This window comes from Sphingomonas sp. ID1715 (assembly GCF_013044515.1).
Taxonomy (GTDB): Bacteria; Pseudomonadota; Alphaproteobacteria; order Sphingomonadales; family Sphingomonadaceae; genus Sphingomonas_B.
Window position 1 is genome coordinate 53,801 of record NZ_JABEPR010000003.1, and the last position, 53,516, is coordinate 107,316.

At 66.2% G+C, this 53,516-nt stretch carries 64 protein-coding genes and 1 tRNA gene (1 of these 65 cut by a window edge); 29 read left to right on the forward strand and 36 right to left on the reverse strand.

Translation table 11 applies throughout. From position 1 onward, the window contains the following. From HJG53_RS09255 to coxB, 8 genes are all read right to left on the reverse strand, one after another. Window positions 1-448 carry the 5' portion of a DUF3291 domain-containing protein gene (locus tag HJG53_RS09255; protein WP_171129857.1) on the reverse strand. It extends 62 nt beyond the left edge of the window, so only the first 448 of its 510 coding nucleotides appear in the window; its start codon is at window positions 446-448; the stop codon falls past the left edge of the window. Beyond that, window positions 449-1,291, reverse strand: a complete 843-nt coding sequence (locus HJG53_RS09260) for a cytochrome c oxidase subunit 3 (protein ID WP_171129858.1) — start codon at window positions 1,289-1,291, stop codon at window positions 449-451. Window positions 1,292-1,323: 32 nt separating this feature from the next. Beyond that, on the reverse strand, window positions 1,324-1,878 hold the full coding sequence (locus HJG53_RS09265) for a cytochrome c oxidase assembly protein (RefSeq protein WP_171129860.1): 555 nt from the start codon (window positions 1,876-1,878) through the stop codon (window positions 1,324-1,326). Continuing rightward, window positions 1,875-2,015, reverse strand: coding sequence for a hypothetical protein (locus HJG53_RS09270; RefSeq protein WP_171129862.1), 141 nt, complete (start codon window positions 2,013-2,015; stop codon window positions 1,875-1,877). Before HJG53_RS09270 ends, HJG53_RS09265 begins: the two co-directional genes overlap by 4 nt. After that, a complete protein-coding gene (locus HJG53_RS09275; protein ID WP_171129864.1) occupies window positions 2,012-2,917 on the reverse strand; it encodes a heme o synthase in 906 nt (301 codons plus the stop codon). The genes HJG53_RS09270 and HJG53_RS09275 overlap by 4 nt, the downstream gene beginning before the upstream one ends. A gap of 58 nt (window positions 2,918-2,975) precedes the next feature. Then, entirely contained in the window at window positions 2,976-3,161 is a 186-nt protein-coding gene (locus tag HJG53_RS09280; protein WP_171129865.1) for a hypothetical protein, read from the reverse strand. A gap of 192 nt (window positions 3,162-3,353) precedes the next feature. Beyond that, window positions 3,354-5,048, reverse strand: coding sequence for a cytochrome c oxidase subunit I (ctaD, locus tag HJG53_RS09285; RefSeq protein ID WP_171129867.1), 1,695 nt, complete (start codon window positions 5,046-5,048; stop codon window positions 3,354-3,356). Next, entirely contained in the window at window positions 5,048-6,139 is a 1,092-nt protein-coding gene (gene coxB / locus HJG53_RS09290; RefSeq protein WP_171129869.1) for a cytochrome c oxidase subunit II, read from the reverse strand. Before coxB ends, ctaD begins: the two co-directional genes overlap by 1 nt. A gap of 166 nt (window positions 6,140-6,305) precedes the next feature. On the opposite strand from coxB, the gene pyrE reads away from it, so the two are divergent. The 5 genes from pyrE (at window position 6,306) to HJG53_RS09315 (ending at window position 10,083) form a co-directional block, all read left to right on the forward strand. Continuing rightward, window positions 6,306-6,887, forward strand: coding sequence for an orotate phosphoribosyltransferase (gene pyrE / locus HJG53_RS09295; protein ID WP_171129871.1), 582 nt, complete (start codon window positions 6,306-6,308; stop codon window positions 6,885-6,887). Further along, window positions 6,884-7,606 carry a pyridoxine 5'-phosphate synthase gene (locus HJG53_RS09300; RefSeq protein WP_171129873.1) on the forward strand — a complete coding sequence of 241 codons (723 nt, stop codon included), beginning with the start codon at window positions 6,884-6,886 and terminating at the stop codon, window positions 7,604-7,606. The genes pyrE and HJG53_RS09300 overlap by 4 nt, the downstream gene beginning before the upstream one ends. Before the next feature lie 139 nt (window positions 7,607-7,745). Then, window positions 7,746-8,147, forward strand: a complete 402-nt coding sequence (gene acpS, locus HJG53_RS09305; protein WP_171129875.1) for a holo-ACP synthase — start codon at window positions 7,746-7,748, stop codon at window positions 8,145-8,147. 11 nt (window positions 8,148-8,158) lie between these two features. Further along, on the forward strand, window positions 8,159-9,025 hold the full coding sequence (gene lepB, locus HJG53_RS09310) for a signal peptidase I (protein ID WP_368039568.1): 867 nt from the start codon (window positions 8,159-8,161) through the stop codon (window positions 9,023-9,025). Between the two features lie 41 nt (window positions 9,026-9,066). After that, a complete protein-coding gene (locus tag HJG53_RS09315; RefSeq protein WP_254447696.1) occupies window positions 9,067-10,083 on the forward strand; it encodes an AI-2E family transporter in 1,017 nt (338 codons plus the stop codon). A gap of 84 nt (window positions 10,084-10,167) precedes the next feature. On the opposite strand, the gene HJG53_RS09320 is transcribed toward HJG53_RS09315, so the two are convergent. The 4 genes from HJG53_RS09320 to HJG53_RS09335 all read right to left on the reverse strand — a co-directional run bounded on the left by HJG53_RS09320 (window position 10,168) and on the right by HJG53_RS09335 (window position 11,923). Next, window positions 10,168-10,740 carry an FKBP-type peptidyl-prolyl cis-trans isomerase gene (locus HJG53_RS09320; RefSeq protein ID WP_171129879.1) on the reverse strand — a complete coding sequence of 191 codons (573 nt, stop codon included), beginning with the start codon at window positions 10,738-10,740 and terminating at the stop codon, window positions 10,168-10,170. Window positions 10,741-10,852: 112 nt separating this feature from the next. After that, entirely contained in the window at window positions 10,853-11,059 is a 207-nt protein-coding gene (rpsU, locus tag HJG53_RS09325) for a 30S ribosomal protein S21 (RefSeq protein WP_046348761.1), read from the reverse strand. A 195-nt stretch (window positions 11,060-11,254) separates the two neighbouring features. Next, window positions 11,255-11,554 carry a DUF1153 domain-containing protein gene (locus HJG53_RS09330; RefSeq protein ID WP_171129880.1) on the reverse strand — a complete coding sequence of 100 codons (300 nt, stop codon included), beginning with the start codon at window positions 11,552-11,554 and terminating at the stop codon, window positions 11,255-11,257. Window positions 11,555-11,662: 108 nt separating this feature from the next. Continuing rightward, entirely contained in the window at window positions 11,663-11,923 is a 261-nt protein-coding gene (locus tag HJG53_RS09335) for a hypothetical protein (RefSeq protein ID WP_171129882.1), read from the reverse strand. Between the two features lie 140 nt (window positions 11,924-12,063). Between HJG53_RS09335 and mnmA the strand changes: the two genes are divergently transcribed. Further along, on the forward strand, window positions 12,064-13,173 hold the full coding sequence (gene mnmA / locus HJG53_RS09340) for a tRNA 2-thiouridine(34) synthase MnmA (protein ID WP_171130668.1): 1,110 nt from the start codon (window positions 12,064-12,066) through the stop codon (window positions 13,171-13,173). Here the strand turns inward: mnmA and HJG53_RS09345 are convergent. The 3 genes from HJG53_RS09345 to HJG53_RS09355 all read right to left on the reverse strand — a co-directional run bounded on the left by HJG53_RS09345 (window position 13,170) and on the right by HJG53_RS09355 (window position 14,855). Continuing rightward, complete coding sequence (locus tag HJG53_RS09345; protein WP_171129884.1) at window positions 13,170-13,526, reverse strand: DUF1801 domain-containing protein; 357 nt, start codon at window positions 13,524-13,526, stop codon at window positions 13,170-13,172. The genes mnmA and HJG53_RS09345 overlap by 4 nt on opposite strands. 11 nt (window positions 13,527-13,537) lie before the next feature. Then, the gene (locus HJG53_RS09350; protein ID WP_254447666.1) at window positions 13,538-14,065 is read right to left on the reverse strand and encodes a nuclear transport factor 2 family protein; all 528 of its coding nucleotides are present in this window, start codon (window positions 14,063-14,065) and stop codon (window positions 13,538-13,540) included. Window positions 14,066-14,321: 256 nt separating this feature from the next. Next, window positions 14,322-14,855, reverse strand: coding sequence for a dihydrofolate reductase family protein (locus HJG53_RS09355; protein WP_171129886.1), 534 nt, complete (start codon window positions 14,853-14,855; stop codon window positions 14,322-14,324). 140 nt (window positions 14,856-14,995) lie between these two features. Here HJG53_RS09355 and HJG53_RS09360 point away from each other — a divergent pair, with 140 nt between their 5' ends. Further along, window positions 14,996-15,169 carry a hypothetical protein gene (locus HJG53_RS09360; RefSeq protein WP_171129887.1) on the forward strand — a complete coding sequence of 58 codons (174 nt, stop codon included), beginning with the start codon at window positions 14,996-14,998 and terminating at the stop codon, window positions 15,167-15,169. Between the two features lie 144 nt (window positions 15,170-15,313). Here HJG53_RS09360 and HJG53_RS09365 read toward each other — a convergent pair whose 3' ends face one another. Together HJG53_RS09365 and HJG53_RS19130 are read right to left on the reverse strand one after the other, a co-directional pair. Continuing rightward, window positions 15,314-15,880 (reverse strand): ImmA/IrrE family metallo-endopeptidase, encoded by a 567-nt coding sequence (locus tag HJG53_RS09365; protein ID WP_254447667.1) that lies wholly within the window; start codon window positions 15,878-15,880, stop codon window positions 15,314-15,316. Window positions 15,881-15,884: 4 nt separating this feature from the next. Beyond that, on the reverse strand, window positions 15,885-16,292 hold the full coding sequence (locus tag HJG53_RS19130) for a helix-turn-helix domain-containing protein (protein WP_368039552.1): 408 nt from the start codon (window positions 16,290-16,292) through the stop codon (window positions 15,885-15,887). 121 nt (window positions 16,293-16,413) lie between these two features. Here HJG53_RS19130 and HJG53_RS09370 point away from each other — a divergent pair, with 121 nt between their 5' ends. The 3 genes from HJG53_RS09370 to HJG53_RS09380 all read left to right on the forward strand — a co-directional run bounded on the left by HJG53_RS09370 (window position 16,414) and on the right by HJG53_RS09380 (window position 18,501). Further along, a complete protein-coding gene (locus HJG53_RS09370; RefSeq protein WP_171129889.1) occupies window positions 16,414-16,677 on the forward strand; it encodes a hypothetical protein in 264 nt (87 codons plus the stop codon). Between the two features lie 403 nt (window positions 16,678-17,080). Further along, a complete protein-coding gene (locus HJG53_RS09375; protein WP_171129891.1) occupies window positions 17,081-17,599 on the forward strand; it encodes a Mov34/MPN/PAD-1 family protein in 519 nt (172 codons plus the stop codon). Then, window positions 17,596-18,501 carry a ThiF family adenylyltransferase gene (locus tag HJG53_RS09380; RefSeq protein WP_171129893.1) on the forward strand — a complete coding sequence of 302 codons (906 nt, stop codon included), beginning with the start codon at window positions 17,596-17,598 and terminating at the stop codon, window positions 18,499-18,501. The genes HJG53_RS09375 and HJG53_RS09380 overlap by 4 nt, the downstream gene beginning before the upstream one ends. Before the next feature lie 103 nt (window positions 18,502-18,604). Here the strand turns inward: HJG53_RS09380 and lepA are convergent, their stop codons facing one another. Beyond that, complete coding sequence (gene lepA, locus HJG53_RS09385; RefSeq protein ID WP_171129895.1) at window positions 18,605-20,416, reverse strand: translation elongation factor 4; 1,812 nt, start codon at window positions 20,414-20,416, stop codon at window positions 18,605-18,607. A 41-nt stretch (window positions 20,417-20,457) separates the two neighbouring features. On the opposite strand from lepA, the gene HJG53_RS09390 reads away from it, so the two are divergent. From HJG53_RS09390 to HJG53_RS09400, 3 genes are all read left to right on the forward strand, one after another. Beyond that, a complete protein-coding gene (locus tag HJG53_RS09390; RefSeq protein WP_171129897.1) occupies window positions 20,458-21,174 on the forward strand; it encodes a DUF72 domain-containing protein in 717 nt (238 codons plus the stop codon). 238 nt (window positions 21,175-21,412) lie between these two features. Further along, a complete protein-coding gene (locus tag HJG53_RS09395; protein WP_254447698.1) occupies window positions 21,413-22,165 on the forward strand; it encodes a CsgG/HfaB family protein in 753 nt (250 codons plus the stop codon). Window positions 22,166-22,252: 87 nt separating this feature from the next. Next, entirely contained in the window at window positions 22,253-22,672 is a 420-nt protein-coding gene (locus HJG53_RS09400) for an endonuclease domain-containing protein (RefSeq protein WP_171129899.1), read from the forward strand. A gap of 10 nt (window positions 22,673-22,682) precedes the next feature. On the opposite strand, the gene HJG53_RS09405 is transcribed toward HJG53_RS09400, so the two are convergent. Both HJG53_RS09405 and pnuC read right to left on the reverse strand, forming a co-directional pair. Then, on the reverse strand, window positions 22,683-23,222 hold the full coding sequence (locus HJG53_RS09405) for an AAA family ATPase (protein ID WP_171129901.1): 540 nt from the start codon (window positions 23,220-23,222) through the stop codon (window positions 22,683-22,685). Further along, window positions 23,219-23,797 carry a nicotinamide riboside transporter PnuC gene (pnuC, locus tag HJG53_RS09410; RefSeq protein ID WP_171129903.1) on the reverse strand — a complete coding sequence of 193 codons (579 nt, stop codon included), beginning with the start codon at window positions 23,795-23,797 and terminating at the stop codon, window positions 23,219-23,221. The genes HJG53_RS09405 and pnuC overlap by 4 nt, the downstream gene beginning before the upstream one ends. Window positions 23,798-23,954: 157 nt before the next feature. On the opposite strand from pnuC, the gene HJG53_RS09415 reads away from it, so the two are divergent. Next, the gene (locus HJG53_RS09415) at window positions 23,955-25,256 is read left to right on the forward strand and encodes an FAD-dependent oxidoreductase (protein WP_171129906.1); all 1,302 of its coding nucleotides are present in this window, start codon (window positions 23,955-23,957) and stop codon (window positions 25,254-25,256) included. Window positions 25,257-25,325: 69 nt separating this feature from the next. Here HJG53_RS09415 and HJG53_RS09420 read toward each other — a convergent pair whose 3' ends face one another. Then, on the reverse strand, window positions 25,326-26,021 hold the full coding sequence (locus HJG53_RS09420) for a type 1 glutamine amidotransferase domain-containing protein (protein WP_171129908.1): 696 nt from the start codon (window positions 26,019-26,021) through the stop codon (window positions 25,326-25,328). A 250-nt stretch (window positions 26,022-26,271) separates the two neighbouring features. On the opposite strand from HJG53_RS09420, the gene HJG53_RS09425 reads away from it, so the two are divergent. Then, entirely contained in the window at window positions 26,272-27,177 is a 906-nt protein-coding gene (locus HJG53_RS09425) for a LysR substrate-binding domain-containing protein (RefSeq protein ID WP_171129910.1), read from the forward strand. Between the two features lie 31 nt (window positions 27,178-27,208). Here HJG53_RS09425 and HJG53_RS09430 read toward each other — a convergent pair. Next, window positions 27,209-27,295 (reverse strand) — tRNA-Leu (locus HJG53_RS09430). A 108-nt stretch (window positions 27,296-27,403) separates the two neighbouring features. Continuing rightward, window positions 27,404-28,090, reverse strand: a complete 687-nt coding sequence (locus HJG53_RS09435) for an MJ0042-type zinc finger domain-containing protein (RefSeq protein ID WP_171129912.1) — start codon at window positions 28,088-28,090, stop codon at window positions 27,404-27,406. Between the two features lie 132 nt (window positions 28,091-28,222). On the opposite strand from HJG53_RS09435, the gene ftsE reads away from it, so the two are divergent. Genes ftsE through HJG53_RS09460 form a run of 5 tightly spaced genes read left to right on the forward strand, consistent with a single transcriptional unit; the run spans window position 28,223 to window position 32,140 of the window. After that, on the forward strand, window positions 28,223-28,927 hold the full coding sequence (ftsE, locus tag HJG53_RS09440) for a cell division ATP-binding protein FtsE (RefSeq protein WP_171130676.1): 705 nt from the start codon (window positions 28,223-28,225) through the stop codon (window positions 28,925-28,927). Continuing rightward, window positions 28,924-29,805, forward strand: a complete 882-nt coding sequence (locus HJG53_RS09445; protein WP_171129914.1) for an ABC transporter permease — start codon at window positions 28,924-28,926, stop codon at window positions 29,803-29,805. Before ftsE ends, HJG53_RS09445 begins: the two co-directional genes overlap by 4 nt. Next, window positions 29,802-30,332 (forward strand): YdcF family protein, encoded by a 531-nt coding sequence (locus HJG53_RS09450; protein WP_171129916.1) that lies wholly within the window; start codon window positions 29,802-29,804, stop codon window positions 30,330-30,332. Before HJG53_RS09445 ends, HJG53_RS09450 begins: the two co-directional genes overlap by 4 nt. Continuing rightward, window positions 30,329-31,012, forward strand: coding sequence for a 1-acyl-sn-glycerol-3-phosphate acyltransferase (locus HJG53_RS09455; protein WP_171129918.1), 684 nt, complete (start codon window positions 30,329-30,331; stop codon window positions 31,010-31,012). The genes HJG53_RS09450 and HJG53_RS09455 overlap by 4 nt, the downstream gene beginning before the upstream one ends. 60 nt (window positions 31,013-31,072) lie before the next feature. After that, window positions 31,073-32,140, forward strand: coding sequence for a retroviral-like aspartic protease family protein (locus tag HJG53_RS09460; protein WP_171129920.1), 1,068 nt, complete (start codon window positions 31,073-31,075; stop codon window positions 32,138-32,140). A 5-nt stretch (window positions 32,141-32,145) separates the two neighbouring features. Here the strand turns inward: HJG53_RS09460 and HJG53_RS09465 are convergent, their stop codons facing one another. Next, window positions 32,146-33,048, reverse strand: a complete 903-nt coding sequence (locus tag HJG53_RS09465; protein ID WP_171129922.1) for a prephenate/arogenate dehydrogenase family protein — start codon at window positions 33,046-33,048, stop codon at window positions 32,146-32,148. Next, the gene (gene hisC, locus HJG53_RS09470) at window positions 33,048-34,148 is read right to left on the reverse strand and encodes a histidinol-phosphate transaminase (RefSeq protein WP_171129924.1); all 1,101 of its coding nucleotides are present in this window, start codon (window positions 34,146-34,148) and stop codon (window positions 33,048-33,050) included. Before hisC ends, HJG53_RS09465 begins: the two co-directional genes overlap by 1 nt. A 99-nt stretch (window positions 34,149-34,247) precedes the next feature. On the opposite strand from hisC, the gene HJG53_RS09475 reads away from it, so the two are divergent. Both HJG53_RS09475 and metW read left to right on the forward strand, forming a co-directional pair. Next, entirely contained in the window at window positions 34,248-35,357 is a 1,110-nt protein-coding gene (locus HJG53_RS09475) for a homoserine O-acetyltransferase (RefSeq protein WP_171129926.1), read from the forward strand. After that, window positions 35,354-35,941 (forward strand): methionine biosynthesis protein MetW, encoded by a 588-nt coding sequence (gene metW / locus HJG53_RS09480; RefSeq protein WP_171129928.1) that lies wholly within the window; start codon window positions 35,354-35,356, stop codon window positions 35,939-35,941. Before HJG53_RS09475 ends, metW begins: the two co-directional genes overlap by 4 nt. On the opposite strand, the gene HJG53_RS09485 is transcribed toward metW, so the two are convergent. Further along, on the reverse strand, window positions 35,938-36,552 hold the full coding sequence (locus tag HJG53_RS09485; protein WP_171129930.1) for a TetR/AcrR family transcriptional regulator: 615 nt from the start codon (window positions 36,550-36,552) through the stop codon (window positions 35,938-35,940). The genes metW and HJG53_RS09485 overlap by 4 nt on opposite strands. Window positions 36,553-36,663: 111 nt before the next feature. Between HJG53_RS09485 and HJG53_RS09490 the strand changes: the two genes are divergently transcribed. After that, window positions 36,664-39,099, forward strand: coding sequence for a TonB-dependent receptor (locus HJG53_RS09490; RefSeq protein WP_171129931.1), 2,436 nt, complete (start codon window positions 36,664-36,666; stop codon window positions 39,097-39,099). 95 nt (window positions 39,100-39,194) lie between these two features. Here the strand turns inward: HJG53_RS09490 and HJG53_RS09495 are convergent, their stop codons facing one another. Continuing rightward, window positions 39,195-40,688: a S10 family peptidase gene (locus tag HJG53_RS09495; RefSeq protein WP_171129933.1), complete on the reverse strand. Its 1,494-nt coding sequence runs from the start codon at window positions 40,686-40,688 to the stop codon at window positions 39,195-39,197. Between the two features lie 130 nt (window positions 40,689-40,818). Between HJG53_RS09495 and queF the strand changes: the two genes are divergently transcribed. Next, complete coding sequence (queF, locus tag HJG53_RS09500; RefSeq protein ID WP_171129935.1) at window positions 40,819-41,265, forward strand: preQ(1) synthase; 447 nt, start codon at window positions 40,819-40,821, stop codon at window positions 41,263-41,265. Next, on the forward strand, window positions 41,265-42,161 hold the full coding sequence (locus HJG53_RS09505; RefSeq protein WP_171129937.1) for a pirin family protein: 897 nt from the start codon (window positions 41,265-41,267) through the stop codon (window positions 42,159-42,161). Before queF ends, HJG53_RS09505 begins: the two co-directional genes overlap by 1 nt. A gap of 123 nt (window positions 42,162-42,284) precedes the next feature. On the opposite strand, the gene HJG53_RS09510 is transcribed toward HJG53_RS09505, so the two are convergent. The 3 genes from HJG53_RS09510 to HJG53_RS09520 are packed head-to-tail and all read right to left on the reverse strand — an operon-like array spanning window position 42,285 to window position 45,961. Then, window positions 42,285-43,022: a sigma-70 family RNA polymerase sigma factor gene (locus HJG53_RS09510; protein WP_254447668.1), complete on the reverse strand. Its 738-nt coding sequence runs from the start codon at window positions 43,020-43,022 to the stop codon at window positions 42,285-42,287. A gap of 8 nt (window positions 43,023-43,030) precedes the next feature. Then, window positions 43,031-45,088 carry a flagellar biosynthesis protein FlhA gene (flhA, locus tag HJG53_RS09515; protein ID WP_171130678.1) on the reverse strand — a complete coding sequence of 686 codons (2,058 nt, stop codon included), beginning with the start codon at window positions 45,086-45,088 and terminating at the stop codon, window positions 43,031-43,033. Between the two features lie 36 nt (window positions 45,089-45,124). After that, window positions 45,125-45,961, reverse strand: a complete 837-nt coding sequence (locus HJG53_RS09520) for a lytic transglycosylase domain-containing protein (protein ID WP_171129941.1) — start codon at window positions 45,959-45,961, stop codon at window positions 45,125-45,127. A gap of 176 nt (window positions 45,962-46,137) precedes the next feature. Here HJG53_RS09520 and HJG53_RS09525 point away from each other — a divergent pair, with 176 nt between their 5' ends. The 4 genes from HJG53_RS09525 to HJG53_RS09540 all read left to right on the forward strand — a co-directional run bounded on the left by HJG53_RS09525 (window position 46,138) and on the right by HJG53_RS09540 (window position 49,144). After that, window positions 46,138-46,731, forward strand: a complete 594-nt coding sequence (locus HJG53_RS09525) for a PEPxxWA-CTERM sorting domain-containing protein (protein ID WP_254447669.1) — start codon at window positions 46,138-46,140, stop codon at window positions 46,729-46,731. 76 nt (window positions 46,732-46,807) lie between these two features. Further along, entirely contained in the window at window positions 46,808-47,458 is a 651-nt protein-coding gene (locus HJG53_RS09530; protein WP_171129943.1) for an extensin family protein, read from the forward strand. Window positions 47,459-47,496: 38 nt separating this feature from the next. Beyond that, the gene (locus HJG53_RS09535; RefSeq protein ID WP_171129946.1) at window positions 47,497-48,369 is read left to right on the forward strand and encodes an LOG family protein; all 873 of its coding nucleotides are present in this window, start codon (window positions 47,497-47,499) and stop codon (window positions 48,367-48,369) included. 37 nt (window positions 48,370-48,406) lie between these two features. Next, window positions 48,407-49,144: a class I SAM-dependent methyltransferase gene (locus HJG53_RS09540; protein ID WP_171129948.1), complete on the forward strand. Its 738-nt coding sequence runs from the start codon at window positions 48,407-48,409 to the stop codon at window positions 49,142-49,144. 1 nt (window position 49,145) lies between these two features. Here HJG53_RS09540 and aroC read toward each other — a convergent pair whose 3' ends face one another. From aroC to HJG53_RS09570, 6 genes are read right to left on the reverse strand one after another with little or no spacing between them, the layout of a single operon-like run. Continuing rightward, on the reverse strand, window positions 49,146-50,207 hold the full coding sequence (aroC, locus tag HJG53_RS09545; RefSeq protein ID WP_171129950.1) for a chorismate synthase: 1,062 nt from the start codon (window positions 50,205-50,207) through the stop codon (window positions 49,146-49,148). Further along, window positions 50,204-50,410 (reverse strand): DUF2442 domain-containing protein, encoded by a 207-nt coding sequence (locus HJG53_RS09550; RefSeq protein ID WP_254447670.1) that lies wholly within the window; start codon window positions 50,408-50,410, stop codon window positions 50,204-50,206. Before HJG53_RS09550 ends, aroC begins: the two co-directional genes overlap by 4 nt. Before the next feature lie 22 nt (window positions 50,411-50,432). Further along, a complete protein-coding gene (locus HJG53_RS09555; RefSeq protein ID WP_171129954.1) occupies window positions 50,433-50,684 on the reverse strand; it encodes a DUF4160 domain-containing protein in 252 nt (83 codons plus the stop codon). After that, window positions 50,684-51,487 carry an enoyl-ACP reductase FabI gene (gene fabI / locus HJG53_RS09560; protein ID WP_368039553.1) on the reverse strand — a complete coding sequence of 268 codons (804 nt, stop codon included), beginning with the start codon at window positions 51,485-51,487 and terminating at the stop codon, window positions 50,684-50,686. Before fabI ends, HJG53_RS09555 begins: the two co-directional genes overlap by 1 nt. Further along, on the reverse strand, window positions 51,484-52,485 hold the full coding sequence (locus tag HJG53_RS09565) for a YihY/virulence factor BrkB family protein (protein ID WP_368039554.1): 1,002 nt from the start codon (window positions 52,483-52,485) through the stop codon (window positions 51,484-51,486). The genes fabI and HJG53_RS09565 overlap by 4 nt, the downstream gene beginning before the upstream one ends. Before the next feature lie 6 nt (window positions 52,486-52,491). After that, window positions 52,492-53,427 carry a DnaJ C-terminal domain-containing protein gene (locus HJG53_RS09570; protein WP_171129956.1) on the reverse strand — a complete coding sequence of 312 codons (936 nt, stop codon included), beginning with the start codon at window positions 53,425-53,427 and terminating at the stop codon, window positions 52,492-52,494. Window positions 53,428-53,516 lie beyond the last annotated feature (89 nt).

Genomic DNA, 53,516 nt, shown 5'->3' on the forward strand with positions numbered 1-53,516 from the left:
GACTCGGGAAGCGCGCCTTGAAGGTGAAGGCGTCGCGCGTCGGGCCGAAGCGATCCAGGCGCCAGAGCCGCGCCAGCCCGTCTTCGACCGAGGGGATGGTGCCGGCCGGCAACCACCACAGCGCCTGATAGGCGCCGTCGAAGCGGTCGAACCAGTCGCGGCGCTGCGCCATCACTGGGGTATGCGCGCTGCGATAGACGAAGGCGAACAGCGCATCCGCGTCGGTCCAGACCGACATGTTAAGGATGAAGCGCGGATCATCCGTGACCTGGATGTCGGTGGCGTTGCCGCTGTCGCTCTGCAGCCGCCACACGAACCCGGGGCTCGCATCGGCCAGCGCGTTGATCCGGTCGAGCTCGGCGAAGAAGCCGGAGACCTGCGGATCGCCGGACGGCCGTACCAGCCGCCCGACATTGATCTGCGCGAGGTGCCAGCCCCGGGCGTTCATCTAGTGGGCCGCACCCCAGCTGCCCCAGACATAGACGACGATGAAGAGGAACAGCCATACGACGTCGACGAAGTGCCAGTACCAGGCAGCCGCTTCGAAGCCGAAATGCTGGCGTGGGGTGAAGTCGCCGCGATAGGCGCGCACCAGGCACACGATCAGGAAGATCGTGCCGATCAGCACATGGAAGCCGTGAAAGCCGGTCGCCATGTAGAAGGCAGCGCCGTAGTTCAGTCCCTTGAATGGGATTTCGGCGTGGATGTACTCAAACGCCTGGATGCTGGTGAAGATCATGCCGAGGATGATCGTCAGCCACAGCCCCTTCTTCAGCCCGTCACGATCGCCATGGATCAGCGAATGGTGGGCCCAAGTGACCGTGGTGCCGGAGCAGAGCAGGATCAGTGTGTTCAGGAGCGGAAAGGCGAAGGGGTCGATGACTTCGAGTCCCTTTGGCGGCCACACCGCCGCGGCCGTCTCGCTGAGCGTCGCGCTGCCTTCCGAGAACGTCATCGGGACCGGGAAGAGCGAGAAATCGAACCAGGCCCAGAACCAGCCGACGAAGAACATCACTTCGGACGCGATGAACAGGATCATGCCGTAGCGCAGGTGCAGCGACACGACCGGCGTGTGATCGCCGGCATGCGCTTCCTTGATCACGTCGGACCACCAGCTGTACATGGTGAACAGCACGCCGGCGAGGCCGAGGAAGAACACCCAGCCGCCGAACGCCGCCTGATGCATCCACATGATGCCACCCGCCGCCATCGCCAGTGCGGCGAATGCGCCGATCAGCGGCCAGGGGCTGGGCGGAAGGATATGATAATCGTGGTTCTTGGCGCCGGCCATGAGCTTTCCCTGATACAGTCTTTGCCTTGCCTCTAGCGAGGCTTTGCGGGCGAATCCACTGGGTAGAAGGTGTAGCTGAGCGTGATCTGCTGCACGTCCTTGGCGTCCGCGTCCTTCAGCATCGCCGGATCGACGAAGTAGATGACCGGCATGCGGACGCGTTCGCCCGGCTGCAACGTCTGCTCGGTAAAGCAGAAGCACTGGATCTTCTTGAAATAGGCGCCCGCCTGATCGGGCGAGACATTATAGGTCGCACGGCCGGTGATCGGCCGCTTGCTCAAGTTTTCGGCGATGTAGAAGGCCATCAGCCGCTCGCCGACGCGCACCTGCTCGACCGACTTTTCGGGGCGGAAGTGCCACGGCATACCGGGGCTCATATTCGCGTCGAAGCGGACCATCACCGTGCCGGCCGCCGGCTTCCACGGCACATCGGCGTCGGTGGCCCGGCCGGTGGTGCCGGCGAAGCCGGTTACCTGGCAGAAGATGCGATAGAGCGGCACCGCGGCAAAGCCGAGCGCCACCATGAACAGCGCCATCAGCGCAGCGAAGGCCGCCGATCGCTTGTTGCGGGCCGCGAGGTCGGTCATGCGCCGCCCATGCTCCTGATCTTGGCGATGGTGATGAAGAAGAACAGGATGGCGAGCGCACCCAGGATGAGCGCCGTCACCACCGCGCGCGAGCGCTGACGCGCCCGGATCTCGTTCTGCCGGTCGCGGTCGCTCATGCGAGCAGCAACCGATCCGCGACCAGCGCCGCGAACAGAATGAAAAGGTAGAGGATCGAGAAGCCGAACAGCTTCTTCTCCGGCTGCATCTGGGCGGCGTCGGTGGCGGTGTTGCGCCAGACGCGCCACGCCAGCGCGAAGAAGATCGCGTTGAGCGCCACGGCAGCGGCGCCGTAGATGATGCCCGTCAGACCAAGCACCCAAGGCGCGACAGCAGAAGCGGCGAGCGCGACGCTGTAGAGCATGATCTGCGCCCGCGTGGCCCTGGCGCCGGCGGTGACCGGCAGCATCGGCACGCCGGCGGCCGCGTAATCGGTCTTCACGAACAGCGCGAGAGCCCAGAAATGCGGTGGCGTCCACAGGAAGATGATCATGAACAGCAGCGCCGGCAGCAGCGTCACGTCTCCGGTCGCGGCCGCCCAGCCGAGCAGCGGCGGAAAGGCGCCGGCCGCGCCACCGATGACGATGTTCTGCGGCGTGTTGGGCTTCAGCCAGACCGTGTAGACGACGGCGTAGAAGAAGATCGAGAAGGCGAGGATCGCCGCCGCCAGCCAGTTGGTCGCGAGGCCGAGCAGCACGACCGAAAAGCCGGCCAGACCGACGCCAAAATGCAGGGCGGTGGTACGATCCATGCGGCCGTCCGGCAACGGCCGCTTGGCCGTCCGCTTCATCTTGGCGTCGAGATCGGCCTCATACCATTGGTTGAGCGCGCCCGACGCGCCGGCGCCCAGCGCGATGCAGAGGATGGCGGTGAACCCGAGCACCGGGTCGATCGGAGCACGGGAGGCGAGCAGGCCGCACAGCGCCGTGAACACGACGAGCGACATCACGCGCGGCTTGGTCAGCGCGAAAATGTCCCGCCAGTCGGCCGGCAGCGGCGTCGAGGATTCGGCAGCGATCATGAGATGGCCGCCATATAGGCGCGGCTTCGCCCAAGGGAAAGCCGCTTTGCCCCTGCCGTCAGGCGGCGGCGTTCGCCTGCTCCAAACGGGATTTGAGCTGTCGCTGGATCAGCGAGCCGGACAGGTGCGCGTCGACGGAATCGAGCTGCTCCCTCTTCAGCTGAATGCGGATGTCGGCGACCGTTCGGCAGGAGCCGGACGCAGCCAGCGCAAACGCCCGCTCGAGGGTGCTTAGTCGCTGCATGTTGGGCTCCTTTGAAAACGTCGGGCGCGGCAATCCCACACCAGGAGCAAATGCTCCGCTTGTGTAACGATGCGGACCGACTTTGGTTGCGGGCGGACGGCCCGAACAGCGACGGATCAACCCAGGTTAGAAACAAAAAAGAGGCGGAGCCGAAGCCCCGCCTCTCTTCTGCTTGGCCTTGCGGCGAAGGGGTTAGTGGTGGCTGCCGCCGTCGATCACCGGCAGCGTCTCGAACTGGTGGAACGGCGGCGGCGAGGAGAGCGTCCACTCCAGCGTCGTCGCGCCTTCGCCCCAGGGATTGTCCTCCGCCTTGCGGCCCGCGAACAGCGACCAGAACAGGTTGACGAAGAAGATCGCCATGCCCGCCGCCATCACCGCATAGCCGATCGAGGCCATTTGATTGTAATAGGCATAGGCGTCCGGATAGTCCGGATAGCGCCGCGGCATGCCCTGCATGCCCAGGAAGTGCATCGGGAAGAACAGCAGGTTCACGCCGACGAAGAACACCCAGAAATGCAGCTGGCCCAGGAACTCGTTATAGTGCCGGCCGCTCATCTTGGCGAACCAGTAGTAGAAGCCCGCGAACAGCGCGAACACGGCGCCCAGCGACAGCACATAGTGGAAGTGGGCGACGACATAATAGGTGTCGTGCAGCACGTCGTCGACGCCGCCATTGGCGAGCACGACGCCGGTCACGCCGCCGACCGTGAACAGGAAGATGAAGCCCAGCGCCCAGAGCATCGGCGTCTTGAAGCTCAGCGAGCCGCCCCACATGGTGGCGATCCAGCTGAAGATCTTGATGCCGGTCGGCACCGCGATCACCATCGTGGCCGCCGTGAAGTACATCTTCACGTTCACGCTCATGCCGGTCGTGAACATGTGGTGCGCCCAGACGACGAAGCCGATCACGCCGATCGCGACCATCGCATAGGCCATGCCGAGATAGCCGAAGACCGGCTTGCGACTGAAGGTCGCGATGATCTGGCTGACGATGCCGAAGCCCGGCAGGATCATGATGTACACTTCGGGGTGGCCGAAGAACCAGAACAGGTGCTGGTAAAGCACCGGATCGCCGCCGCCGGACGGATCGTAGAAGGTCGTCCCGAAGTTGCGGTCGGTCAGCAGCATGGTGATCGCAGCGGCAAGCACCGGCAGCGCCAGCAGCAGCAGAAAGGCGGTGACGAGCACGGACCAGACGAACAGCGGCATCTTGTGCAGCGTCATGCCCGGCGCGCGCATGTTGAAGATGGTGGTGATGAAGTTGATCGCACCCAGGATCGAGCTAGCGCCCGCCAGGTGGAGCGACAGGATCGCCATGTCGACGGCGGGACCTTGGCTGCCGGTGGTCGACAGCGTCGGATAGACGGTCCAGCCGGTGCCTGCGCCATTGCCGGTGCCGCCGGGTACGAAGGTCGAGCCCAGGAGGAGGATGAAGGCGGGGACGAGCAGCCAGAACGAAATGTTGTTCATGCGCGGGAACGCCATGTCCGGCGCACCGATCATGATCGGCACGAACCAGTTGCCGAAGCCGCCGATCATCGCCGGCATGACCATGAAGAACACCATGATCAGGCCGTGCGCCGTGATCAGCACGTTCCACAGGTGATAGGCCTGATCCATCGTCGCATTGGTTTCGCCCATCATCTGGGCCCAGCCCTGCAGATACTGGACGCCCGGAGCCGCCAGCTCGGCGCGCATCAGGCCGGAGATACCGCCGCCGATGATGCCCGCGATGATCGCGAAGATCAGGTAGAGCGTACCGATGTCCTTGTGGTTCGTCGACATGAACCAGCGGGCGAAAAAGCCCGGCTTATGGTCGGCATCATGCGCGTGGTGATGCGCGTGATCGGCGTGAAACTCCGCCGGCGAGGCTGCGATATCGGTCATTACTGGTTACCCGTCGTGTTGGGCTGGCCGCCCTGGCTGGTTGCGGGAGGAGTGGCGGTGCCGGGCGTCGGCGTGTCGGTGGCGCTGATCGGCTCGGGGCCCGCGGTCACGGCATCGGCCGCCTTGGGCGCGACCAGCGGCGGCGACTTCGCCCCGCCCATCGTGCCGCCCTTCGACGCGACCCAGGCGGCGAATCGCGCCGGCGACACCACCTCGACCGAAATCGGCATGAAGGCATGGCGCGCACCGCACAGTTCGGAGCACTGGCCGAAATAGACCCCTTCCTTTTCGGCCTTGAACGTCATTTCGTTGATGCGGCCGGGCACGGCGTCGAGCTTGAACCAGAAGGCCGGGACCGCCCAGCTGTGGATCACGTCGTTCGACGTGGTCTGCAGCCGGATCTCGCGGCCGACCGGAATGACGAGGCGGTTGTCGACCGCCAGCAGGCGCGGGCCATCGGCATATTGCCGCGCCTTGCCGCCGGGAGCCGGCTTGTCCTGCAGCATGTTCGAGACGATCTCGAACCCGCCATTGTCCGGATATTGGTAGGTCCAATACCATTGGTTGCCGACCGCCTTGATGGTCAGCGCGTCCTTGCCGGCCGGCTTGAACTGGGCGGCGAGCAGGCTGATCGACGGAATGGCGATCGCGACCAGCACCAGCACCGGCACGAGCGTCCAGATCACCTCGACTAGCGTGTTGTGCGAGGTGCGCGACGGCACCGGATTGGCCGCGCGGCGGAAGCGCACGATCACATAGAGCAGCAGCAGCAGCACCAGCGCGGAGATGCCGATCATCATCGGCACCAGCACATAGTCGTGCATCCACAGCGCCTTGCGGCCATTGGGGCTGACCTGTTCCTGCAGCGTGATCCGCTGATCGACCGGCATGCCGATGCCCGCGATCGGTGCGACCGAGGGAATATTCACCGCGGCCGCGGTGTGCGCCACGTCCGGCTGTGCCGCGCTTTCCTTGGTCTCCGCCGGCGTGGCGACGAGCGTCCCCGCATCCTGCGTCGCGTTCTGCGCCATGGCACCCGCCGGCGCGAGCGCCAGTCCAAGGGCAAGCAGGAGGGTCTTGGCGAGCTTCATAGGCTTCCTGTTCTATACCGTGGTTGCGCGGGACGACGCTCGGCAACGGACGTGCGAAACGTGATTTGGCGCGGCTTATAGGCACGGTTTTCCGCTCTCTCAAGCGGTTCGGCGCGCCTTTCGGGCGGATTGCCTGCACGGGATCACGCGCCTATGCCGCAGCGCCATGACCGAAGACGAGGTTCTGGCGGAATTCCGCGCGGCCGAGGCGCTGCTGGAAGGGCATTTCATCCTCTCCTCCGGGCTGCGCAGCCCGCGCTATCTGCAATGCGCGCGGGTGCTGATGAACCCGGCACGTGGCGCTCGGCTGGCCGAGGCGCTGGCCGCCAAGCTGCCGGCGGAGGTGCGGACCGGCATCGAAGCAGTGGTGTCCCCGGCCATGGGCGGCGTGATCGCCGGCCAGGAAGTGGCGCGCGCTCTGGGCGTCGACGCTATGTTCCTGGAGCGCCCGACCGGCACTTTCGAGCTGCGCCGCGGCTTTCGCCTCTCGCCTGGGCAGAAGGTGCTGATGATGGAGGACGTGGTCACCACCGGCCTCTCGTCGCGCGAAGCGATCGCCGCGATTCGCGCCGCGGGCGGGGAGGTGATCGCCGCCGCCGCCCTGGTCGATCGATCGAACGGCACGGCCGATCTGGGCGTGCCCTTCTTTCCGCTGATCCGACTCGACGTGCCCAGCTATGAGGCGGACAAGCTTCCGGCCGAACTAGCGGCCATTCCTGCGGTGAAGCCGGGGAGCCGCGCGGCGTGACCCTGCGCCTCGGCGTCAACATCGATCACGTCGCCACCATTCGCAACGCGCGCGGCGGTGAGCATCCCGAGCCGATGCGGGCGGTGAGAGTGGTCGAGCAGGCCGGCGGCGACGGCATCACCGTGCATCTGCGGGAGGACCGGCGCCACATCCGCGACCTCGATCTCGACGCGCTGATGAGCGAAACGCGCCTGCCGGTGAACCTGGAAATGGCCGCCACCGACGAGATGCTGGCGATCGCGCTGCGCCACAGGCCGCACGCCGCCTGCATCGTGCCCGAGAAGCGGGAGGAGCGCACCACCGAGGGCGGGCTCGACGCCCGCGGCCAGCACAACCACCTCGCCCCGATCGTCTCCCGCTTGCTGGACGCCGGCATCCGCGTCAGCCTGTTCATCGAACCGGAACCCGCGCAGATCGAAGCGGCATTGCGCCTCCACGCGCCCGTCGTCGAGCTGCACACCGGCCGCTATGCCCATCTCGCCGAAACTGACCGTGCAGTGGAACTGAAGCGTCTTGCCGACGCCGCCGCGCTCGCCGCCAAGAACGGCATCGAGCCGCATGCGGGCCATGGCCTTACCTTCGACAATGTCGTGCCGGTCGCCGCCATCCCCCAGCTCGCCGAGCTAAACATCGGTCATTTCCTGGTCGGCGAGGCAATCTTCATCGGGCTGGAAGAGAGTGTCCGCCGGATGAAGGCCCTGATGGAGAGCGCGCGGTGAGTGAAATCCTCCCCGGGACGGGGAGGGGGACCATGCGCAGCATGGTGGAGGGGGCCCTCCGCCTGCGCAGGTCCCCGGGCCCCCTCCACCACGCCGCTGCGCGGCGCGGTCCCCCTCCCCGTTCCGGGGAGGATCTGGAGTGATAATTGGTCTGGGTTCCGACCTGTGCAACATCGAGCGGATCCAGGCCTCGCTCGACCGGTTCGGCGAGCGCTTCGAGAAGCGGGTGTTCACGGACAAGGAACGCGCCAAGGCGGCGCGCCGGCCGTTCACCCGCGCCGGCACCTATGCCAAGCGCTTTGCCGCCAAGGAGGCCTTCTCCAAGGCGGTCGGTACCGGCTTTCGTCGCGGCGTGTTCATGAAGGATATCGGCGTGGTCAACGCGCCGTCGGGGGCGCCGACGCTCGCGCTTGAAGGCGGGGCGCGAGCCGCGCTCGACGCGCTTGTTCCGCCCGGGCACAAGGCCCAGATACATTTGACATTGACCGACGATCATCCCTGGGCACAGGCGTTCGTCATCATCGAGGCGGTGCCGCTGTGAAGGGATTGGAAGTGAACGAAGGCGACAAGGTCGAGGCCGCCACGCCGGCGACGACGCCGAAGAAGGGCACCGACTGGGCGAGCGAAGCGAAGGGCATTTTCTGGCTGATCCTGGCCGTGCTCGGCTTTCACAGCTTCATCGCAAAGCCCTTCTATATTCCGTCCGAATCGATGATGCCGGGGCTGCTGGTCGGCGACCGGCTCGTGGTCACCAAATATCCCTATGGCTGGTCGTTCGTGTCGCCGACCTTTCACCTGCTGCCCTATATGCCGGGCCGGCTGTTCGGCAGCCTGCCCAAGCGCGGTGATGTGGTGATCGTGTCCCCGCCGGGCGCGCGCCAGGACTATATCAAGCGCGTGATCGGCCTGCCGGGCGATCGGCTCGAGATGCGCAATGGCGCCGTGCTGATCAACGGCGTGCCGATCAAGCGCAGCCTGCCCGTGCCGCGCCTGCTGCCGGTGGACGAGAACGCACCGTGCAGCGACATCCAGTTTCCCGGCCGGCTCGTCACCGGCCCGGACAGCAAGCCCTATTGCGAACTGCCGATCGTGCGCGAGACGCTGCCCAACGGCCGCAGCTATGACACGATCGAGCTCGGCGCGAGCCGCACCGACGATTTCGCGCCGATGACGATTCCCGCCAATCACGTTTTTCTGATGGGCGACAATCGCGACCGCTCGGCCGACAGCCGCGTGTCGCTGGCCGAGGGCGGGCTGGGCGGGCCGGTGCCGTGGGAGAATATCGGCGGCCGCGCCGAGTTCATCACCTTCTCGCTCGACGGCACCGCCGAATGGTACAATCCGATCAGCTGGCTCGAGGCGCTGCGGCCCGGCCGCGCCGGCTCCTCGCTCCACCCGCAGGAAGCCGACGCCCGGTGAGCGAGGAACTCGCCCCCGTCACCACCGCAGCTCCTGCCGAAATGCGCGATCCGCTCGTCCGGGCGGAGATGAAGCGCGCCGGCGTCTGGTTCGGCATCGCCGCCGCGCTCGCCCTTGCCGTGCTGCTGGTCCAGCCCCTGCTGCTGATCTTCGCCGGCCTGGTCTTCGCATCGATGCTCGATGGAGGGGCGCGTCTGCTCGGGCGCGTACTCCCGATCGGCCGCAGCTGGCGGATCACGATCGTGCTGCTCGCCGCGCTCGCCTTTATCGCGGGCGTTTTCTACTGGACTGGGGTCGAGATCGCGAACCAAGCAGAACAGCTCTGGGTGACACTGCAGGCGCAGGGCACCCGCTTCATCGCCTGGCTGTCGGGCATGGGCATCGTGCCGGCGCAGAAGGACCTGATGGACTTCGGCCGCCAGGCGCTCGGCTCGATCGGACGCATCACCGGCTATGTCGGCACGGTCTTCGGCGCGCTGACCAGCGCGTTCCTGGTCATCGTCATCGGCCTGTTCATCGCGCTTGAGCCACGGCTCTACGAACGCGGCCTCGCCTGGCTGATCCCGACCCGCCAACGCCCGCACACGCGGGTTACCATCGATCGCATGGCGCACACGATGCGCCGACTGATGGCCGGGCGCCTGCTCGGCATGGTCGTCGAAGGCATATTGACCTGGATCGCGCTCAGCATCGGCGGCGTGCCGATCGCGCTGCTGCTCGGCATCCTGACCGGTCTGCTCGCTTTCATTCCCAACGTCGGCGCCTTCATTTCGGGCGTGATCATGGTCGCGGTCGGCTTCTCGGCCGGCGTCGACACGGGTCTATGGGCGATCGGCACCTATTTCGTCGTGCAGACCTTCGACGGCTATGTGCTGCTGCCGATCGTCGCGCGAAAGACGGTCGACCTGCCGCCCGCCCTCACGCTCGGCACGCAGATCCTGCTCGGCACCTTGCTCGGCTTCATGGGCCTGCTCCTCGCCGATCCGATCACCGCGATGATCAAAGTTTGGCTGGAGCGTGGCTCGGAGCGGGAAGAAGAAAAGGCGGCAACCTCCTAGTTCCCCTGCGCAAGCAGGGGTCCAGGATCGCGCGTTCCTTTCCGCCCTTCTGGGCTCCTGCCTTCGCAGGAGAACCGATGATGCTTAGCGCTGCCCGGGCATGCCGCCCGGAGCGCCACCCATTTGCTGTTGCATCTGCATCTGCTGCAGCACCGCCATCGGCAGGAACTCGATCAGTTCGACATCGAACACGAGCAGCGAGTTGGCCGGGATCGGACCGGCTGCCCGCTCGCCATAGCCGAGCTCCGGCTTGATCCAGAGGCGATACTTGCCGCCCTTCTGCATCAGCTTCAGACCCTCGGAAAAGCCGGGAACGACCTGAGCCACGGGCAGCGGGGAGCGCTCATTCTGGTCGAAGACGGTGCCGTCGCGCAACGTTCCCTTGTAGCTGATCAGCGCCACATCGGCATCGGTCGGCTTGGCGCCTTCGCCCGCTTGCAGCACCTTGTACTGCAGGCCTGACGCGGTCGTCTGCACACCGGCCTGACGCGCGTTCCAGGCGAGGAACTGATCCGTCGTACCCGTCTGGGCTACCGCTTGCGACGTACCGGCCCAAGCCAGCCACAGAGCCGCCAGCAGTGCCAGGGCAAGCCCGCCCCACAGCATCGCCAGCACGCGGCGCGGAGTGGGGGCAATGGGAACGGCAGTCACGGACATGAGAGGGCTCCGGTTCGAATGTCGGCGATTCCTTGCCACCGCAAAAGAAGACCGTCCATCCCGGGTAGGACGGACGGCTTCCAATGTTCCGCCGGGAAAAGGTCGGAAGTGCTTATTTCACCCCGTCGCGCTCGGCGCGCTTGCGCTCGAGCTTGCGCGCGCGGCGGATCGCGGCGGCGCGCTCGCGGGCGCGCTTTTCCGACGGCTTTTCATAGTGACGGCGGAGCTTCATCTCGCGATAGACGCCCTCGCGCTGCAGCTTCTTCTTGAGGGCGCGCAGCGCCTGGTCGACATTGTTGTCGCGGACGAGGATTTGCATAAGGCCGTCAGTCTCCGTTTCTTCACAGCGGTCCGGTGGCCGCTCACTCGGCCCGCCAAACGCCAAACATAGCAAGTGGTTCGTCGCACCCCAAGGCGCGCCGCGAAAGGCGCCCTCTACACATCCGCACCTGAGTCGACAAGCAAAAAGCCCCACCGTCGCCGGCGGGGCTCTTCGCATCACCTCGGGAGGCGATTAATACTTCTGCTGGCGCTCGTAGAGCGACTTATAGTGCTGGATGCGGGTGACGCGCAGGCCGGGCATGCCGGAGCGGTCGACGGCGCGCTGCCAGGCGGCGAACTCTTCCACGGTCAGATCATAGCGTTCGCAAACCTCGTCCACTGTCAGCAGGCCGCCATTGACGGCAGCCACCACCTCAGCCTTGCGGCGCACCACCCAGCGGCTGGTGCCCGGTGCCGGCAGCGTCTCCAGCGTGAGCGGCTCGCCGAGCGGGCCGATGACCTGAGCGGGACGGATTTTCTGGTTTTCGAACATCATGACCTCAAAGCAACTGCGGCTCGTTTCAGGAGCCAAACGCGAACGCGGCATCGGTTTAGCCGACCGGGGTTCAGGAACGTTGAAATGCGAGGGTAAACATCGGCGTCACGTTCCTTTCGGCGGCGTTAGCAAAGAGGCGACGCCGGTGTTGAAGCTGGCTCCCGACACTGCGCCGCGGCGGCGACGAGCGGCGAATAATTCGATCAGCGATACCGGGCTCACCTGACCGGCCTCGGACGAAGCGATCACCTGGGCGGTCGGGCTCGCCGCCTGCCGCGCCACCGCCATCGCGACGATCGTCGCGAAGTCTGGTTTGGCCGGCTGCGCGGTCAGCTTCCATTCCGATATGCCCTTATGCTGCTTCATCCATCCCCCGTTCTCGCAGGTCGGTGTAGCGGAGAGGATTGAAGCCCAAGTAAAAGCGATTGCGGGAAATCCGCCACAGTGCGGCAGCTTTTTGCCGCTCGGGTGACGGCGCGCGGCGGCGCGCCTATATGCCCGGCGACATGTTCGCGGATTTCCAGCTCGGCGCCGATCTGACCGGCAAGCGCATCGTCGTGGCGATGTCGGGCGGCGTCGATTCGTCGGTCGTGGCGGCGCTCGCCGCCAGGTCGGGCGCGGAGACGATCGGTGTTACGCTGCAGCTCTACGATCATGGCGCCGCGGTCGGGCGGACCGGCAGCTGCTGCGCCGGCCAAGACATTCGCGATGCCCGCGCGGTGTGCGACCGGCTCGGCATCGCGCACTATGTGTTCGATCACGAGAGCGCGTTCCGCAGTTCGGTGATCAACCAGTTCGCCGACGAATATCTCGCCGGCCGCACGCCCATCCCCTGCGTCCGCTGCAACATGGGCGTGAAGTTCACCGACCTGTTCCGCCTGGCCCGCGACCTCGGCGCCGACTGCCTGGCGACCGGCCATTATGTCCGCCGGGTCGAGGGAGCGGACGGGCCGGAGCTGCACCGCGCCGCCGACCCGGCGCGCGACCAGAGCTATTTCCTGTTCGCGACGACCGCCGCCCAGCTCGACTTTCTGCGCTTCCCGCTCGGCGGGATGCCGAAGCCCGAGGTGCGCGCGATCGCCGCCGAACTCGGCCTCGGCGTCGCGGCCAAGCCGGACAGCCAGGACATCTGCTTCGTGCCCGATGGCGACTATGCCGGGCTGGTCAGGAAGCTGCGGCCCGAGGCGGAGACCGCGGGCGAGATCGTCGACCTCTCAGGTCGGGTGATCGGCCGGCACAAGGGGCTGATCCACTTCACCGTCGGCCAACGCAAGGGGCTCGAGATCGGCGGCCAGCCCGAGCCGCTTTATGTCGTGCGGCTGGAGGCGGAGCAGCGGCGCGTCGTCGTCGGCCCGAAGCGGGCGCTGGCGGTCGGCGCGGCACGGCTGAGCGACATCAACTGGCTCGGCGGCGGCTATCAGGGGCCGATGACCGCCAAGGTCCGCTCGCTTGCCAAGCCGGTGCCGGCGGTGCTGGACGGCGACACCATCCGCTTCCTGCAGCCCGAATATGGCGTGAGCCCCGGCCAGGCGGCAGTGCTTTATGCCGGCGACCGGGTGCTCGGCGGCGGCTGGATCGAGGCGACCGAGCCCGCCGCACTGGCCGAAGCCGCCTAGGCTGCGCCGCTCGCCAGGTTCTGCGCGACCGCAGCGCGGATCAACGTGGCGAAGGCCTGTTCGTCGAGCGCATCGCCCTCCCTCAGGTCGATCGCGCGGCGCGTGCCCGCGTCGAGACTGGCATTGAACAGCCCGGCCGGGTCGGGCAGTGCCGCGCCCTGCGCGAAGGTCAGCTTCACCTTGTCCTTATAGGTTTCGCCGGTGCACAGGATGCCGCCGCGTTCCCAGACCGGCACGCCGGCGGGGTTGGACGGCTTCTTCCACTTAACCGTCTCGACCACTGCCGGGTCGGCGGCGCGGATCAGCTGCCGCACCCGCTCGATCACTGCGTCCCGCCAATCGGCTTCGCTCATCCCGACCTCCGCTATTTCACTGCCGCGTGGCTGTAGCTGAACACGCGGGCGAGCCGCCAGCCGTCGGGCGTGAGCCGCCAGAGATTGGCGAAGCGCGCCCGGCCCGCCAGCTTCTCCGGCCCCTCCCCGCGCCGTTCGTAGAAGACATGCTCGCCGGCCTCGATCGCGCCATAGCCGGGGACCGGATCGACGGTCAGGGAGCCGGGCACCAATTCGCGCCGTGAGCGCCAGGCATTGGGCTGCGACCGCTCCGCGCAGATGCGCATGAAGGTGTCGACCATATCCTTGCCGCCGAACGCCGCGCCATCCTTGTCATGATAGAATTCCAGGTCGTCCGTCACGAGCTCCGCCATCCGCTGGGGCCGGCAGTCGAGCCCGAACAGCACGGCGAAGAGCCGCGCGTCCCGCGCCTCGATCTGGGTCCGCAACGCGGCGGGCGGCGGCAGCGTGACGGTCGCCGGCGCAGCGGTGGCGGCGGCGGTGGCGGCGGCGGCGGCGGCGGCGGCGGCGGCGGCGGCGAAGAGGATCGGCATCGGCATGGTTGGTCTCCCTGTGTATTGCCAAGACAATACACCAGCGCAGCGACGCCGGCAGCGGCCGTCGACGAACCTGCCGCTGCCGGCGACCAGCCGATCGGCGGCACCGCGGCAAACGGCCCGCGCGGCTTCCCGCACATTCCGCACGATGTGCACATTCCGCACATTCTGCACGTGCAACATGAGAATTTCGGGCCTGATCGACGGGTGCGACACAGGGGAGAGGCTAACAGGCGGGCGCGCGTGTAGGACAGCGAAATCAGGCGGGACGATAGGCCAGGCGGAGCACGTCGCCGTCCATCCGGTCGTGCGCGACGAGGCGGAGCGGCGGGCGGGCGCCGGCGAAATAGGGCGTGCCGCCGCCCAACACCACCGGGTGGAGGTACATGCGATATTCGTCGATCAGGCCGAGCTCGGTCAGCCGCCCGGCGAGCATCGGCCCGGCGACCTCGATCTCGCCGTCATGGGCGGCCTTCAGCCGCGCGACCTCGCCCGCCAGATCGCCGGCGTCGAGCAGCCGCGCATTGGGCCCGACCTCGACAAGCGTGCGCGACACGACCCATTTACGCTGCCGCCGCCACGCCGCCGCAAAGGCGCGATGATCCGCGCCCCATTCCGCCTGGTCCTCGTCCCAATAGCGCATCAGCTCATAAAGCCGCCGCCCATAGACGCTGCCCACCTGCCCCTCGGCCTCCGCGACGAAGTGCCGGAACAACCCCGGCGCCGGCGCAAACCGGTCATGATCGACATAGCCGTCAAGGGAGACGTTCATCCCGAAGACGAGGGTGGCCATGGTTCTCCTTCCGACGCGACCCGCCGGCAGATCCCGGCTGCTGACGGAACCCAACGCCGCATAGCCGGTTGCTTGGCTGAACGACGGAACCGTGCCCGTGCCTCGAGGATTCAAGCGCCATACAACCAAGAAGTCCAGCCATGGCTGCGAAGCACGAACTGATCGATACCGGCACCGACAAACGCTATGTCCGCCGCGACGAGAGCGGCCAGTTCAGGCATGTCGTCGACCAAGGCAAATCCCTCTCTGCCGACGCGCGGCATGACGCCAAGACGAAGGTGAAGCCGGGGCAGGGAGATAAAGGCGACCGGTGAGCCCCGAGAGTAAGGAGCGATCGCAATGGCGATCCAGCGACTTACGGGAAGTTAGACGAACCGCGGACGGCCTGGTCCTAAGCCCGCCTAAGGACGAAGACCGACAGCGCAAGATTCACTCCCGCGCCTCAGGCAAGTCCGTCGCTATCGGCGGCTCCGACTATAGCCCATTTGGGCCTCAACGCCTGTCATTCGGAGGCGCCACAGACAAAGCTCAGAACTGATGCCAAACTGCTGGCAAATTTGGGCTGGGGTTCGTCCTGCTTTGCGAGCTGCCAACAGCGCCTCCCGGGGAGCCAAAAGAGCTCCGGCAAGCCAGTTAGCCTCTTCTTCCTGTTCTTGGCTGAAATCGCTCACCAAAAGAATGCCGTCCTCGGAGACGTCAACGCGATTACCCACGTGCTTCAGGCGCACGTGTGAGACCTCATGCATCAGCGTATTGCGTTGGCGAGATTTTGGGTGGGCTGGATTCACTATCACCGCGATCAAGCCAGAACTGCGGATGGTCAACCCGGACCAACTATCCGGGTCCTTTACCGTTAACTGTTCGAGGTCGTTAGCCGCTAGAGGTAGCTCTGCCGGTGATAGAACTATCAGGCCGAGGTGGTCGCAGAGCTCCCACGGGCATAATGGCGATAGTTGGTCGAGGCCCATTTCATCGCGGATTTCTGCCGCAATCCTTTCGGCACGGGCCTTAAAACCTCGCTGCAACTGCTTACTCCGTAAGTGCAGCCCGCGCCCGGAGGGCCTGCTCCGCAACGACGATAAGGTTGGCTAACGCGGCTGCCGTCTCAGGTCGAGTAGCTCTATCTTTTTTGAAATGAACAGCCGCTGCAGAGAGCGGCTCCTGTTTAACGGGTGTGCCAAGAAACTCACTTGGATTTACTTTCAACCAAGCGCACACTTTCGCAAACGACTCCAAATCGGGCATGTGGCCATTCTCGATTCTCGAGAATGTCGCTGAGCTTATTCCGACTTCTGCGGCTGCGGCTCGCACACCCACACTGCCCCGCTTCTCACGCATGAGGCGGGCGAGTTCGCTCAGGCGAAGACTCATTGATCCTCCGAAAATTGATTCCTGATGGCTTGACGGCAGACGAGCGCCGACATACGTCTCTCCCATGAGACATGGTCGTCCCAGATACGAGACAGTCTCATGTGTGAGACATAGATTCAGAGAACGAAGCGCGAGTCAAGCCAATCCACCGAATGCAGGTGTTCAGACGCCCGGAAAGGAACACGAGATGAGTTTCCAGAGCACAGGCCTAGACGCGAAGTCGAACCCCGGCCCGAAGTACATGCTGAACATAGAAGGGGTCGGTCTCGTACCTTGGGAAGAAGACACGATCACAACCGAGCAGATTATCGCTCTCGGCAAGTGGGATTCTGCTCAAGGCGTGATCGAGGTCGACGCCGATAACAACGAGCGGACCCTCGCCCCGCAGGAAGTGATCAAGCTTAAGCCGGGACTTGGGTTCAGCAAGAAAGTTCGTTGGAAGCGCGGCTGATGCGTAGCCGCATCCAACAAGAAGTTGAGTATCTACAAGAGTCGTGGCCCGCTATCGAGCATGCGGAGCATTCGGGCCACGACTGGTTTCGAATCGCTGGTTACCCCTTTCCTCCCGGATGGAAACGAAATGGGGAACCGGTAGAAACCGCTCCAATACTATTCTGCGCCGGACCAGCCTACCCGACGAGCGACCCATACGCATTTTGGGGACCGTCCGACCTTACGTTCGGGGACACGACTCCCAACAACGTCACCCACGTGGAGAATCCGGCTTTCGGTGGAAGCTGGCTTCAATTCTCATGGTGCCCAGATGCAACATGGTTGGCCACCGGCGACGTCAAGTCGGGTTCCAATCTTCGTCAATGGGCTGCGAGCTTTTACCTAAGGTTGAAGGAAGGATTATGAGGACGCTGCTTCGGCTGCCGGACGGCGGCTTCGACCGCATTGTACGCCACGTTCTTCCTCCAAATTCGCTGGTCGAACACGCCGCTTTTCTGCATCTCAAGCAGACGCCGATGGCTGAAGGGAGTACAGCCTTTGACGTAATCGACGAGGATTTGCTGCAAGAGCATGAGTTTGAGACGCAGGAAAGTGACTATTTAGAGCTCAAGGCGGAAACGCGAGCGCGGCTCATCAAACGTGCTCACGACCTCGGAGCATCGCTCGCAGAGATCCACTCGCATCCGGGACCTTGGCCTGCGCAGTTCTCTGAGGCTGACCGACAGGGCTTGCTGGAAACAGTTCCCCATATGCAGTGGAGATTGAGCGGGCGTCCCTACATAGCCATTGTCGTGGCCCCTAGCGGATTTGATGCTTTGGTTTGGGGACAAGGCGAACGCCAACCTGCGCCGCTCACGGCGGTTCTCGCCGGCCAAGAGCTTCTGCGTCCGACCAATTTGTCGCTCGGAGGCTGGTCGTGATTGAGATACGTGAAAGAGATCAGCGTAATGTCGAGCTGTTCGGAGCCAAAGGGCAATTGCGGCTTAAGCAGGCCAACGCTCTGATTGTCGGAGCTGGAGGCCTTGGGAGCCCGCTTGCTCAGCATTTGGCACTGTTAGGTGTAGGCAATATTGCTGCTGCCGACGACGAAGAATTGAGCGAGACAAATCGAAACCGCTTCGTAGGGGCTTTTCACTCTGACTCGGTTCCAGGCACGCTCAAGGTCGATATAATCGGTCGGCTGATTCACGCGATTGATCCCTCAATCGCATACCAAGGTATACCCCATTCATTACTGAGTGCCGAGGTATTCCAGGCGGTACGTCAGGCAGATTGGGTGTTCGGCTGCTTCGATGAAGATGGCCCAAGAATGATTTTGAGTGAACTCAGCATCGCATATGACAAGCCATACTTCGACTTGGCTTCGGATGTCCCGATGAACGGAGTTTACGGGGGCCGGGTGACACTATCCCAGCGGGGAACCGGATGTCTCAAATGCCTTGGGCTGCTTGATCAAGCCGACATTCGAGCCTTCTTTGCAACTGACGATGCGAATGAGGCGCGGGATCGCATCTACGGCATAGACCGGTCGTTGCTGGATGAGCGTGGACCGTCCGTGTCCCCGATAAACGGTGTTGTGGCAGCACTTGCTGCCACAGAGTTCATGGTGGCCGTAACTCAGATGCGTCCACCCACGCCAAATCTCGAATATCGCGGTCACCAATCGAAGGTAGTCGTGTCGGTTGACTCTCCTCAACCCGACTGTCCGATCTGTGCGATGAGGGGCCGAGGGTCTGAGGCGCAAGTAGAACGATATTTAAGCTTGGATTACTTGCGGGAGCGTCGGGCGAGAAAAACTTTGTCAGCATCAGGGACCAGATAACCGAGCAAAGCCCGCGTTGTCGGTCGCGCTTGTGGCGTGCCGGCCGGTGACGCCGCTCAGCTTGGTTTAACTCGGCGATTGCTTCGCCATCCCTTCCTTAGCTTCAGCCCTCATCCCCCATTCTCAGCGCCGCAATAAACGCCTCCTGCGGAATCTGCACCGAGCCATATTCCCGCATCCGCTTCTTGCCCTCTTTCTGCTTCTCCAGCAGCTTGCGTTTGCGGGTGATGTCGCCGCCATAGCATTTGGCGGTCACGTCCTTCCGCAGCGCGGCGATGGTTTCGCGGGCGATGACCTTGCCGCCGATCGCGGCCTGGATCGGGATCTTGAACAGGTGGCGGGGGATCAGGTCCTTCAGCCGCTCGCACATGCCGCGGCCGCGCGTTTCCGCAGTGGAGCGGTGGACGATCATCGACAGGGCGTCGACCGGCTCGTTATTGACCAGGATGCTCATCTTGACGAGGTCGCCCTCGCGATAGCCGATCTGGTGATAGTCGAAGCTGGCATAGCCGCGGCTGATCGATTTCAGCCGGTCGTAGAAATCGAACACGACTTCGTTCAACGGCAGCTCGTAGGTGAGCTGGGCGCGGCCGCCGACATAGGTGAGGTTCTTCTGGATGCCGCGGCGATCCTGGCAGAGCTTCAGGATCGCGCCCAGATATTCGTCGGGCACATAGATGGTCGCCTCGATCCACGGCTCCTCGATCATGTCGATCTTGTTGGGATCGGGCATGTCGGCGGGGTTGTGGAGCTCGACCGTCTGCGCCTCCGCCTCGCCGGCGCTGCGATTGAGGAGCAGGCGGTAGACGACGCTGGGCGCCGTCGTGATCAGGTCGAGATCATATTCGCGGGTCAGCCGCTCCTGGATGATCTCCAGGTGGAGGAGGCCGAGGAAACCGCAGCGAAAGCCGAAGCCGAGCGCGGCCGAGGTTTCCATCTCGAAGCTGAAGCTCGCATCGTTGAGGCGCAGCTTGGAAATGCTTTCGCGGAGCTTTTCAAAGTCGTTGGCGTCGGTCGGGAACAGGCCGCAGAAGACGACGGGCTGCACTTCCTTGAAGCCGGGCAGCGCGGCTTCGGCCGGGCGTTTGGCGTCGGTCAGCGTGTCGCCGACGCGCGCCTGCGCCACGTCCTTGATCTGGGCGGTGATGAAGCCGATTTCGCCGGGGCCGAGTTCGGGCAGATTCTCGATCTTGGGGCGGAACACGCCGACGCGGTCGATCAGGTGGGTGGTGCCCGCCTGCATGAACTTGATCTGCTGGCCCTTCTTCAGCGTGCCGTCGATCACGCGGACGAGGATGACGACGCCGAGATAGGGGTCGTACCAGCTGTCGACGAGCATGGCCTTGAGCGGCGCCTCCGGGTCGCCCTTGGGCGGCGGGATCTTGGTGACGATCGCGTCCAGCACTTCGTCGATGCCGATGCCGGACTTGGCGGAGGCGAGCACCGCTTCCGACGCGTCGAGGCCGATCACTTCCTCGATCTCGGCGCGGACCTTTTCGGGTTCGGCGGCGGGCAGGTCGATCTTGTTGATGACGGGCACGATCTCATGGTCGTGCTCGATCGACTGATAGACATTAGCGAGCGTCTGCGCCTCGACGCCCTGCGCCGCGTCAACGACCAGCAGCGCGCCTTCGCAGGCGGCAAGCGAGCGGCTGACTTCATAGGCGAAGTCGACATGGCCGGGCGTGTCCATGAGATTCAGGACATAGCCGTTCCAGTCGAGGCGCACCGTCTGCGCCTTGATGGTGATGCCGCGCTCCTTCTCAATGTCCATATTGTCGAGCACCTGGCTCGACATCTCGCGCTCGGTCAGGCCGCCGGTGCGCTGGATCAGCCGGTCGGCGAGCGTCGACTTGCCATGATCGATATGCGCGATGATGGAGAAATTGCGGATCTTGGAAAGTTCGGTGGCCATGTCGCCGCGCGCGTTAGCAGGGGCGGGAGGAACGGGAAAGCTTGGGCGCACTCAGGATCGGCACGGCGGGCTGGGCGATCCCGCGCCAGGCGGCGGAGCTGTTTCCGGCCGAGGGCTCGACGCTCAAGCGCTATGCGGGGCGGTTCGGATGCGCCGAGATCAACTCGACCTTCCACCGGCCGCACCGGGCATCGACGTTCGAGAGGTGGGCGGAGGCGGTGCCGGCGGATTTCCGCTTCTCGGTGAAGGTCCCCAAGACGATCACGCACCAGGCGAAGCTGGTCGATTGCGCGGAAGGTGTAGCGGCGTTCCTGGAGCAGATCGCGCCGCTGGGCGAGAAGCGCGGGCCGCTGCTGGTGCAGCTGCCGCCGAGCCTTGCCTTCGACGCGGCGGTGGCGGACGCCTTCTTCGCGCTGCTGCCTGGCGCCGTGGTGTGCGAGCCGCGCCATCCGAGCTGGTTCACCGACGCGGCGGACGCGCTGCTGGCGGAGCATGGCGTGGCGCGGGTCGCGGCCGATCCGGCGCCGGTGCCGGCGGCCGCCGCGCCGGGCGGGTGGCGCGGGCTCAGCTACTTCCGCCTTCACGGCAGTCCGCGCACCTATTGGTCCAGCTATGAAGCGGGTGCGCTGGATCATTGGGCCGCGCGGCTGAGCGAGGCGCTGCGCATCAGCGATGATTGCTGGGTGATCTTCGACAACACCGCAGGCGGCGCGGCGGCGGGGAATGCGCTCGATCTGGCGGCGCTGCTCGGCGCTTAACCAGTCGCCAAGGCGCGCGCTTTACATTATCGTCGCTGAAAAGGGGTCGCACATCGCAATGGCTGTGACTTGGGTCACGGAACGGCGCTTCGGCGCCGGGTAAGGCGTGCTCGCAAACGGGGGCAACACGCCTTGCTTCAAGGGTTTAGGGAGACAGATTGTGCGCAAGTTGATGTCAATTTTGGCCGCGGGGGCGGCAGTCATCGGGTCCATGTCGCCGGCGGTGGCGCAGACCAACATGTCTTCGGACGGCCGGACCTACAAGGACGGCACCACCAAGGGCGCATCGTCGGCGCGCCGCAGCCAGGAGCGGGCGGAGCGGAACATCCCGACCTGCACCCGCAAGCTCGGCTCGGTCGCGATCGTCGAGCCAGACACGCAATGGTGGCGGGAATATAATCTCGGCAGCCCCGAGGCGATCCTGAAGGTGTTCATCCAGCAGTCCGGCTGCTTCACCATCGTCAATCGCGGCCGCTCGCTCGCCAGCCGCAACATGGAACGCGCGATGGCCGATTCCGGCGAACTCCAGGCCGGATCGAACCTCGGCAAGGGCCAGGTGAAGACCGCCGACTATTATCTGCAGCCGGACATCGTCACCGCCAACCGCAATTCGGGCGGCGGCGGCATCGGCGCGGCGGCGGGTGCGCTGGGCGGCCTGTTCGGCGGCTTCGGCCGTGCGGTCGGCGGCATCGCCGGCGGCATCAACATGAAGAAGGGCGAGGCGACCGTCACGCTCTCGGTCGTCAACGCCCGCACCACCGAGGAAGAGGCGCTGACCCAGGGCTATGCCCGCAAGACCGACGTCAGCTTCGGCGCCGGCGGCGGCTATGGCTGGATGGGCGGCTTCGCGGCAGCGGGCGGTGCGGGTTACCAGGACACCGAAATCGGCCAGGTGATCGTGCTCGCCTATCTCGACGCCTATACCAAGCTGGTGTCGCAGCTCGGCGGCCTGCCGGCGAACGCGGCTGCGGCAGCTCCGCAGGCTCGGTAAAAAAGAACCCTCCCCCAGCTCGCTGGGGGAGGGGGACCATGCGGAGCATGGTGGAGGGGCGCGCGAAGCGCGGAACGAGGCCCGTTGATGATCAAAGGCGCCGGACGCGCATATCGCCGAGCCAAGGCGCTTCGCCGGCAGTTAAGTCTTCCCGGACGGCTGCTCTGGCGGCACCTTCGAAACGAGCAAACAGGCTTTCACTGGCGGAAGCAGCACCCTGCGGGAGACTATGATCTCGACTTCTACTGCGACCGCGCAAAGCTGTGCGTGGAAGTGGACGGCGAAGCGCATGAAAGAGGCGAGCAGCCGCGCAAAGATGCTCGCCGAGATGAGTGGTTAAGAGCGCGAGGGATTCACACGCTTCGCATTCCGGCCTTCGAAGTTCTGAGCAACCTGGGGGGTGTTGTCACCTTGATCTGCGCCGCCGCGCGCGAGCGCGCGCCCCTCCACCGTCCTGCGGACGGTCCCCCTCCCCCAGACAAGCTGGGGGAGGATTTCCAAGGTTAGCCGCCACCCACTACGCAGCGTGCGCCAGATGGCCGGCGCGGGTGGCGTCCTGGATGGCCTTCATCGCATTCGCGAACCGCTCCTCGCCGTGTCCGACGATCATTGCATATGGCAGGCCGCGACGCTCCAGCTCGGCCCGGGAGAGTTCGAAGAAGCGGCGCCGCAGTTCCTCAGTGCCGAACATGCGCGTGCCGTCCGGAACCCAGGGCAGGTCGATATCGAACATCAGGTAGAAGTCGGCCGTTTCCTGAAAACGGTCGAACCAGGGGTCTCGCTCACCGAAGAGCATATCGGCCCAGACGGCGGTCATCAGCGGATCGGTGTCGAGGATGACATAGGGTGGCCGCCGATTGAGCGCATCGCGCGTCGCCGCCATATGGCCTTTGGCGATCGCGACCAGGTCGGTCATGGTGAAACCCAGACCCTTCGCCTCGGACCAGGTGCGTCCGAATTCCTCGACATAGATGCCGCCCAGAGCCTCGGCCAAACGCGGGCCGAGCGTCGACTTGCCCGTGCTTTCGGGCCCGTGCAGGCAGATGGTCGCGGTCACAGCGCGGCCACGCGCGTCCGCTCCGCCCGGCGCCAACTGGCGAGCCCGACGGCCGACAAGATCAGGAACAGAAGGTAGAGCAACGCGAGCAACATCAATCCTTTAGCCGCATAAACGCCGATCGCCACCGCATCGACCGCGATCCACAAAATCCAATTCTCCAGATAGCGCCGCGCCATCAGCAGCTGCGCCGCGACGCTCGCCATCGCGATGAAGGCATCCCACCAAGGCAGGGCTGCCGACGTGAAATGGTGCATTAGGGCGCCCCAGCCAAGCGTCGATACCGCAATCGCCGCAAGCACCGCCGCGCGCTGACCCGGCGCCAGCGTCTCGACGACAATCTCGCCGGCTTCCGCCTGCGCGCGCGCCCAGTGCCACCAGCCGTAAATCTGCACGACGAAAAAGAAGAGCTGGAGCAGTGCGTCGCTGTACAGCCGCACGTCCGGCTGGACGAACAGCCAGGCCGAAATGCACACCATCGCGATGCCGAAAGGGTAATTCCACACGCTCCGCCGCACGATCAGGACGATGTTGATGACGCCAAGCGACGCGGCCAGCACTTCCCACGGGTTCACCGGCGTGACTTAGCAGCGAAGGCCCACCTGTCCATACAGGCGCGACCAATCAGGCGTTTGCGACGACCGATGGCTTGCGCGGCAACGCCGATGCGCGGCGGACTTGCGCTTGCAGCATGCCCCGCTAGCATCGGGTGCAAAGAGCGGGAGAGCGGGATTGCGGCACGTCGCGGTGATCGGATCCGGACCGGCGGGCTTCTACACCGCCGAAGCCGCACTGAAGGCGTTCGGGGACCAGGTGTGCGTCGACCTGATCGACCGGCTGCCGGTTCCCTATGGCCTGATTCGCTTCGGCGTGGCGCCCGACCATCAATCGATCAAGGCAGTGTCGCGCCGCTATGAGCAGGTCGCGCTGTCGCCCAATGTCCGGTTCGTCGGCAATGTCTGTGTCGGCCGCGACGTGTCGATCGAGGAGCTTCACGCGCTCTACGATGCGGTCGTGCTGGCGACCGGCGCCCCCGCCGACCGGCCGCTGGACATTCCCGGCAGCGACCTGCCCGGCGTCGTCGGATCGGCGGCGTTCGTCGGCTGGTATAACGGCCATCCCGATTTCGCCGAACTGGACCCGCCGCTCGGCGGTCCGGGCGCGGTGGTGATCGGCAACGGCAATGTCGCCTTGGACGTCGCCCGCATCCTGTCCAAGACCCGCGCGGAATTCGCCGGATCCGACATCGCCGGCCATGCGCTCGAGGCGCTCCAGGACTCGGGCGTCGTGCGCGTGACCCTGCTCGGCCGCCGCGGGCCGCACCAGATCGCGATGACGCCCAAGGAACTGGGTGAACTCGGCCATCTCGAGCGGGCGCAGCCGCTGGTCGATGCCGCCGACCTGCCCGATCCAGGCGCCGATGCGTTGCTGGAACCCGGCATGCGCAAGTCGGTCGGCCACTTACGCGAGTTCGCCGCCACGCCCACCGCCGGCAAGCCGGTCACGATCGAGTTCGACTTCTTCGCCATGCCGGTCGCGATCGAAGGCGACGGCAAGGCGGAGCGCGTGATCGTCGAGCGCACGACGCTGGATGGCGAACTCCGCTCGGTGGCGACCGGCGAGACCTATGTCGTGCCGGCGTCGCTGGTGGTCAGTTGCATCGGCTACAAGACGCCGCCGATCGAAGGCGTCCCCTATGAACATGGCCGCGGCCGCTTTGCCAACAGCGACGGGCGCATCCTGCCCGGCCTATATTGCGTCGGCTGGGCGCGGCGCGGACCGACGGGCACGATCGGCACCAACCGGCCGGACGGCTATGCGGTGGTCGAGCTGATCGGCGCCGATATCGGCGAGGGTGCGAACAAGGCGGGACCGGCGGGGCTGGACCGGCTGCTCCGCGAGCGCGATGCGCGGGTCGTCACCTTCACCGACTGGCAGAAGATCGAAGCCGCCGAAGCCGCACGGGCGAGGAGCGGCGCCCCGCGTGAGAAATTCGTGTCCATCGACGAGATGATCGCCGCCGGTCTCGGCTAGCGAGCCCTTGAGCCAGCGGGGCCGGCTGGTGCCGACCCCGCAAACTCACCGAAGTGAATGTCCCAGTGCTCAGCGCAAGGCCGCCAGAACGGCCTCGGCCAATGGCATGCTGGAGGCCGGGTTCTGACCGGTCAGCAGATTGCCGTCGCGCACGACGTTTGCGCCCCAATTCGGTCCCTTTTCGTAACGCGCGCCCTGCTTGCGCAGGGTGTCGGCGAGCAGCCAGGGTGCATTGTCGGCGGTGCCGAGCTCGACCTCTTCCTCGTCGCTGAACGACGTCATCGCTCGGTTGGCGAACAGCCATTTGCCTTCGGCATCGCGCGCCGCGAGCAGGGCGGCCTGGCCATGGCAGACGGGTGCGATCAGAATGCCTGCGCGGTCCGCCTCGGCCAGGATGCGACCGACATCGGCGTCCTTGTAAAGGTCCTCGACCGGCCCATGGCCGCCGGGGATCACGACGGCGTCATAGTGGCGGCCGTCGACATCGGCGAGCGCCAGCGGGTGGGCGAGGCGATCGGCGATCGAGTCCAGATAGCGGCGGAAATGATCGACATTCTCCTGACCGACCACGGCAGGGTTCATGCTGTGCGGGTCGATGGTCGGCACCACCCCGCCGGGCGTGGCGAGGTCCACGGTGCAGCCTTCGGCCACGAACTTCTCGTCCATGACGACGAATTCCTCGGCCCAGATGCCGCTCTCATATTTGGAACCATCGGCCCGCGTCCAGGTGTCGGCTGCCGACAGGATCATCAGAATCTTGGTCATTGCTGGTCTCCTTCCAAATGAGGTTTCGCTTTGCAAAGAGACCGCCGCCCACCGATGATCATCGCGTGATCCGGACGCGCGCCTGCCTTTGCGGAAGGCACGATTCCACAGCCGCCAATGCTTCATCTGCTGGACCCTGCCATAGCTTCAAGGCAGGTTTGCTTTCTCTCGACACCCTCGAAATACGCAGTGAGTGAGCCAAGGACAAAGACTTTGCATCTTCGTCTCCCATGCCTAGAAGGCATGGATCATGGAGCTCCGCCACCTTCGCTACTTCGTCGCCGTGGCCGAAACGGGCAGCCTGACCGAGGCCGCGCAACGGCGGCTTTACACGTCCCAGCCCTCGCTCAGCCGGCAGCTTCGCGATCTGGAACTCGAAGTGGGCGCGGAACTGTTCGTCCGGGGGGCGCGGGGCGTCACCCTGACGCCTGCGGGCTACGTGTTTCTGGATCATGCGCGGCTGGCTCTTCACCAGGCCGGCGAAGCCGTCGCTGCCGCGCGGCGTGCGGCCCGTCCGCAGAAGGCGACCTTCGCGGTGGGTTTTCTGACCGGCCAGGAGGTCGAGTGGCTGCGGCATGTCACCCACCTGCTCCGCGACGAATTGCAGTCGATCGACTTTCGGGTGACCAGCGACTTTTCGCCGGCGATCGGTGCGGCCGTGCAGCGCGGCGAGATCGACCTCGGCTTCTCGCGCGTCGAACCGCAGCCGGACGTCAACTACAAGATCATCGCCCATGAGCCGATCGTGGTCATCCTGCCGCGGGAACATCCATTGGCCGAGCGGCGCGCGATCGACCCACGAGAGATCGAGCCGGAATCGTTCATCGGCTATACCGAAACGCCGCACGTGTTGCGCGGCATCGTCGAACGCTATTTCCGCGAACGCGACCTGGTGATGGCCCCGACCCGCTTCCTCGATGGCTATGCGACAGGCATTTCCCTGGTCGCCTCCACCAAGGGAGTCACGCTGCTGCCCGCCTATGTGAAGGCGCTGCTGCCAGCCTCACTGGTCAGCCGGCCGCTCGCGGACAAGGGACCGGTGATCGAGATCGCCGCCGGGTACCGGGCCGACAATCCGTCGCCGGTGCTCGCCGTCTTCCTGCGCAACATCGCGCGCCTGGTGGCGGCGCGCGCCGCCGAGGCCGACGACGGCTAATCCTGACCCGGATGAGAAGCGAATAACTGTCTGGTGCGGTCGAGAAGACTCGAACTTCCACGTCCTTTCGGACACAACGACCTCAACGTTGCGCGTCTACCAGTTCCGCCACGACCGCACTCGAGACAACTCGCCGGACCCGTCGACTGGCGCGGGGCTGGCGCTGGCAAGGCCGCTGCCCCTAGCAGAGCATATTGGGGCTCGCAACAGCCGTTTGGAGCGACTTCTAGGAGCGGCTGCCGACGAAGCTGAGCTTCAGCTCGCGGGCGCCTTTCGGCACGTCGACTTCGGCGGCGTTGAACTCGGCCGCGGCGCCGGGCGCCAGCGTGCGGGTAGGCGGCGTGATGATCCAGTTGTAGACGACGCGGCCCTGCGCATCCTGCAGTTCGGCCTGGATGTCGGGCACGCTCTGCCGCTCTCGCGTGGGGTTCACGACACGGCCGGTGAGCGCGAACAGCTCGTTGCCGCTGGCGAGCGTCCGGCGCTCGGGCTTGCGCGGCACTTCGAGCAGCAGCGACACGGCGGGACCGCCGGCGATGCCGCCGAAACGCTGGCGGAGCTGGTCGGGGCCGATCGCGAACAGGGCGGCGGCCCCGGCGAGCAGCAGCACGCCGATCAGCGCGGCAATGATCGCCCAGCGCCGGCTGGGCCGCGGCGCCGGCTCTTCGTAAGCCGGCTCGGATGTGCCGAAGTCCGCCACGGGCTCTGCCATGGGCTCCGGGTCCGGAGCGACGGTGACTTCGGGCTCCGGCGCCTTGGCGAGCTCCACAATGGGCTCGGGTCCGGGCGCCGCGCGCGGCTCTTCGCGCCAGCTCTGCCCGCATTTGGCGCAGCGCACGGTGCGGCCGTTCGGCCCGATGGCGTCGTCCGGAACCGAATAGCGTGCCTGGCACGCCGGGCATTCAAGGATCATGCGCGGCCCCTTCCCTGAACGCTTTCTAGCCTTGCCGCGACTCGTCCTGCAAGCACGGTGCTTTACGCGGGCGCGGCGGGCATGCGATGGGCTTCAACCAACGGGGCGAGCAGCGAGGGTGGTGTCAGCGCGGTGAGCAGCATCGTGCAGTTCGAACATGTGGGTCTGCGCTATGGCATGGGCGCGGAAACCCTGTCGGACATCAGCTTCACGCTGGCGAGCGGCGGCTTCTACTTCCTCACCGGCGCGTCGGGCGCGGGCAAGACCTCGCTGCTGAAATTGCTCTATCTGGCGCAGCGGCCGAGCCGCGGATCGATCCGGCTGTTCGGCGAGGATGTGGTGGCGATGAAGCGGAGCGAGCTGCCCGCGCTCCGCCGCCGCATCGGCGTGGTGTTCCAGGATTTCCGGCTGATCCCGCATCTGTCGGTCTACGAAAATGTCGCGCTGCCGCTGCGCGTGGCGGGGGTGGCGGAGAGCGAGGTCTCGTCGCGCGTGGGCGAGATGGTGCAATGGGTGGGCCTGTCGGGACGTTCCACCGCGCGGCCGCCGACGCTCTCGGGCGGCGAGCAGCAGCGCGTCGCCATCGCCCGCGCAGTCATCGCGCAGCCGGAATTGCTCGTCGCCGACGAACCGACCGGCAATGTCGATCCCGACATGGCGGCGCGGCTGCTGGGGCTGTTCGAGGCATTGAACCGCTTCGGCACGACGGTCGTCGTCGCGACCCACGACATGCAGCTGATCGGCAGCGTGCCCAAGGCGCGGCTGATGCGGCTGGATCGGGGTCAGCTTGACGATCCGACCGGCGCGCTCCGCTACCCGCCCCGGGTGCCGGCATGATCGGACGTTCGGAGGCCGGCTTGGCCGAGCGGCGACTGCTCGCGGAGCGGCGGCGCATCGGCGCCATGCCCTGGGTGCTCGCGATCATGGTGTTCCTGACCGTGCTTGCCGCCGCTGCCGGCCTGGCGCTCGCCTCCTCTGCGGGGGCGCTGAGCGGGCGCATGGACCAGCGGGTCACGATCCAGATCGTCGAGGCGGATCCGGCGTTGCGCAACGCGCAAGCCGAGGCTGTGGTGAAGGCAGCGCGGCAGGTGAGCGGGGTCGCCACCGTCAGGCGCGTGCCGGATGAAGAGCTTGCCCGGTTGGTCGAGCCCTGGTTGGGGCCCGCCGAACAGGCACTGCCCCGACCGGCCCTGATCGATGTCGATCTCGCCCGGCCCGACGCACTCACACCGCTCCGGCACAAGGTCCGCGCGGCGGCGCCCGCGGCCCGAGTGGATGCGCAGGGCCGCTGGCTTGCTCCGCTCGGCACGCTGATCCGGACGCTGCGAGCGCTGGCGCTCGGCATCGTGCTGTTGACCGCGGGCGCGACCGCAGCCTGCGTTGTCCTCGCCGCACGCGCGGCGCTCGACACGCATGGCGAGACGATCGGCGTACTGCACCTGCTGGGCGCGACGGATCGGCAGATCGCCCTGCTCTTCCAGCGGCGGATCGCCGGCGACGCGCTGATCGGTGCGGCGATCGGCTTTGCGGGCGGCATGTCGGTGCTGCTGCTGCTCGGAGCGCGAATGCAGGCGCTGGGATCGGAACTGATCGGCTCGGTCGCGCTCAGCGGCACGGCGGCCGCGGCGCTACTGCTGGTGCCGGTCGGCGCAGCGCTGCTGGCGACGGCCGTGGCCCGACTGACGATCGAGCGCGCGCTGGGGCGCATCCTGTGATCCGGCGCCTGATCTCAGCCCTGGTGCTCGCCTGGCTGATCGGCTTCGTGCTGTTCGTCGGGCTGTTGCCGCGCCCGGCGGACGACCGCGCGACCGACGGCATCATCGTGCTGACCGGGGGACCGAACCGGATCGAGCGCGGACTGTCGCTGCTGAAGGAGCGCAGGGCCAGGCGCATGCTCGTATCGGGCGTCAATCTGGTCGTGCACCGGCGCGATTTCCTGGCCATGTTCGGCGCGCCGGTGCAGCTGTTCGACTGCTGCATCGACCTCGGCCATGAAGCGGTCGACACGCGGTCCAACGGGGCCGAGGCGGCCGACTGGGTGAAGCGCCACCGGTACAAGAGCGTGCGGCTGGTGACGACCGACTGGCATATGCGCCGCGCGCGGTTCGAGCTCGACCAGGAACTGCCGCCCGACGTGCGCATCGTCACCGACGCGGTGCGCAGCGAGCCGGACCTGAACATCCTCCTCCGGGAATATCACAAATATATTCTGCGCCGGCTGGCAGTGCTGTTCGGCCTGTGAGCTGGCTGCGCACCCCTATCTTCAAGCTCGTCTTTTATGTCGGGAGCTCGGTGTTCGTGCTGCCGACGCCACTCGCAGCCGCCTTGGGGCGCCGCCCGCTGACGCGGCTGGTCTATGGCTGGGCGCATTTCCATGACTGGTGCACGCGGGTGTTGCTCGGCGTGCGGTGGCGCGTCGAGGGCACGCTGCCGCGTGAGCCCGTGCTGGTCGCGATGAAGCATGAGGCGATGTACGAGACGATCCAGGCGCTGCTGCTGCTCGATCGTCCGGCCCCGGTGCTGAAGCGTGAACTGCTCGACATTCCGCTCTGGGGCCGCGCCTGCCAGCGCTATGGCGGGATCGTCGTCGACCGCGACGCCGGCGCGAAAGCGCTGCGCGCGATGCTGACCGAGGCGAAGGAGATCATCGGCGAAGGCCGGCCCATCCTGCTCTTCCCCGAAGGCACGCGCGTGCCGCACGGCGAAGCGCCGGAACTCAAGTCCGGACTGTCGGGCCTTTATCGGCTGCTCGGACTGCCGGTGGTGCCGATCGCCTGCGACAGCGGGCGCCTGCTGCCCAAAAAGGGCGTCAAGCACGCGGGCATTGTGACTTTCCGCGTCGGCGAGACCATTCCCCCTGGCCTGCCGCGGGAAGAGGTTGAGGCGCGGGTCCACGCCGCCATCAATGCCCTGAACGGCTGAAGTCGCGCGTTGGTCGAGGGCGCGTTGCCCCGGCAGCGCAACGGGTGCAGGATGCCGGTTGTGGTTCGGGAGAGTATCGGCAAGCTGGTTTCATGGGGCATCGCCGGCGCGGCGGTCGCGCTGCTGGCGACAGGCTCCGGAGCCATGGCCAAGTCGCGCAAGAAGCCGCTCGATCCCGCGGCCAAGATGGCGCCGCTGCCACCCGCGGTGATCGACGAGACGCTGGCCATTGGCGGCCAGGACATCGATGCGCGCAAGGTGCGCACGCGGATGACGGTCGCGGTGCAGGTCAATGGCAAGGGTCCTTATCAGTTCGTGGTCGATAGCGGTGCCGACACGTCGGTGATCGGCCAGCGAGTCGCGAACACGCTGCAGCTGCCGCGCGGCACGCCGGTGCTGCTCAACGGCATGACCGACAGCAGCCGGGTCGACCGCGTGCTGGTCGAGACGCTGCAGCTGGGCCAGGGCAACTTCAGCGACCTGCAGCTGCCGGTGCTGCTCGACCGCGATCTGGGCGGCGAAGGCATGATCGGCATCGACGCGCTGGTCGAACAGCGACTGATGCTCGATTTCGAAAAGCGCGTGATCAAGGTCGAGGACGCCGCGCTGCCCACGCCGCGACTGGATGGCGAGATCGTCGTGGTCGCGCGGCGCCGGCGCGGTCAGCTGATCCTGACCCAGGTGACGGCGAACCGGACGCCGGTCGAAGCGGTGATCGACACCGGCTCTGAGATCACGATCGGCAACACCAAGCTGCGCGACCAGCTGATCAAGAAATATGCCGACAAGTTCACGACCATCGGCGTGACCGGCGTCACCGGCGTGCAGATGGACCTGCAGCTGGCGCGGGTGCCGGAGCTGCGCATCGGCTCCATCACGCTGCGCGACGTGCCAATCGCCTTTGCCGACCTGCCGCCCTTCGCCGTGTTCGAAATGGACGACCGTCCGGCGCTGCTGCTCGGCACCGATCTGCTCGAAAGCTTCCGCCGCGTGTCGCTCGATTTCCGCGCGCGCAAGGTCCGGTTCCAGCTGCGCCGGTGCGGCACGCAGGGCATCGTGCTGCGCACATCGTTCAGTTCGTCGCTGACGCGGCTGACCGGCAACCGCGAAGAGACCTGCAAGCGCTAGAGTGGCTAGTGGCTGCGGCCGAAATCGGGCGCGGCATCGTCCTGGCCCTGTTCGATGATCGAGCGGCGGACGGCGCGGGTGCGGGTGAACAGATCGAACAGCGCGTCGCCATCGCCCCAGCGGATCGCGCGTTGCAGGGCCGTCAGATCCTCGGTGAAGCGCTGCAGCATCTCCAGCACCGCTTCCTTGTTCGCCAGGAACACGTCGCGCCACATGGTCGGGTCTGAGGCGGCGATGCGGGTGAAGTCGCGAAAGCCGCCGGCCGAATATTTGATCACTTCGGAGCGGGTCACTTCCTCGAGGTCCGAGGCCGTGCCGACGATCGTATAGGCGATCAAATGCGGCAAATGGCTGGTGACGGCGAGCACCAGGTCGTGATGCTCGGGCGTCATCTCCTCGACCTGGGCGCCGAGCATTTCCCAAAAGGCGCGAACGCGAGGCGCGGCCGAACCGCTGTCTTCGAGCGGGGTCAGGATGCACCAGCGGCCGTGGAACAGGCTCCCAAAGCCGGCCTCGGGGCCGCTATTCTCGGTGCCGGCCACCGGGTGAGCCGGAACGATCGGGCGGCCGGGCAGCGCCGCGCGCAAGGCGGTCGCGACGCCAGCCTTTGACGAGCCGACATCGGAGACCACGGCATCGGCGGGCAGATCGTCCGCGATCTCGCGCGCCACGCCTTCCATCGCGCCGACGGGGACGCACAGGATGACCAATTCGGCGTCCGTCACCGCGGCGCCGGCGCTGTCGGCGATGTCGTCGCACAGCTGCAGCCGGTCGGCCGTGGCGCGCACCTGAGGATCGGCGTCGTGCCCGGTCAGCCGCACCGTCGGCATGTGCTGCCGCACCGCGCGCGCGATCGACGAGCCGATCAGGCCCAGCCCGATGATCGACACGCGCGCGAAGGGCAGCATCAGCGCGCCTCGGCCACCAGGCCGCGCAGCGCCTCGGTCATGCCCAGCATCTCCTCCTCGGTGCCGATCGAAATGCGCAGCCCGTGGCCGAGCTTTTGCCCCGGCAGCCAGCGGGTGATGTAACCGGCGTCCATCAGCCCCTTATAGGCGCGCTCGGCGGTCAGCGCGCCTTCGAACAGGACGAGGAGGAAGTTGGCCTTGCTCGGCACCGCGCGCACGCCGGCATTGCCGAGGCTGGCGACCTGCTCGGCGAACCAGGCGCGCCATTTCGCATTGTGCGCCTTCGAGTGCGCGACAAAGGCTTCGTCGTGCAGCGCCGCCACCGCCGCCTGCTGGCCCGCAATGGTAATGTTGAACGGCAGGCGGATACGATGCAGCGCATGCACGATCTCGGCCGAGGCATAGCCCCAGCCGATCCGCTCCGCCGCCAGGCCGTAGATCTTCGAGAAGGTGCGGGTGACGAGCACGTTGGGCGCGGCGCTGGCCAGCACCAGGGCGCCGTCATCCTCGTCGGCGTCGAGATATTCGGCATAGGCCCCATCGAGGACGAGCAGCACGTTGCCCGGCAGGCCCGCATGCAGCCGCGCAATCTCTTCACGCGAGGCGAAGGTGCCGGTCGGGTTATTGGGATTGGCGATATAAACGATCCGCGTGCGATCGGTGACGAGCGACAGGATCGCGTCGACATCGGTCGCATAATCCTTGTCCGGCGCGACGACCGGCACCGCGCCCACGCGCCGCGCCGCGATCTCATAGACCGCAAAGCCGTAGCGCACGAAGATCACTTCATCGCCGGCACCTGCAAAGGCGCCCGCCGCCAGGTGCAGGATCTCGTCCGAGCCATTGCCATAGATGACGCGGGCGGGATCGAGCCCGTATTTGGCCGCGATCGCCTCGCGCACGATCGCGCCGCTCGCGTCCGGATAGCGTTCGAGGCTGTCGGCGGCGGAGCGGAATGCCTCTCGCGCGGCGGGGCTGGTGCCGAGCGGGTTTTCGTTCGACGAGAGCTTGGCGACCTTGCGGCCATCATCGGTGGTTGCGCGCCCCGGCACATAGGGGGCGATGTCCATGATCCACTGCTTGGGCTGAGGGGCGAGCATGGGCGGGCGTGTAGATGAGATTGCGCGGGACGCAAGCTGGCCGCAAAGAGCCGCCGTGCCTCTCGTTCACTCCATACCCTTCGACCTGGCCGGTGCCGCGTGACGCTCGACGGGCGTTTCGGCCTGGACCGGCGGGTCCGCGTGCCGCGGGAGCTGCCGCTGGATGGCGGCGGTTCGCTGCCGGACGTCGAGATCGCCTATGAGACCTACGGCGCGCTGAACGGCGATGCCTCCAACGCGATCCTGATCTGCCACGCGCTGACCGGCGACCAGCATGCCGCGTCGCCGCATCCCCGCACGGGCAAGCCCGGCTGGTGGACGCGGGTGGTCGGGCCGGGCAAGCCGATCGACCCGGCCAGGAACATGATCATCTGCGCCAATGTGCTCGGCTCATGCATGGGGTCGAGCGGGCCGGCGAGCCGGGCGCCGGACGGCGCGCCCTATGCGATGCGCTTTCCCGTCATCACCATTCGCGACATGGTGCGGGCACAGGCGGCGCTGCTCGATCATCTTGGCATCCAGCGGCTGAAGGCGGTCGTCGGCGGATCGATGGGCGGGATGCAGGCGCTACAATGGGCGGCGACATATCCGGAGCGGGTCGAGGCGGCGCTGGTGATCGCCTCGTCGGCCCGGCATTCGGCGCAGAACATCGCGTTCCACGAGGTCGGGCGGCAGGCGATCATGGCCGATCCGAACTGGCGGGCGGGCGATTATTACGATGCCGAGCCGCCGGCCGCGGGCCTCGCGGTGGCGCGCATGGCGGCGCACATCACCTATTTGTCGGAAGCGGGGCTGACCGAGAAATTCGGGCGGCGGCTGCAGGGACGCGGCGCGAAGAGCTTCGGCTTCGACGCGGATTTTCAGGTCGAAAGCTATCTGCGCCACCAGGGCATCAGCTTTACCGACCGGTTCGACGCCAATTCCTATCTCTATATCACCCGCGCGATGGACTATCTCGACATCGCCGAGGAACATGGCGGCAGCCTCGCCAACGCGTTTCGCGGCAGGTCGACGCGCTTCTGCCTGATCAGCTTCGACAGCGACTGGCTCTACCCGACGACGGAAAGCCGCGCGATCGTGCACGCACTCAACGCCGCCGGCGCGCCGGTCAGCTTCGTCGAGCTGTCGAGCCCCTTCGGCCATGACAGCTTCCTGCTCGACAATGCCGAGATGAACCGGATCATCGCCGGCTTTCTGGGGGCGGCATGACGCTGCGGCCCGACCTCGCGATCATCGCGGCGAACGTCGCGCCGGGCAGCCGCGTGCTCGATGTGGGCTGTGGCGACGGCGCGCTGATGGCGGCGCTGCGCGACGAGCGCGGCGTCGATGCACGCGGCGTGGAGCTCGACCGCGCGAACGTGTCGGCGGCGGTCGCGCGCGGTCTGTCGGTGATCCAGGGCGATGCCGATACGGATCTAGCCGATTATCCGGCCGATGCGTTCGACTATGCGATCCTCAGCCAGACGCTGCAGACCACTCACCGGCCCGACCAGGTACTCGACCAGCTATTGCGGATTGGACGGCGGGCGTTCGTGTCGTTCCCGAACTTCGCGCACTGGCGCGTGCGGCTGTCGCTGCTCTGGGGCGGGCGGATGCCGGTGACGCGATTATTGCCGCTGGAGTGGTTTGAGACGCCCAACATCCACCATGTGACGGTCGACGATTTTCGCGCCTTCGTGGCCGCGCGCGGGCTGACGGTCGAGAGCGCCTGGTTCCTGTCGGGCGACCGGCTGACGAGCGCCGCAGCCGCCAATTTCCGTGCCGAGCACGCGGTGTTCCTGCTGAAGCGCTAGGGACGCAGCCCGTCCGAGATCAGGCTGTCGACTGCAGCCGCCAGCTGTTCCGGACTGCGGTCCTTCGTCCAGACGCCGAAGCGGAGGCCGAGAAACACGTTCATCCCCATCAGCGCCCAGGCGGTGACTTCGGCGTCGCAGTCCCGGACTTCACCGCGCGCGATCGCCGCCTCGAGGCGGGTGCGGATATGGTCGGCGTTGCTGCTATAGTGGCGCCGGTAATCCTCGGGATCGACGAACTCGGCTTCGTCGATGATCCGGTAGATTTCCTTATGCTCGGTGACGAACTCGAAGAACGCCTGCCGGCCGGTCCGCTCCGCCTCGAAATAGCGATCCGACTTGAGCAGTTGGGGACCGACCCGATCGCGGACCTGCGTCGACAGGTCGCGGACCAGCGCCCGGAACACTTCCTCCTTCGAATCGAAATAGGTGTAGAAGGTGCCGAGCGCGACGCCCGCCCGCTGGGTGATGTGGGTGATCCCCGTGTCGTGAAAGCCGCGCTCCCCGAACTCGGCGGCGGCGGCGTCGAGGATGGCGCGCAAGGTGCGCCGGCCGCGTTCGGTGCGCGGCTCCTTCGGTCCCAGTGTTGCAGAGGCGCTACGGTCCGGCATTTCTTTTACTCTCCCCCGCGACCAAGTTGAAACCCGGTTCAGGTTTCAGTATAGCCGCTGTCAGATCGGGCACAAGCCACAGGGAGGGCTGCCCGCTTTGGGGAGGATTTGATGACGAGACTGTCCGCACGCGCGCTGTTCAACCTGGGCGTCGCCACCGCTGCGCTCACTGCCATCCCGGCCTGGGCGCAGGATCAGGCGCCGGCCGAGCAGGCGGCGGAATCGAGCGCCGGCGACCTCGACATTGTCGTCACCGCGCGGCGCCGCGAAGAGAATCTGCTGGACGTGCCGGTCGCCATCACCGCCTATTCGGGCGATGCGCTGGAGCGGCAGGGCGCAATCGACATCACCGAGATTTCGGACACGACCCCGAACATCACGGTCGAGACCAGCCGCGGCACCAACTCGACGCTGACCGCGTTCATTCGCGGCGTCGGCCAGCAGGACCCCGTCGCCGGCTTCGAATCGGGCGTCGGCCTGTATCTGGACGACGTCTATCTGAACCGTCCTCAGGCGGCGGTGCTCGACATTTACGATGTGCAACGGATCGAGGTGCTGCGCGGGCCGCAGGGCACGCTCTATGGCCGCAACACGATCGGCGGCGCGATCAAATATGTGACGCGCGAGCTCAACCCCACCGATGCCGAGCTGAGCGTCCGCGCCAATCTCGGCGAATATGATCAGGCCGACCTGGTCGTCTCCGGCAGCGCGCCGCTGACCCCCGACTTCCGCCTCGGCGCGTCGCTGGCGCGCCTGAGCCGCGGCGGCTTCGGCAAGAACCTGACCACGGGACAGGAGAACTATAACAAGGATGTGTGGGCCTTCCGCGCCACGGCGGAAGCCGGCAGCCGCGACAGCTTCTTCTTCCGTCTGTCGGGCGACTATACCCATGACCGCTCGAACACGCGCGGTGGCCATCGCCTGATCCCGAGCCTGTTGACGGCGGCTCCGGTGCTGGCCGACGAGTTCGACTCCCGCGGGGGGCTGGTCACGCCCAAGCAGGACATCAAGGCCTGGGGCATCGCCAACCGGCTCGAATGGGCGGCGACCGACAACATCACGCTCAAGAACATCCTCGCCTATCGCAAGGATCGCAGCGCCACCCCCATCGACTTCGACGCGCTGCCTGCCGCGGATGTCGACGTGCCCGCCATCTACCGCAACCGTCAGTTTTCGGAAGAATTCCAGGTCGTCTATGAAAGCGACAAGCTGAACGGCATCGTTGGCGCCTATTATCTGAACGCCCGCGCGCGGAACATTTTCGACGTGGTGCTGGCGACGACCGGGGCGCTGATCGGCGCGCCCGGCTTCACCGCGTCCACGGCCGGCGACGTCCGCACCAAGACCTGGGCGGTATTCGGCGATATCACCTATGACCTGACCGATCAGTTCCAGGTCTCGCTGGGCGGCCGCTACACCTCGGACAAGCGCAACGCGGTCGTGATCCGCAAGAACCTTGTCGGCGGCGCGTCGCCCGAGCTGGGCGGGGCGGGCGTGCAGCTGGGCGCGCTGACGTCCAACTTCGCCGGCGAGAAGACCTTCAAGGAATTCACGCCGCGCGCTTCGGTCACCTTCAAGCCGACCGAAGATCACACGCTCTACGCCAGCTATTCCAAGGGCTTCAAAGGTGGCGGCTTCGATCCGCGCGGCCTGTCGACCGCAGCGCCGGACATCAACGGCAACGGCGTGCGCGAGGCCTCGGAAATTTTCGATTACTTCCTGTTCGATCCGGAAAAGGTCGACAGCTACGAAATCGGCTGGAAGGCATCGCTGTTCGACAACCGCCTCCGCTTCGCCCTCGCCGGCTTCTATGCCGACTATAAGGACGTGCAGGTGCCGGGTTCCGTCGGCGCGATCGTGAATGGCATTCCGACGTTCGTCGGCGTCACCACCAATGCCGGCAAGGCGACCTTCAAGGGCGTGGAGTTCGAGGGACAGGCCGTGCTGGCGCGCGACTTTGCCGGCGCGGGGTCACGCCTCAACCTGTCGGGCACGCTCGGCTATATCGACGCGCAGTATGACCGGTTCGAGACCCAGGTCGCGAACTTCAACCCGGACGGCACGCCGGCTGCGGGCCGTCCCGGCCAGCCGGTCGACGTCGCCAAATTCCGGCGCATCCAGAACACGCCGAAATGGACGGCCTCCGGCACGCTCGACTTCGGCGTTCCGGTCGGGCCGGGCCGGGTCGATGCGAGCACGACCCTGTCCTATCGCAGCAAGACCTTCCAGTTCGAGACGCCGAGCCCCTATCTGGACCAGCCCGGCTATGCGCTCTGGGATGCCTCGCTCGTCTGGACCAGCGAGGACGATCGCTACACGATCGGGCTCCACGCCAAGAACATCACCGACAAGCGCTACATCGTCTCGGGCTATCAGTTCCTGAACGTGAACCCGGTGACTGGCCAGCCGGTCCTCGGCGTCAACCCGGCGGTGCCGGCCACCTTTGCAGTGCCCGGCGTGGCGCCGTCGCTGGGCCGGGAAGGCGTGGTCACCGCCTTCTACGGCAATCCCCGCCAGCTGTTCGTCTCGTTCGGCCTGAAGTTCTGACCGAATGCCCTCTCCCGCCCCCCTGCGGGAGGGGGCGGGGTGGGCTCCTTGTCCAGACTCCCCTTCAGCTCTGAAGGGGGCTCACCCCAACTTCCTCAGCGGCTGCGGATGAAGGCGCGAATGTCGGAGGAAAGCTTCCTCCGGTCTTCGTCGCGGACGTACATCATGTGGCCCGCTTCATAATATTTCCAGACGATCCGATCCTGCGGGAAGCCGGTGCGGCTGAGCGCATATTCGGCGCCGAAGAACGGCGTGGCGAAGTCGTAATAGCCCTGGCCGACGAACACGCGCAGGCCTGAATTCTCGCGCAGCGCCTTGCCGATATAGGGCGCGACCGACTTGTAATAGGTGCCCTCGCCCCGGCCCAGATCCCAGTCCCACGGCTGGACATTGCCGATGGTGACGTAGGACCGTTCCGACTTGAAGCCCATCGTGTCGCGCAGATAGGCGTTGATCGCCGCCGTATAGCCCGCATCGATGCCGTAGAAGCTTGGATCATTGTCCATTTCCTCGCCGGCGCTGTCGCGGTCGCGGCCGGTGTAGCGGCTGTCGAGGCGGCCTACGGTGAGCCCCCGATCGCGCAGCAGCTCCTTCCAGAAGCGACCCGGCGAAGGGCGCAGGTCGGTGCGCTCAAGGAACGCCTCCGACAGGCCCGAATAGCGGGCGAGCTGGGTGCGGACCTGATCGCGCTCCGCGCCCTGCAGCGCCTGGCCCTTCATCAGCGCAGACGCATAGGGGCCGATCGCGAACGCCCTGGCTTCGGCGACGAACTGCTCGACCGTCCCGGGCTTGTTCGGCACCTTGTTGTGGTACCAGGCAACCGCCGCATAGCTGGGCAGCGAGATGATATAGGGCATGTCGTTGCCCTCCACCTCGGCCTGGGCGCCGAAGTCGAGGATGGTCGAGATCAGGATGATGCCGTTCAGCCCGACATCATTGTAGCTGCCCTCCAGCTCGTTCGCGACCGCGGCGGAGCGGGTGGTGCCATAGCTTTCGCCGCCGAGGAATTTGGGGCTGTTCCAGCGGCCATTTTCGTTCAGCCACAGCCGGATCACCTTGGCGACCGACTGGGCATCCTTGGTGACGCCCCAATAATCCTTGGTCTCGCCCTTGCCGACGACATGGCTGAAGCCGGTGCCGACCGGATCGATGAAGACGATGTCGGTAGCGTCGAGCAGCGAGTCCGGATTGTCGACGATCGGATAAGGCGGCGCCCCATCGTCGCGCGCATCGGAGGGGATCGCCACCCGCTTCGGCCCGAACGCGCCCATGTGCAGCCACACCGAACCCGAGCCGGGGCCGCCGTTGAACAGGAAGGTGACCGGCCGGTTCGGGTCGCGCGGTTCCTTGACGTAGCTGTAGTAATTGATGACCGCGCGCGGCGCGCCGTCATCGCCCTTCAACTGGATCTCGCCGGCGGTCGCGACATAGTCGACCCGCTGCCCGCCGAAGGTGCCGCTCATCCGCTTGGTGACGATCTGCGGCGGGGGAATGTCGGCCGTCTTTTCGGCCTTGGGCTCTTCCTTCCTATCCTGAGCCAGCAATGGAGACGCGAGCAATGCCGCGCCGAGAAGCAGGATTGAGCGCAAATTTTCCTCCGTCCGGGCCGAGCCCTTCGCAGCCCATTTTTCTGCCGTGGTGGTAGGAAGAAGGGAGGCCTTCGACAAGCTCAGGCCAATCCGGCTTGGGGGTTTGTCGATGAACGACTAGATGGAGACCATGAAGGTCACACATCTTGGTCAGTCGACCAGTCTCCCGACCAGCCCAGAGGCCGCAACTCTCGATTACGTGCCCAATCCGCGGCCCGGTCGGCCCTATCTCGTGCGCTTCACCGCGCCGGAGTTCACCTCGCTTTGCCCGGTGACCGGCCAGCCGGATTTCGCGCACCTGGTCATCGACTATGCGCCGGCAGAGACGATCGTCGAATCCAAGTCGCTGAAGCTGTTCCTGGGCGCGTTCCGCAACCATGCGGCGTTCCACGAGGATTGCACCGTCGGCATCGCCGAACGGCTGTTCGTGGAGATGAAGCCGCTCTGGCTGCGCATCGGCGGCTATTGGTATCCGCGCGGCGGCATTCCGATCGACGTGTTCTGGCAGTCCGGCGAACCGCCGGCCGGACTGTGGCTGCCGGCGCAGGACGTGCCCGGCTATCGGGGGCGCGGCTGATGTCGGACCTGTTCACGCTGACCATCACACCCAGCACGCACGATCTCGGCGGCTTCAAGGTGCGGCGCACGCTGCCGTCCAAGCCGCGGACGATGGTCGGGCCGTTCATCTTCGTCGATCAGTTCGGCCCGGCGCAGCTCGACCCCGGCCAGGGCATGGACGTGCGCCCGCACCCGCACATCAACCTCGCCACCGTGACCTATCTGTTCGGCGGCGCCATCGACCATCGCGACTCGCTTGGCACCTTCGCGACGATCGAGCCGGGCGCGGTCAACCTGATGACGGCGGGCCGCGGCATCGTCCATTCCGAACGCTCGCCCGCATCCGAGCGGACCGGCGGCGCGATCATGTCGGGCATGCAGACCTGGCTCGCTTTGCCCGACGGCAAGGAAGAGATCGATCCGGCCTTCGAGCATGTCGCGGCCGCGGACCTGCCGATCATCGATGACGGCCAAGTAAACGCTCGCGTGATCATGGGTTCGCTCTGGGGACGCACCGCGCCGACCACCTGCCATGCCGACACCATCTATGCCGACATCCAGCTGCAGCCGGGCGCCGCGCTGCCGATCGACGCCGGCGCCGACGAGCGTGCCGTGGTCGTGGCGCTCGGCGATGCGAGCCTCGATGGCGAGCCGCTGGACCTCTACGCGCTCTATCTGCTCAAGCCGGGCGTACCCATGACCCTGCGCTCGTCGGCGGGCGCGCGGGTGATGCTGCTCGGCGGCGAGGCCTTCCGCACGCCGCGTCATGTCTGGTGGAATTTCGTTTCGTCGAGCCGGGACCGGATCAACCAGGCCAAGCATGACTGGAAGGACGGCCGCTTCCCGCACGTGCCGGGCGAAGCCGGCGAGTTCATCCCGCTGCCCGAGGTGCCGCTGACCGTGAGCTATCCATAGTGCCGTCATCCCGAACTTGTTTCGGGACAAGGGTGGTGCTGCTCAAGGGCTTGGCGGGGAACGCCCAACGCTACGCTGCCCAAGCCTTGTGCCGAAACAAGTTCGGCATGACGAAGTGAGGCGTTACCCCACCCGTGCGGCGAGGGCCTTTTTCAGCCGGTCGTGGGCGCTCTTCTTGATCTGGCAGACGCGGGCGGCGCCGACGCCGAGGACCAGCCCGATCTCCTCGAGATTGAGGTCCTCGACATAATAGAGCTGGATCACCTGCGCCTCGCGCTCGGAAAGGCGGCCGATCGCTTCGATCAGCGCCTGGCGGGCATCCTCCTGTTCGAGCAATTCGAACGGGTTGGGGTCATCGCTCATGAACCACGGATTGTCGTCGGTATAGACGCCGTCGATCGGCTCGAAGCGGACCGGCTGCGCGGCGTCGCGCTCCTGGCGCAGGCGCTCGGTCGGCACGCCGAGCTGGAAGGCGAGTTCCTCGTCGCTCGGCGCGCGGCCGAGCTTCACCGACAGGTTCGACTCGGCGTCGGCGATCTCGCGGCGGCGGCGCATCGCGCCCCGGGTGATCGTCGCCTGGCGGCGCAACTCGTCGATCATCGAGCCGCGGATGCGCGTGGACAGATATTGGGCGAAGGTCACCTGCCCGCGATCCTCGAACGAAGCGGCGGCCTCGACGAGGGCGACCAGGCCGGTCTGGATCAGATCCTCCACCTCGACCGAGCTGGAGACGGAGCCATGAACGTGCCAGGCGATGCGGCGGACCAGGGGCATATGGTCGCGGATCAGGGCTTCGTGCGCCTGCGCTCCGGTCGTGCCGGTGCGGCTATAGGTGACGGGCATCAGCGGTTCGGTGGCCATATCCGGTCTCATGCGGCGAGCTGTTGCGGGGCGCCGATGACGGCGACGACTTCGACCGCCTTGTCTTCGGGCACTTCGAGGAAGCTCATCACCGGCGTGTCGGGCAAGGACGCGCGGACGAGCTTGCGGACGGCGAGGCGGACGGTCGGCTGGACGACCAGCGCGAACGGCTTGCCTTCGGCGATCAGCGGACGCGCGGCCTGCTGCAGCGCATCGACGATGCGGCGGCCAAGGTCCGGCTCGATCATGTGGCGGTTGGACGGATCGGAACGGACCGCCTGGCCGAGGATCGCCTCGAGCCCGCCCTCCAGCGTCATCACGCGCAGCGGCTCGCGCGGCGTGCACAGGCGCTGGATGATCAGCGGCCCGAGATCGGGGCGGATCGCTTCGACCAGTTCTTCGGGATCGAGCGTCTTCTGCGCCGCGACCGCGATCGAAGCGGCGATCCGGCGGAATTCCTTCAGCGGAATGCCTTCGGACAGCAGCGCGCGCAGCACCTGAGTCAGCGCGGTCAGCGGCACGGGATTGGGCGACAAGGAGGCGACCAGCTGCGCGGCCGAGTCCTTCAGCCGGTCGAGCAGGCTCTGCACTTCGTCCGGACCCAACAGTTCGGCGGCATGGGCACCGAGCAGGTGGTTGAGCTGGGTCGCGATGACGGTACCGCTGTCGACGACCATATAGCCGGCCGCCGTCGCCGCATCGGCGTCGTTCGGCGAAATCCACACCGCGTCGAGGCCGAAGGTCGGGTCCTTGGCGGTGCGGCCCTGCAGCCGCCCGACCGCCTGGCCGGTGTCGAGCGCCAGCATCTCGTCGGGCGAGGCGACATCTTCGCCGACCACGACGCCGTTAATGACGATGCGGTAATTATACGGCGGGATCGAGATGTTGTCGCGGACGCGGACCTGCGGGACGACAAAGCCGAGTTCCTTCGACAGCTGGCGACGCACGCCGGTGATCCGCGTCATCAGCGGGGCGCCCTGGCGCTCGTCGACCAACGGCACCAAGCCATAGCCGATCTCGAGATTGACCTGCATCGCGTCCGAGACTTCCGACCAGTCGATCTTGCTGAGATCGGCGGGCGTGTCGTCATTGGCCGGGACCGGCAGGGCGTCGGCGGCGGCCTTGGCCTTGCTGAGCTTCCAGGCGACGAAACCAGCCAAGGCGGCGAGCGGCAGCATGACGAGGTGCGGCATGCCCGGCAGCACGCCGAGAATGCCGAGGATTGCGGCCACCGGCGCCCAGGTTCGCGCGCTGGCGAACTGGCTGCCGATCTGGCCGGCAAGGTCGTGGCTGGAGGCGACGCGGGTGACGATCGCGGCCGCCGCGATCGACAGCAACAGCGACGGGATCTGCGCGACGAGCGCGTCGCCGACCGCCAGCATCACATAGGTCTTGGCCGCTTCGGCGATGCCGAGGCCGTGGCTGGCGACGCCGATGATCAGGCCGCCGATCACGTTGACGCCGAGGATCAGCAGCGCCGCGGTGGCGTCGCCCTTCACGAACTTCGACGAACCGTCCATCGAGCCGTAGAAATCGGCCTCGACGCCAGTCTCCACGCGACGTGCCTTGGCCTCCTCCGGCGTGATCAGGCCGGCATTGAGGTCGGCGTCGATCGCCATCTGCTTGCCGGGCAAAGCGTCGAGGGTGAAGCGGGCCGACACTTCGGACACGCGGCCCGCGCCCTTGGTGATCACGATCATGTTGATGATGACGAGGATCGCGAAGACGAGCAGGCCGACGACATAATTGCCGCCGATCAGGAAGGCGCCGAACGCCTCGATGACATGGCCGGCGGCGGCCTTTCCTTCATGGCCGTGGACCAGCACGACGCGGGTCGAGGCGACGTTCAGCGCCAGCCGGAACAGGGTCGCGAGCAGCAGCACGGTCGGAAAGCTGGAAAAGTCGAGCGGCTTTTCCGCATTCAGCGCCACCATCAGCACCGCGACCGAGACCATGATGTTCAGGATGAAGAACAGGTCGAGCAGGCCGGCCGGGATCGGCACGACCATCAGCAGCACGAGGATCAGGATGCCGGCGGGTAGGGCGGCGAGGCGCCCCATCTTCATCGTCGCGGCGGGTGTGAGAGCGATCGAGGCCACCCGTTACGCCCCCATGCTCGCGAGCAGCATATAGGCGAGCTTCGCGCTGTCCGGCGTTGGGCGGAGCAGGTTGGGGCGGTCGGCCGAGGCGAGCAGCTGGTCGAGCGTCGCGGTCTCGGGCCGGTCCTGCTGCTCGATCACCGCGAGCTGGAAGGCCGCATCGGGTCTGCCGGGTGCGGCAACGGGCGGCAACGACTTGCCGCCGGCGGCAATCTCGACGCCCCGTTGCAGCTTGGTCGCAAAGCGATCGTAGATTTCGGAGACGGAGCGCATCCGCCCGCCTTCGCCGAAGAAGATGCCGCGATTGGAGGCGGCCGCAGCCGGGAAGAGCTGTGCTGCCGCGGTCTCGGGATTGCGCTGCAGCGTGGAGAGGAACTTCTTGGCGCCCCCGATACCCAGGAAATGCGCCATATAGAGGTCGGTGCCGCCTGCTTCGCGGCCCAGGGTCGCCTCCAACTCCGCCTTGTTGTCCGCGGCATGCTCGGCCGCCATCAGCGAAGCGACTTCGGGATTGTTGCGCAGCTTCAGCACATAATCGCGGGTCGCGAGGTCGGAGATGTAATAGCGGCCGCTTGGTCCCTGGGTGATCTTGTCGGCAGCCCAGCCCAGGCCGTGTTCGGCGCCGTGCTTCTTGACCGTGCCCAGCCAGCTTTGCTCGACAAACTGATAGAGGCCCGATGCGCTGCTGGTCGGCGCCTTGGCGTCCACACGCAGGCTCGATTCCACCTGCGCCTGGCCGAGCAGATAGGAGAAATCGACTCCGGTCTTATGGCTCGCCCGCTGGATGGCGGACTGCACGCCTCCGGTCGAAAGCAGCGATTGCAGCGTGGCAACGGTCATTCAGACGCCCCGATTGATGTCACGGCGCTTTCAGCAAGGAATGTGCCATTTCGGCGCAGTCCCGCGATGGCACGCTGCCACTCCAATCGATGCTGGGAGTCAGAAAAGGAGATTGGTAACAAGCCGGCGGTAAGAGAACGGGCCATTCCCGGGGTCTTTGTTTGTGGGGGTTTCTTATGCGTAAACTGATGCTCGGCGTTGCCGCCGTGACCTGCCTTGCCGGCGCCGTTCCGGCCCAAGCCAAGAACAACAGCCCCGCGCCCGCATCGGGTCCGATCGCCTGTTCGTTGAGCGACCTCAATGTGACGACCCTGGACTGCAGCGGCTTCTATAGCGGCAATCTGCTCAGCAACGCCACGCGCGACGAGCAGTTCGCCGGCCTCAAGGATGTCGGCTTCACCTGGGACAAGAACTTCACCGGGCTCGAGGCTGCAGGTCTGAAGTACAACCTGACGGATTCGAAGACGGTCGGCCTGCATCAGACGCTCACCGGCATCACCTTTCTGGGCATCCATTTCGGTGGTGGCGGCCCGAACGGCGTCGGCAACGGCACCGGCTTTTACAAGATCGATGCGGGATCGAGCCTGACCAGCTTCCTCGTGAAGTTCCAAGGCATCTCCAACATCGCGATCTATTCGACCGGCAATGTCGCGCCGCCGCCCCCGCCCGCCGCAGTTCCCGAGCCGGCTATGTGGGCGTTGCTGATCAGCGGCTTCGGCCTGATCGGCGCAGCGGCCCGCCGCCGCAAGCGCACCGCCGCCTTCGCTTGATCCGCCGGACTCGTCCGCGGCACGGCTGACCGCCGTGCCGATTCTCAATAGACGAAGAGTGCGGCATGGTTTTCCGATGGGGAGGAACCTTGCCGTTGTTGCTGGTGTCGCGCTGCTGCTGGCCGCGTGCACCGGCCGCGACGAGCAGCGCGCCCAGCCCCGGCCCAGCCCACCCAACCGCCTGACGATCGACTCGCCGCAGGTGCGCGTCTGCCTTGCCAATCTCGGCCAGCTCGCCCGCTTTTCGGCACTACCCGATCGGGATTATGGCGGCGGCTGCTACAGCTTTGCGAGCGTCAAGCTGCTCGACGCCGGCGTGCCGGTGTCTAACTTGGGCGCTATGAACTGCAGCCTGGCGGCGACCTTCAGTGCATGGGTGCGGAATGGCGTGATGCCGGCGGCCCGGCTGTATCTGCGCAGCGAGATCGCCAAGGTCGAGACCTTCGGCACTTATTCCTGCCGCAACGTCAACGGCGCCCTCGCCGGGCGCCTGTCCGAGCATGCCACCGCCAATGCGGTCGATGTCAGCGGCTTCCTGCTCGCCGACGGGCGGCAGATCACGCTCAAGAAGGACTGGAACTCGCCCGATGCCGATGTGCGCAGCTTCCTGCTCGTGATCCGCACCTCGGCATGCCGTCGCTTCAAGACCGTGCTGAGCCCCGATTATAACAGCCTGCACGCCGATCACTTCCACCTGGACATGGGGCGCGGCCCTTTCTGCAGGTGATTGCCGCGGCGGCGCACTCCGCCTAAGCCCGCCCGCTTATGACCGATACCCGCGTACCTTCCCGCGTCTTTCCCAATGCCCATGAAGAGGCAAAGGCGACGCAAAACCTCACCCAGACTCCGCAGACCATGCATCCGGCCTACCGGCTGGCGTTCCAGGACGACGAGTTCCTGCTGCGCGAGGATCTGCGCCCCGTCCGGTTCCAGCTGGAGCTGCTGAAGCCGGAATTGCTGCTCGACGAGGCGAAGATCGGTTCCACCTTCGTCTTCTACGGGTCCGCACGCATTCCCGAACCGGCCAAAGCCGAAGTCCTGCGCGAGGTCGCGACCGACGATTACGCGAAGAAGGTCGCCGAGCGGCTGATCGCCAAGGCCAAATATTACGACGTCGCGCGCGAACTCGCCCAGCTGGCCAGCCATGCGGCGCGCGACATGGAAGGTCGGCGCCACTTCGTCGTCTGCTCGGGCGGCGGCCCGTCGATCATGGAAGCGGCGAATCGGGGCGCGCAGGACGTCGGCGCCGAGTCGGTCGGCCTCAACATCGTGCTGCCGCACGAACAGACACCCAACCCCTATGTCACGCCGGGCCTGAGCTTCCAGTTCCACTATTTCGCGCTGCGCAAGATGCACTTTCTGTTGCGCGCCCGTGCCGTGGCCGTCTTCCCCGGCGGCTTCGGCACGTTCGACGAGACGTTCGAGCTGCTGACGCTCATCCAGACCGGCAAGGTCTCGCCGATCCCGGTGCTGATGTATGGCCGGGAATTCTGGGAGCGCGTCGTCGATTTCGAAGCGCTTGCCGAAGAAGGCGTGATCGCGCGCAAGGACCTGGAGCTGTTCCATTTCGTCGAAACGGCGCAGGAAGGCTGGGACTATGTGCGCAAGTGGTGGCGCGACCGGCCGCTCGCCGAATAGGGAACATGGGCATGATCGGAGCGTCTGACCGGCGCCGATGACCAGCAAATACGCCACCAAGCTGCTGCCGCGCGCGCACGCCGACGCTTCCGATCCATCCCTGGTGGATCGCGCGGCGGTGCTGACGTTCGGCGCGATCGGCTGGCCGTGGCTGCTGCGGAGCCTGTCGGGCGGCAGCAAGCGCGACAAGGCGCGGCTGCTTGAGCGGCTTCAGCTGCCGGCCGACGCGCTGCCGAACCTCGGCAGCTGGAAGGCCGACACCGCGTTGCTCCACCGCATTGTCGACACGATCGAAAAGCTGCGACCGCGGCAGGTGGTCGAGCTGGGCGCGGGGGCGTCGACGCTGGTTGCGGCGCGCGCGATGGCGCTGAGCGGCGGCGGCAGACTCACCAGCTTCGACCAACATGCGGACTTCGTCGCGGCGACCGGTGCCTGGCTGGTGGAGCATGGCCTGTCTGCCAATCTGCACACGGCCGCCCTGGTGCCAGCGCCGGCCGGCTGGCCGCGCCTCTGGTACGACGTGCATCATCTGCCCGATCGCATCGACCTGCTGATCATCGACGGCCCGCCCTGGACGGTCCATCCGCTGGTGCGCGGCGCGGCCGAGACGCTGTTCGATCGCATTCCGGTCGGCGGCACCGTGCTGCTCGACGACGCCGCCCGCCCCGGCGAACGCCTCGTGGCCCGCCGCTGGCGCAAGGCCTGGCCGAACTTCAGTTTCACGCTCGACCGCAGCGGCACCAAGGGCACGCTGGTCGGGGTCAGGATCCGCTAGCTCAGCCGCACTGGGCGCGGTGCAGCAGCTTCTGGTCGGCGAGGACCAGCGCCATCATCGCTTCGACCACGGGGACGCCACGGATGCCGACACAGGGATCGTGCCGGCCCTTGGTCATGATCTCCGTCGCTTCGCCGGCGCGGGTGATCGTTTCCACCGGCGTCAGGATCGAGCTGGTCGGCTTGAAGGCGACGCGCAAGCGGACCGGCTGACCCGTCGAGATGCCGCCGGCAATGCCGCCGGCGTGATTGCTGGCAAAGCTGGGACCGCGCTCGCCCGGTCGCATCGGATCGGCATTCTCTTCGCCGCGCAGCCGCGAAGCCGCGAAGCCGTCGCCGATCTCGACTCCTTTCACCGCGTTGATCGACATGGCGGCCGCGGCGAGCTCGCTGTCGAGCTTGGCATAGAGCGGCGCGCCCCAGCCGGCGGGCACCCCTGACGCTTCGCACTCCACCACAGCCCCGAGCGAAGAGCCGGACTTGCGGGCATCGTCGATCAGCCGCTCCCACCGGGCGGCGGCGGCCGCGTCCGGGCAGAAGAAGGGGTTGGCATCGATCTGCTCGGCATCGAAGCTCGCGATCGCGTCGCCGCCGACTTCGCTCACCCAGGCCCGGATGGTCACTTCGGGGATGACGAGGCGCGCCACGGCGCCCGCGGCGACACGCGACGCGGTTTCGCGCGCCGAGGAACGCCCGCCGCCGCGATAGTCGCGTAAGCCGTATTTCGCGTCATAAGCATAGTCGGCATGGCCCGGCCGATAAGCCTGCGCGACCTCGGAATAGTCCTTCGAGCGCTGGTCGACATTGTCGATGAGCAGGCTGATCGGCGTGCCCGTCGTCTTGCCCTCGAACACCCCGGAGAGGATGCGGACTTGATCCGGCTCCTGCCGCTGCGTGGTGAAGCGCGACTGGCCGGGCCGCCGGCGATCGAGCCAGGGCTGGATGTCCTGCTCGCTGAGGCTCAAGCCGGGCGGACAGCCATCCACCACCGCCCCGATGGCCGGTCCGTGACTTTCCCCCCAGGTCGTGAACCGGAAGACGCGACCGAAGCTGTTGAAGCTCACGCCGCCTGACGAGATCCGCTCAGCTGTTCGCGCCAGCCGAACAGCAATCCCTCGATCGAGACATCTTCATCGAGCGCCTCCCAGTGAATGCCGCTGGGGGAGATGAAAAAATCCTGACGCGCCTCCGACGTGCCGTTCAGGAGGCGAGGATACCAGACCAGCGGAACACCCAGGGTGCGGCCATCGCTCAGGGACACCCACATCGAGTCGGCGTCGAAGCGAACGTCAGTCGCTTCCGGCAAAGAAGGCGTTCCATGCATCGATCAGTTCCTGACGGCGCTTTCTGACAGTTTCCTGGGCCTGCCGCAACTCGCGCGCGGTCAGCCCCTTGTTGCGGGCGAGGCGCACTTCGGGGTCGAGCCAGAATTTGGCGTCCCCTCCTGGACGAGCGACATGGACGTGGACAGGCTCGCGAGGCAGGCCTTCATGGGCGAAGAAGTGGATGCGCAGCCCAGCTTCCCTGAATACAACCGGCATCAGGCCAGCGCAATGTCGGGTGCGTCCTTCTGCTTCATGCCGACGACGTGGTAGCCGGCGTCGACATGGTGGGTTTCGCCGGTCACGCCTGCCGCCAGATCGCTGAGCAGATAGAGCGCGGCGCCGCCGACATCCTCGATCGAAACGTTGCGGCGCATCGGGCTGTTCAGTTCGTTCCACTTCAGGATGTAGCGGAAATCGCCGATGCCGGAGGCGGCGAGCGTCTTGATTGGGCCGGCCGAGATCGCGTTGACGCGAATGCCGTCGGGGCCGAGATCGTTCGCCAGATATTTGACGCTCGTTTCGAGCGCGGACTTGGCCACGCCCATGACGTTGTAATGCGGCACCACCTTTTCGGCGCCGTAATAGGAGAGGGTGAGCAGCGATCCGCCTTCGCGCATCATCGCGGCGGCGCGCTGGGCGACCGCGGTGAAGCTGTAGACGCTGATGTTCATCGTCAGCAGGAAATCATCGAGGCCGATGTCGCAATAGCGGCCGCGCAGCGTTTCCTTGTTGGTGTAGCCGATCGCATGCACGACGAAGTCGATGGCAGGCCAACGCTCCTTCAGTTCGGCGAAGGTTCGATCGAGGGCCGCCATGTCGGACACGTCGCAGTCGAGGAGGAAGTCGGAGCCGAGCTCTTCGGCGAGCGGCCGCACGCGCTTCTCCAGCGCCTCGCCCTGATAGCTGAAGGCGAGTTCGGCGCCGGCTTCGTGCAGCTTTTTCGAAATACCCCAGGCGAGAGAGCGTTCATTGGCCAGGCCCATGATCAGCCCGCGCTTGCCCTTCATCAGATCCGTCACTTGGCGAGCACCTCTGTCTTCGTATCGGCGCCCTTTAGCGCGCTCTGCGGCACTTCGGCCAGTGCCGCGTTCAGGTGCGCTCCGAAGACGACGCCCAGGCCCAGCGTGAAGAAATAGACGAGCGCGATCATGACGCCGGCCAGGCTGCCATAGGTCAGGTCGTAGCCGCCGATGAGCGTCAGCGCCCACGGCAGCAGCGAGGTGACGAGCAGCCACCAGACCGCGACGAACAGCGGCCCCGGCCATTTGCGGCAGCCGCGGCCGCGATACCGCTTCGGGGTCATCACATAAAAGAGCAGGTAGAAGGCCCCGAAGATGAACAGGCCGGGAATCAGCCGCGAGGCGCTGAGCAGCAAGGTCAGCGAGCTGTCGGCGACCGGAAACAGGCGCAGCACGAACTGCTCCAGTCCGGCCAGCACCGCCTGCAGCAGGAACGAGACCAGCACCAGCAGCACCGACCCCACCGTGATCGCCGTGTAGCGGAGCCGGGCCATCCAGAAGGTGGAGGCGGAGCGCACGCCGTAGGCGCGGTACAGAATGTCCTTCAGCGTCGCGATGAAGCCGCCGGTGCTCCACAGGCCGCCGAGCGCGCCGAGCCAGAGCAGATTGCCCGAGCGGGCGGTCAGCACGTCGCTGATCGGCTTTTCGAGCACATCCGCCACATCCCGCGGCACCTGGGCCAGGAACTGGCGGAGCGCGTCGAGCGTGGCGGCGTCGCGGCCCAGCGCCTGGGCGATCGCCGCGACGACGATGAAGAAGGGAAAGAGCGTCAGCAGCGTCAGATAGGCGAGATTGCCGGCGTGGATGAAGCCGTCGTTCCACAGCCCCTCGAACGCGCGACCGAGCACCACGCGGACTCGTGAACCCGGCCCAAGCTTCTTGAACGTGTCGTCGACGCGCTGGCGCGTGCGGAGCAGCCGCCGGCGTCGCGCCTCAGGAGTCTGCGGTGCCGGGCCGTCCGGCAGGTCGATTTCATGCGCTTCGTCGACAAGGTCCACGAACGGCTAGACGCCCAGAGCGGTGCGCGGGTTGCGCTCGCCTCCGCCCCAGCCGTCGACAAAGGCGGCGAGTTCCGCATCGTCCGACGGCACATCGACCATCAGCGTGATCAGCTGGTCGCCGCGATCCCCGCCCTTCTTGTGAAAGCCCTTGCCCTTGAGCCGCAGCACGCGGCCGGAGGTGGAGCCGGCCGGCACATTGACCATCACGGCGCCGTCGACCGTGGGCGCCTTGACCTTGCCGCCTTGCACCGCCTCCCTGAGCGTGATCGGCAGGTCGAGCAGCACATTGTCGCCGTCCCGCTTGTAGAAGCGGTGCGGCTGGATCTCGACGGTGACGATCGCATCGCCGGGTCCGCCGGGGCCCTGCTCACCCTTGCCGCCGAGCCGCATCTGCGTGCCGCTCTCGACGCCGGGCGAAAGCTTCAGGTCGATCGTCTTGCCATCCGCAAGCGTGATCCGCTGCGGCTTCAGCGCCGCCGCCTCTTCGAACGGCACGCGCAGGCGATAGGCCATGTCCGCGCCGCGGGGTGGCGGTGCGGAGCGGCGGCCGAAGCCTGAGGTGAAGCCGCCGGCGCCGCCGCCACGGCCGAACAGCCCTTCGAAGATGTCACCGAAATCCGAAGCATCGGTGCCGAAGTCGAACCCCGACGTGCCCGCCGAGCGATAGCCGCCGGCCGCGCCCCGACCGCCGCCGAAGCCGAACGGCGCAGTCGGGTTGCCGTCCGCGTCGATCTCGCCGCGATCGAACTTGGCGCGCTTGTCCTTGTCGTTCAGCAGGTCATAGGCGGCGGTGACCTGCGAGAAGCGCTCCGCCGCCTTGGGATTGTCCTTGTTGCGATCGGGATGCAGCTCTTTCGCAAGCTTGCGATAGGCCTTCTTGATGTCGTCCTCGCCGGCACCGCGCGCGACGCCCAGCACGGAGTAGGGATCGGTGGCCATTCGTCGTCCTGCTGCTCGGTTCGTCTTCAATAACCCGCTGTTGCAAATCAGCAACAGTCATTTGGTGGCAAGACGAGGTTCAGGCAAGA

What these genes read in the sequence shown, in the direction of transcription:
- HJG53_RS09260 (WP_171129858.1), bottom strand. Translation starts at nt 1,291, where the DNA reads ATGGCCGGCGCCAAGAACCACGATTATCATATCCTTCCGCCCAGCCCC.
- HJG53_RS09265 (WP_171129860.1), bottom strand. Translation starts at nt 1,878, where the DNA reads ATGACCGACCTCGCGGCCCGCAACAAGCGATCGGCGGCCTTCGCTGCG.
- HJG53_RS09270 (WP_171129862.1), bottom strand. Translation starts at nt 2,015, where the DNA reads ATGAGCGACCGCGACCGGCAGAACGAGATCCGGGCGCGTCAGCGCTCG.
- HJG53_RS09275 (WP_171129864.1), bottom strand. Translation starts at nt 2,917, where the DNA reads ATGATCGCTGCCGAATCCTCGACGCCGCTGCCGGCCGACTGGCGGGAC.
- HJG53_RS09280 (WP_171129865.1), bottom strand. Translation starts at nt 3,161, where the DNA reads ATGCAGCGACTAAGCACCCTCGAGCGGGCGTTTGCGCTGGCTGCGTCC.
- ctaD (WP_171129867.1), bottom strand. Translation starts at nt 5,048, where the DNA reads ATGACCGATATCGCAGCCTCGCCGGCGGAGTTTCACGCCGATCACGCG.
- coxB (WP_171129869.1), bottom strand. Translation starts at nt 6,139, where the DNA reads ATGAAGCTCGCCAAGACCCTCCTGCTTGCCCTTGGACTGGCGCTCGCG.
- pyrE (WP_171129871.1), top strand. Translation starts at nt 6,306, where the DNA reads ATGACCGAAGACGAGGTTCTGGCGGAATTCCGCGCGGCCGAGGCGCTG.
- HJG53_RS09315 (WP_254447696.1), top strand. Translation starts at nt 9,067, where the DNA reads ATGCGCGATCCGCTCGTCCGGGCGGAGATGAAGCGCGCCGGCGTCTGG.
- HJG53_RS09320 (WP_171129879.1), bottom strand. Translation starts at nt 10,740, where the DNA reads ATGTCCGTGACTGCCGTTCCCATTGCCCCCACTCCGCGCCGCGTGCTG.
- rpsU (WP_046348761.1), bottom strand. Translation starts at nt 11,059, where the DNA reads ATGCAAATCCTCGTCCGCGACAACAATGTCGACCAGGCGCTGCGCGCC.
- HJG53_RS09330 (WP_171129880.1), bottom strand. Translation starts at nt 11,554, where the DNA reads ATGTTCGAAAACCAGAAAATCCGTCCCGCTCAGGTCATCGGCCCGCTC.
- HJG53_RS09335 (WP_171129882.1), bottom strand. Translation starts at nt 11,923, where the DNA reads ATGAAGCAGCATAAGGGCATATCGGAATGGAAGCTGACCGCGCAGCCG.
- mnmA (WP_171130668.1), top strand. Translation starts at nt 12,064, where the DNA reads ATGTTCGCGGATTTCCAGCTCGGCGCCGATCTGACCGGCAAGCGCATC.
- HJG53_RS09345 (WP_171129884.1), bottom strand. Translation starts at nt 13,526, where the DNA reads ATGAGCGAAGCCGATTGGCGGGACGCAGTGATCGAGCGGGTGCGGCAG.
- HJG53_RS09350 (WP_254447666.1), bottom strand. Translation starts at nt 14,065, where the DNA reads ATGCCGATGCCGATCCTCTTCGCCGCCGCCGCCGCCGCCGCCGCCGCC.
- HJG53_RS09355 (WP_171129886.1), bottom strand. Translation starts at nt 14,855, where the DNA reads ATGGCCACCCTCGTCTTCGGGATGAACGTCTCCCTTGACGGCTATGTC.
- HJG53_RS09360 (WP_171129887.1), top strand. Translation starts at nt 14,996, where the DNA reads ATGGCTGCGAAGCACGAACTGATCGATACCGGCACCGACAAACGCTAT.
- HJG53_RS19130 (WP_368039552.1), bottom strand. Translation starts at nt 16,292, where the DNA reads ATGGGAGAGACGTATGTCGGCGCTCGTCTGCCGTCAAGCCATCAGGAA.
- HJG53_RS09370 (WP_171129889.1), top strand. Translation starts at nt 16,414, where the DNA reads ATGAGTTTCCAGAGCACAGGCCTAGACGCGAAGTCGAACCCCGGCCCG.
- HJG53_RS09375 (WP_171129891.1), top strand. Translation starts at nt 17,081, where the DNA reads ATGAGGACGCTGCTTCGGCTGCCGGACGGCGGCTTCGACCGCATTGTA.
- lepA (WP_171129895.1), bottom strand. Translation starts at nt 20,416, where the DNA reads ATGGCCACCGAACTTTCCAAGATCCGCAATTTCTCCATCATCGCGCAT.
- HJG53_RS09395 (WP_254447698.1), top strand. Translation starts at nt 21,413, where the DNA reads ATGTCTTCGGACGGCCGGACCTACAAGGACGGCACCACCAAGGGCGCA.
- HJG53_RS09400 (WP_171129899.1), top strand. Translation starts at nt 22,253, where the DNA reads ATGATCAAAGGCGCCGGACGCGCATATCGCCGAGCCAAGGCGCTTCGC.
- HJG53_RS09420 (WP_171129908.1), bottom strand. Translation starts at nt 26,021, where the DNA reads ATGACCAAGATTCTGATGATCCTGTCGGCAGCCGACACCTGGACGCGG.
- HJG53_RS09425 (WP_171129910.1), top strand. Translation starts at nt 26,272, where the DNA reads ATGGAGCTCCGCCACCTTCGCTACTTCGTCGCCGTGGCCGAAACGGGC.
- HJG53_RS09435 (WP_171129912.1), bottom strand. Translation starts at nt 28,090, where the DNA reads ATGATCCTTGAATGCCCGGCGTGCCAGGCACGCTATTCGGTTCCGGAC.
- HJG53_RS09445 (WP_171129914.1), top strand. Translation starts at nt 28,924, where the DNA reads ATGATCGGACGTTCGGAGGCCGGCTTGGCCGAGCGGCGACTGCTCGCG.
- HJG53_RS09465 (WP_171129922.1), bottom strand. Translation starts at nt 33,048, where the DNA reads ATGCTGCCCTTCGCGCGCGTGTCGATCATCGGGCTGGGCCTGATCGGC.
- hisC (WP_171129924.1), bottom strand. Translation starts at nt 34,148, where the DNA reads ATGCTCGCCCCTCAGCCCAAGCAGTGGATCATGGACATCGCCCCCTAT.
- metW (WP_171129928.1), top strand. Translation starts at nt 35,354, where the DNA reads ATGACGCTGCGGCCCGACCTCGCGATCATCGCGGCGAACGTCGCGCCG.
- HJG53_RS09485 (WP_171129930.1), bottom strand. Translation starts at nt 36,552, where the DNA reads ATGCCGGACCGTAGCGCCTCTGCAACACTGGGACCGAAGGAGCCGCGC.
- HJG53_RS09490 (WP_171129931.1), top strand. Translation starts at nt 36,664, where the DNA reads ATGACGAGACTGTCCGCACGCGCGCTGTTCAACCTGGGCGTCGCCACC.
- queF (WP_171129935.1), top strand. Translation starts at nt 40,819, where the DNA reads ATGAAGGTCACACATCTTGGTCAGTCGACCAGTCTCCCGACCAGCCCA.
- HJG53_RS09505 (WP_171129937.1), top strand. Translation starts at nt 41,265, where the DNA reads ATGTCGGACCTGTTCACGCTGACCATCACACCCAGCACGCACGATCTC.
- HJG53_RS09510 (WP_254447668.1), bottom strand. Translation starts at nt 43,022, where the DNA reads ATGGCCACCGAACCGCTGATGCCCGTCACCTATAGCCGCACCGGCACG.
- flhA (WP_171130678.1), bottom strand. Translation starts at nt 45,088, where the DNA reads ATGAAGATGGGGCGCCTCGCCGCCCTACCCGCCGGCATCCTGATCCTC.
- HJG53_RS09520 (WP_171129941.1), bottom strand. Translation starts at nt 45,961, where the DNA reads ATGACCGTTGCCACGCTGCAATCGCTGCTTTCGACCGGAGGCGTGCAG.
- HJG53_RS09525 (WP_254447669.1), top strand. Translation starts at nt 46,138, where the DNA reads ATGCGTAAACTGATGCTCGGCGTTGCCGCCGTGACCTGCCTTGCCGGC.
- HJG53_RS09530 (WP_171129943.1), top strand. Translation starts at nt 46,808, where the DNA reads ATGGGGAGGAACCTTGCCGTTGTTGCTGGTGTCGCGCTGCTGCTGGCC.
- HJG53_RS09535 (WP_171129946.1), top strand. Translation starts at nt 47,497, where the DNA reads ATGACCGATACCCGCGTACCTTCCCGCGTCTTTCCCAATGCCCATGAA.
- HJG53_RS09540 (WP_171129948.1), top strand. Translation starts at nt 48,407, where the DNA reads ATGACCAGCAAATACGCCACCAAGCTGCTGCCGCGCGCGCACGCCGAC.
- HJG53_RS09550 (WP_254447670.1), bottom strand. Translation starts at nt 50,410, where the DNA reads ATGTGGGTGTCCCTGAGCGATGGCCGCACCCTGGGTGTTCCGCTGGTC.
- HJG53_RS09555 (WP_171129954.1), bottom strand. Translation starts at nt 50,684, where the DNA reads ATGCCGGTTGTATTCAGGGAAGCTGGGCTGCGCATCCACTTCTTCGCC.
- HJG53_RS09570 (WP_171129956.1), bottom strand. Translation starts at nt 53,427, where the DNA reads ATGGCCACCGATCCCTACTCCGTGCTGGGCGTCGCGCGCGGTGCCGGC.